The following is a 57,671-nucleotide window of genomic DNA, read 5'->3' on the forward strand; positions in this document are numbered from 1 at the left end:
CACCCACCCCCATAAAAACCACCCACCAACGCGGGGTGGAGCAGCCCGGTAGCTCGTCAGGCTCATAACCTGAAGGTCGTAGGTTCAAATCCTACCCCCGCATCCATACCCACAAAATCAGAAATAAGTTGATACGGAACCATCGGCATACTGCTTGTCAATAGCAGAGCTATATTGTGGGGAGGCGTGTCTGCAGAGCTCTACAAATGGGCTCATGAATGGTTTGGGTGGATTGTTCGGGCAATTTTCTGCCCAGCAAGCGCTCTCAATGCCTGACCCGGGAGTGTTGGCCAGGAAGGTGATATCCCAGATTACGTTTGGATTTGGGTTCCAGGTTACCCTATTGGCAGCAGTGGCGCTTGTCATCATGCGCATATAAGGGCCATTCAACGCCATTTGAGAGAAGTGTAAGCTTTTCTGAGGTAGGCTGTCGGATAAGACTATCATCAAGAATAATGGTTTTGAAATGGTTCGGGCGTATAAAGCTTCTCGGGAGGAGCTGAACAGAGCGCTGGGACACTGTCCTTTTATCAAGAACGAATTGCAGCAGTTTTGCCATGTTCTTCAAATAGGTGGACGTCAATATGGTGAGCTTTGCTGACTAGCGGTCCTTTTTGCCATGATGGGGCCAGAGACGAAGAGATAGTGCCGGCCTCATTCAAGCTTAAGATACTGTGCATCGATCTGCGTAGGTCTGGAACTAAAATAGTTAATGCCTGGCAGCTTGTTCCTGTCATCAAGGAACTGAATGAAATGGGATTTCAGGATTAGGCCGCAGACCGAAACAGTGGGGTTTTCTTGTGATCCATGGCCTATCTCCTTTTGGAAAACCATGAACAGTGTCAGCCGTTCCAACTAGATTGAACCGTGTCGTGTATGAAATCTTCCCTTAGGGAAGATGCTGTTCGGTTATTCTTTTCACCATCATTCCTGGAAAATGCTTTTCCTGTCAGGGATCGGATTGGAACCCTAAGGCGTATTTTTCTTTTGCCTTGAAGGCTCCGTTGGAAACAGGGATATCGCCATAGATTGCGCTTCGGTGCCAGCCAATGTCATGGCTGTGTAGCCGAAAAACTGTGTCTTTTTCATGTCCAGTCTTTTGTAACTTTCGGCCAGTGGGCTGATTGGTTGCCCAAATCAGAGTTGCCTAGGGAGATACTCTCTCCGTGTTCTTTCTGAATATGGAGGAACGGTATGAAAGGGGGGCACCGGCTTCCGTCGCAAGGATGCCCTCGCCGTAGTGGGTTGTCACTGTTCTTCATTCTTTCAGACGTGTCAAGAGAATTTCTCTCAAGTGTCTGATTCTTAATTTAGTCTTCTGCTTAAGTCAAAATATAAAATTTTATGTTAACATAAAACAATGATAGCATGAGGATGTGCCTGATATTTCAGGAACATTAAAGAAGGATTTCAGAGTATGCGTCGTTCTATTTTTGCGATAACAGCATGTGCCGTTTTTGCGTTTTCGACACAGAGTAGTTATGCAGGATTCTTGAGTGATATCGAAAATGCAGGGACTGCATCCAACGGTGCCGCCATTGGAGGAGTTGCCGGGGGAAAGAAAGGTGCCTTGATTGGTGCCGGTGCTGGCCTAGCCTTTCAGACGTTGCATGCTCAAGCCAAGGGAAATAATGAGCAGCAGAAGGCTGTGGAAAATGGTTTGAACGCTGAAATTGCCACGACCAAGAAAAAGTTGCGTATCGCTCAGGCGAATGTGCAGAAAGCCCAGAAGGCTTATGATGAAGCAGTCGCCAAGAAAAATGGTCTTGAAGGCGATGCTGCGAAAGCCCAGGATCAGGTTATTGCTCGTAAAAATGCTGTTTTGGAAAATGAGAAGCAGCGTGTAGCGGAATATAAGGCAATGTCTAACAAACTGCAGCAGACCAAGAGCGATGCGCTTGCAAAGTCTAATGCTCAGAATAATGGCGATTAATATTTGAAATTATATATCTTGAATGGAGCATATATTTATATGCTCCATTTCTTGATAGAACGCCTAGTATATTATTTTTACTAGGCGTTTTTCTGTATGAAAGGGGGTATGTTATGATTGTTAAGGTCTCAAAGAGACGCTCATTGTATGTGTCTCTCTCAACAGCATCTCTTATGCTGTTTTTGGCTGGTTGTTCAGCAGCAGATTGTGACCCGAATAAACAGGATGAAATGTTTACCCAGATGGCTTGTTCGTTTGGGGGAGGCTACCAGAAAAGAACAAAGGCTTTGACAAATGAGCGTAGCGTGCAGGAACAGGCTGTTCAGATACAAGATGCTCATCTAATGTCCATCAATCAGCAGATTGCCGTATTACGTCAGGAAATGGCGCAGCTACAACAGAAGATTGCTAAGGAAAAAGCGCAGCGTGATGATCTTCTTAGACAGGAAGTTTCCCTGCAGCAGCAGTATGATCAGGCAAAAGCTGATGGCGATTCCGATAAAATGAAAGAGTTGATCGAAAAAATCAGGAATGTGTCTCAGATAAAGAGTCATTTCGATTATAGCATTAAAATAGATAATGCAGCATATGCTTCTAAAGTTGACGAACTCAACAAAAAATCTGCTGAAACTCATTCACTTTAAAACATTTTAAATTATTTTTTCTAGTCTTATGGAAGCACAGGGATATGAAGTATCCCTGTGCTTTTTCCTTATCTGTTATAATAATGCATATGAGCCGCCTGTTCTATTTTTGCAATAATATCCCGCTCAGCCTCGAGGGATTTACCGGAGGATATGTCTTTTGTATTTTGTATGGCTATGTCTAGCCAGTCGAGGCGCCTGGAAAGGGGAAGGTCTTTATAATTATTTTTGAGATTGTTTACTATGATGGTCTTGGCATCCTCCAGACGGGTATCCCTTTGGCTATTACGGGATACTGTTTTTAACAGGCCGAGGTAAGCGTTCACTGTATCATCAAGCGAAACCTGTTCTGTCGAGATGGAGGTTTTATAGATGCTCAGATTGGGGTTACGGGCATTGTCAGGATCATTGACGAAAGCCGTATAATTGACAATGTCAATCCTGTTCGAGGCGATCTGCTTGCTTAGTGTCAACAGAGTAGTCAGGTTGGCGACAGCGCTATCTAGGTCAGCTTGATTACGTTCTGCATTGGCCTGATTTTGTGCCTCCCGTGCAGCCTCCATCGCCTGGTTCAATTGGGTAAGACGGGCTTGTAGCTCAGCTTTGTTCTGGTCACTTTGGCCCAGGGCAGACTGAAGGTTTTTGAGAGCATCGTTTTCGTTGGCATGCTCTTCTTTGACCTTGCTGGTATCAGCGTTGGCAGCATCATTGACCAGCGCAGCGAACCCTTTTTGTGCTTTCAAAGCTTCCTGTAGGCTATTCATTGTCATAGCACCGATGACAACACGGAACCCGACCTCAGGAGCACGCTTTGCGTCTCCATTGTCGTCATAAGGGGCAAATTCCGCACGATAAGCGCTGGAAATGTCTCTGGCGGAATTCAGGACACTGCCTCCGAAAACTTGCGTCCCGCCTGTAAGGCCCTGGTTCCAGTAATGCAGGTAAGCCCTCATCTGGTAGGGTGTAAGAACCATCTCACTGACATTGCCGACTATATCGTACAGGGAGAGGGGATTGGCTATATTGAGTGATCCAATCGGTTTGGGGATGACGCCATGATCGGTAGAAATCCCCTGACTGCTGCCAACAATGCAATCATCAATCTGATTCTGGCAATCGCTGCCCGGTTGTGGCCAAGGGGCAGGTTGTGTGTTCAGGGAACTGTTCTTGATCCCTCCACTAGCGGCAAAAACCCATTCAGCATCAGTTGGCAGGCGAATAAAGCCGGGCTTGTCTCCTCGCTTCGGCAGACGGTCAGGAGCATTCTTCATGAGCCAGCTCGTCCATTTCTCTGCAAACTGCTGTGCTTCCAGGAAGGAGATATTACTGGCAGGAAAATTCCTGCGCTGAGGGGGAGGAGCCCCCTGACCTTCCATGACAAGTTTATATTGCGCCGCCGTTACCTCATATTTTCCGATATAGTAGACAGGATGCTGATTTTTATCAGTAAAGGGAGCGGCAAGATTGGCTTCATGTATGAAAAGGTTATAGCCATTGCTATGGGAGGCCTGAGTACTTTTCAAATCCATGGCCTGGCCAATTGTGATCCGCCGGTTTGCCATGAAAGCGGCATCTCCTGTGCTGGCTGACGTAGGTTGTACTTCAACACGGCGAAAAACCATGCCCCCTCCGCAGGGCATGGGAAGAACCAGTTCCTCGGCATCGGAATCTGGTGAAGGCTTGGGGTCATAGATGGCTTTGTTCCAGTTGACCTGTGCTGGAGTGGAGGTTGTGCACTGTGCCCGTGCTGTGTGGCTGGAGAGATATGTACAGAGCAGGGCTGACAAGACAAAGACGGGCGCTGATGGGCGAAGTTGAGCCATGATGCGCAGGGATGGTTTCCGTAATGCTAAAAATTCTGTTGCTGTAGCGAAATGTAAATAAGACATTGGTGGTCCTTTGCTTATAAAGGCATGTCAATCATGATGACAGGCTGTCAGGAGTTGCATATGCCTTGCCATGGTGAAACCCGGTGCAGGGAGCGTGTTGTTGCCCAGGCCATGATGGTCGATCCTGGGATAATATAAGCAACTAGCTGCAAGGCAAAGGCGATTGTAATATTTATGGAGGATGCTGACGTTTCGTCTTGTAGAAACGTGTTGTGAAGTATGCGATTCATGGGCCAGCTTAATCCCCAGGCTATGCAAAAGGCGAGGCAGGTTCCTCCAGTGGCCAGGAGAATGGTCTGCACGACAGGGATGATACGAGCGTTATTCAGTCCAAGAAATGTCAGGCTTGCGAGATGGAATTTCTTTCGTTCAGTTTCCGCTGCGATGGCCGTACCCAAAGTAACGGCAAAGCCTATGGCCCCGATATAAGCCATGAGATGAAAAAGATGTGTTGTTTGCTGATTGATATTAAGAATGGTTTTAACACGGGGAAGCTCGCTGGTTATGCTTAACCCCTGATGTGTCAGATCTCTGTCCAATGTGATGACGTCAGATAGTGAACGCGCATAAAGTCTGAAGCCGGGCCATGTTGCCTTTGGTGTACGTGCTTTCAGGAAATCAGCTGCTTTTTGTTCGCCCAGGGTCAAGGCTTCCTGCCAGGAGGAGAGGTTGGTGTTCTCGCGCCATTCTTCGGCGGCTTGCGCTACAGGAAGTGACACGAATAGCTGGAAGCGGGATGTAACGGTCTCGTCTGCGATAGCAGCAACGTTTAATTGTATGCGAGCCATTTTTGCAGCGCCTGCGGCATGTCGGTCAATGAGCATGACGAAGGTGTCCCCGGGTTGAAGGTGCATGTGTTCTGCCAGATGGGCGGACATGACAACCGGGATATCTGGAGATGAAATCTGCGCATGTAATTTTGCCAGGCGCATTTCAATTCTCTTTCCCAGAAGAGGATCTCCGGGAGAGGATGGAAGGAGTTCGGCGTCTGTTCCCTCGAATACTGACGTTGTGTTGGTTGCCTGTAACCGTACGCTTGCGGCGAGTGTGCGTGTTTTGGGAAGGAGAAAGGTCACTCTCTTGTCGGTTCTCAAGGCCTCCAGTTGTTGTTCGGAGTAAGGATAATTTCGGGCGCTTGAAATTTCCAATGCCGAGGGGTCGTGCAGTAGAGTCTGTTGCATATGATCAACGAGACCTGCCTTCAATCCTGCAAGGAGCAACATGGGCAGCAGAGTACTGGCAAGACCACTTACAATACACAGGGCAAGTATTTTATTGGAAAAAAGGTCCCGCCAGGCTAGATGACAGGCAAGAAGAAGGTGACGAAAGTGCGTGTGACCCCGGGACGGCATGAGCGTTTCCTTTAGAGAAAGTTATATATGAAAATTGTTAATTGTGGATGATAGTTTTATTCCCTTTCATCTGAGCCTGAACCAGTGAAAATTCGGCCTTCTGTAGGGCGTCTATGTCATGACTTACTACAATGACGCCGGCGTTTTGTGTTTCTGCATAATTGCGTAGTAAATCCAGGACGATCGCAGCCTGGGAAGGGTGAAGGGGAGCTGTTGGTTCATCAGCCAGAAGGATAGGGGGTGTGTGAATTAAGGCTCGTGCTATGGCAACACGCTGCCTTTGACCGACAGATAATTGAGAGGGCAGTTTTTCAAGGCAGGATATGATCCCGAGCCGCTCGGCAAGCATGTCGATGTGCCCAGCACCCTGCCCGGAGGGGGGAGTTTCCAGCACATTCAAAGCGAGGGCAATATTTTCGCGCGCTGTCAGGAACGGCAGAAGGCCGCCGGTTTGCGGAATGAAACCGACGTGCTCGGCCCGTAATGTAGTGAATAGCCGTTCACGTTTGCGGTTTGTGGTGTGTGACCCGGGTGAAAGATAAGGGGCGAGCTGCCTCTCGAGCAAAGAGAGGCAACGAACTTTTGTTGGAAGAAGGGCGAGCGAAAGTAGACCAAGCAGTGTACTTTTCCCGCATCCTGATGGTCCGATAACCCCGAGGCATGTTCTCTTGTGCAGTGTCAATGAGGGGATCTCGAGCGTAAAATCCCCCCCCGGTGCCTGCCAGGTCAAGGATTCGGCGTGGAGAAGGGGGGGATCGGCAGGACAGCTTTCACTCTGAACCATGGTTGGGGCCGTGTTCAAGGCAAGTCATCCAACCCTACGGAATAAACTTTTTCATCCTCATCATTGCCCCCGTTGATGGAATGCCAGCCGTCCGTATCACTTTCATAAAGCTTGTAGCGTTCAATAAGCGCACGCAGGTCGCTGAGTATGGCGTCCTGTTCCCCGGCGCTCAGGCTATTCCAGCGCTCCTGGGTGAGTTGGGCAATCCGAGACCGATAGGGAAGGCCATTCAGATATTCCGGCAGCAGGCTGCCCAGTGTTCCATGGGCGGCATCGCCATCATGTGAGAGGGCATCCGGATTACGGGCCGAGGCTGCGAAGGCAAATTGCAGCCGCTGGAAAAATTGCTCGGGAGCCAGCTGGCTTTGTTCACCCTGGTCCAGAATGGTTTCAAGCGAAGAGGCGAGATTGTTCATTTCATTTCGCTTCATCAACAAATTGACGCGCAAGGCAGTTTTATTGCTGACAGGATCGGTGCTTGCAACATAGCCTTCGATCATGGGCGGAAGGCTGGCATTGTCACGTTGGCCTATGTAGCGCAGACGCATGGCCTGCTCTACAATGGCCATGCGGTCATTGGAGGGGCCCTCAGGTGTCGTTTGGCTGCCATGTTGACCGGAAATGTGACTTGCCTGGGTCAGAATCGCCTGTGTCAGTTGTCGGACAACGAGGTTGAAATCATTCGTCAGATTATCGGATGTACCATTACCGACGGGATAATAGAGACTGGACGTATTCGGGAATGCCGAGAGAGTTCGGTATTGCGCTTCTGCCCGGTCAGTATCGTTGAACTTTTTCCCGGCGGGTGTGTGAAGATGGATCACGAAGAGGGCAATATCGTGTTTTTCGGCCAAACGGTTGAGGTCGGTGATGCCAAGGTGGGTTGAACTTAGAGGGTTGTGTTCATCGCGGGCACCGGCATCGGTTACCAGAATGATATAGCGGCCTTGCATGGAGGACCAGTCAATATCCGTTATGGCAGTTTTCAGGCCAGCGATGGGGTCTTCGTCGAAGCCGAAGGAGGAGACATGTGCTTCGTTGACGGAAGCGATCTGACTGGTGATGGCATCGCTCGATTGGGTGAAATCGGGAGTTGCAAAAATTTTTGAGGCATATTCAAGTCTGGGATCATCCTTTCTGGACTGATCCCTGAAGCCTACAAGCCCGAAACGGAAATTGTGTCCCAGGGGAGCGTTGTTGATCTGTGAGACAATGTCATTGATGGCATTGCGAGTTTGCTCGATGTAAGGCTGCATGCTCTGTGTCGTATCAATGACAAAGACCAGACCTGCGCGGAATGGGGGTGCTGCGTCGCTTTTCTGTTCGTGGGGGGGAGGCAAGGTGGCCCCGGCGCCGTGCATCAGCATGGCACCGGTATAATCGGGCTCGCTATTATGTGCGTCCAGGATGGGCAGCAGATAAAAATGTTTTTTCTGATCAATCCAGGCATCAGGTTCCAGTGCGGCAGCCTGGCTGTTGGGAGGCTGGTGATCTCCGGCGCTGAGGATGGCCCGGGCATCGGCGGCAGGGTCATTCCCATTCAGCAGATTCTCTTCGGCCTGCCGGGTGCTCATGAAGATGGCGCGCGATCGACCTGCCAGCGGAGCAAACTGGGCATTCAGGCGATGATTCCAGCTGAGTGTCTGGGATGCCTTGATCCAGCCATTGGGATGATCTTTCGTACTGCCAATCTGAAGTTTGTCATTCGCCCTGGCAAAGACGTAATAGGCCAGAAATCCTGGAGAAGGGGTGCCCTGTTCGGTGTGTTCATCTGGCGTGATGATGGCCCCAGGCTGTGTAAGTATTTGCTGATAAAGAGTGCCCCCTGCCCTTTGCAGCAAAGGAGCGGCAAAGCCGTGCTGCCCGGTGAGGGCGATTATTCCGCACAGGGTGGACCCCATCAGTCTTGTGATGATCCTGGCTTTTTGGGAAGAAAAGGAGAACAGCGTGCTGGCAGAAAGAAATGTTGGGGTCATCGTGCGTATTCCTGAAGGGTGAAAGCGGCCTCCTGGTCGCCATTTTCGGCTTTCTTGCGAAGGGCTGCGAGCAGGCTGTCCCGTTCACTGCGAACGTCCTGATTTCCTGCGAGAAGGGCCTCGCGGTAGTAGCGTGCTGCCTCCCGGGGATTGGGTTGAGGAATGGGGCCGTCGGTACGGAACCTGGCAGGATCATACAGCTCTCCCATTCTCTGGAGGGAGACCGGGTCATGTTTGGTTGCTGCATACCCAAGCAGCCGCAGTCCTGCGTCACCCTGGCCTGCACGGATACGTCGCCACCCCTCCTGACCAATGGCAGCCGGGGTGACCAGCTGCTTGACGGCATCTGCCGGACTCATGTTTTGGTAAGCAGGCGTTGCGAGAAAAGATGGTTTGTGAAACCAGAACCATCCTCCTGCCGTGGCAAGACAGAGTGCGATCACTGCCCCCCCTGCCGGGATGAGCAGTCCCTTCTTCCTGGAGGAGGAAGGCGTTTTATCCATCGCTTGCGTTGTCTCGGGTGCATCCTCCGGCTTTTTGTCTTCAGGCGTCCCGTTGGCAGGATGCTGGGTGGCCGTTGCATCAGGTGGTGGAAAAGGCACGGCTTCGGGGGGGGCGGCAGGAGGCGGAGAGAAGGCTGCCTGTTGTTGGGATTGCTCTTCTTCTGTCTCCGATGCCATTTGCAGGATTTGTGAAGCCGTCTGGGGCTGTCTGTTCGCAGGGAAGCCAACCCAGTCGATTTCTGCTTCTGTTATGCCGAGCGCTGGAATACTGACAGCGGAAGCGGCCAGCGGGTCAATGCAGGCTTCGGCCTGCTTGCGCGGAAGAAGGGCAATGACCATATGCCCGTCATGCGAGATTATTGCGCAATCTGGCAGGAATGTGTCGTCAACCTGCACAGTGACGTTCTGTTGCGTTGAGACGTCACCCGATGCAATGACCAGGCCAAGAGTCATCTCTGCTTGTAATGGAATGGCTTTGTCGGCAAGGGTAATCTGATTCATCTGTTTATGTCTTTCCCGTTATCATGTGCATTGTCGAGCCTGCTCAGTGTCTCCAGGTACTGGCCCAGCTTGGCATTCTCCTCCACGTCATACTGCGGACCGGCTTCCCGGAAACGGGCCTTCAATGCGGTGACCCAGTCCAGGAGGAAAAGTACGCCGCTATTGCCTATGTTCGGAAGATCTGGATAGAGCTTCCCGGCTGGATCTTCGGGAAGAAGGAAGATTGGCATACCCGTTTTTTCACAAACCGGCCGGTTTGCTGGGGCGTCCTTTCTGTCAACGGGGGGATATCCGAGCCATGTCACAAAATTGCTGATGGTCTCGGCCGTAAGGATTCCAGGTTTTTCGCCATTCTGGACAAGCTTGCTGACATTTTTACATGTGTTGCGCAAAATGTTGGCAATGTCTCCAGCCAGATTGTTCGTTTCAGCCAACTTGAAAAGTTGTGCCAGGAAAGGCGAGAAGGCATCGTTGTTGACATGAAGCCAGTTTCGTTCCCTTTCGGTACTCATGTTGTCAGAAGAGAATTTTTCCCGGCAATGGTCTTCCCAATATTCTAGGATATGTGCGGCGAAACGGTCAAAATCATCTTCCTCTGGTGCAGCGTCAGCGGACACGTTTTTCTCGGCTGGAGAGGGTGAGAGGAGACTTTCAAGTAACTGAATTTCCTGGTGAGTGGTCTGCGGTTTGGTTTTGTTGAAGGCAATCCATTCCCGAGTAACAAGCTCTGCACTAAGGGAGAGTTGCTGGAGCAGTACGCCAAACCGTCCTTTCTGGGCGAGAGGGAGGCAGGGTGCCCTGATGAAATTATCCACGGAGCGCTCTGCTTCGGCGTGAACGGCTTCCTGCGAATTGTCAAAGTAGAATTTCTTCCCTGTCTCCTGCAGGTTCTGGAGTATCCTGCGCAGCTTCAGATACAGCTTGCTGGTCTTGATATCTTTTTCTGCGAGAGGAAGGAGACGCTCGGCAAGATAGCTGACACCGCCATCATTGGGCTTGAGTACGGCATCGAAGGCTTTGTCATGGTTCCTGATGTAGGTTCTGACTTTTGCTGAACTGTCGTACCCTGTTTTGAGGCTTGGCAGCCGGCTCTTGAAGCTAGGGAGCATGGTAGTTTCATTTTTCTGGGCATCGCGATCGTAGATCGTATCCCCATAGGTGGGGGAGCGCAGCCATTGGATGTTATTGAATATTGGCTGGGCGGGTTCCCACGCATTAAGCCAGGGAGAGTTTTTGAAATAATTGATGATAGAAGCATCGAGCCGCGTGTCCCAGCGTTCAACTCCATCATCTGGCCGTCCTGGCGTGGAGGCTAATGCCGTGTCGAATTTGGTCAGGATGATAAATAAGGAGTTATCCTGGGTGCTGCGCTCTTCTGGCGTAGCGCCAATGGTCGTGTTGACCCAACCATCAATCATCGCCGGCAGGCTAACGACCTCCTGGTTACTGTCGCCAATACATAACAGGACAGATGTCAGGTCATTGTTGCTCTTATAGAGGTGGAACAGATAGTCGACCTTCCCGCGGAGAAAAAGCTCGGGGATGTTCGTGGCCTTGCTGAGTGATGGATATTCCCCGCGGGATCGCGCTCCGGGGAAGTCAAGTAAATCGATCCGCTTTTTCTGGAACTCCCACCGTGCTGCCTTCAAGGGGAGAATAAGCTCTGAGATGAGGGCCGCTGCAACGTCACGCCCCATTCCAACCAGTTTTCCACTGGGGGATTTCAGGGCGGTATTCATGCTGGCTCCCGGACCCCACAGGGTTTCAACATTCAGTATGCTGCCATTATTGGGGGCGTTCAGGGCATCGGGATTACAAAAAGCCAGTTCATCCCTGTCGAGACTGAAGCGGGCTTTGAGCAGTTTGTGCGCATAATCGGTGAAAGGCGAGCTCGGACCACCCCATAATGGAGAAAGAGCTTTTATGGCTGTATCGAGATCAAATGAAGATATGTTCTCTGCGAGAAAAGCCCAATATTCATTATCAGTCCCGTCTGATGAAAATGGCGTATAGCTTTTTTCAGAGAGGAACGAGCTGTTAAAATAATCCTGCAATGCTTCAACATCATTTTTCGTAAAAAATGGTTCCTGCTGCGGATCGTTTTTTTCACGTGGGATGATGTTTTTTATGGTTTCAAGTATGTCAGTGGTTTTAACAGCATCTTCGGTAAGCTTGAAGTCCCTGAAATAGGTATTCCCTAAAATACAGACCACATCTCTTGCCGAGAGCAGTTTGACGCAAATCGGTGTGTCCGCACCCACGTTTGTGGGGAGTGAGGGAGGGGTTACGGTAAAGCGGGAGACAAGACCGGAGGATTCCTTACCGCCTGGCGGGTTGATTTCCCTCAGAAAGTCCAGCTGGTGGTCAGTTGAAAAGTCGATGATGAGGGGGCCGGTCTCGGGAGAGGTCAGGGCGCCGGTCAGGAAGGATTTTCCCGCCTGGGAGGCTCCATAAACGGCAATTGTCTGGGGTGCATCAGCGGTGTGATCGATTGCCTGCGCAGCACGCAGGCAAGCACGCACCTCTCTCCCTTCCCTTGCATGAGGCTTGTTGTGCTCCATCCAGGCAGAAAGGGTTTCTGCAGTGGTGGCAAGTGCTGAAGATACGCGCTTCAGGGCGTCGGGAGATATGGCATCCATGGCGTAGACTTTCTTGGGGCGGTGAAGGAGGCTGGGAGATAGGGCGGATCAGACTGTTGATTGGTCTTGGATGGTTGTCAGGTGTATGGCGCCGGTGTCACGCCAGTGTCCCTGGGGGGTGAGGGTTGTCTGTAGTGTTGCGCTGATGAAGTCTCTGGCTGGCACTTTTATGGGAGGGCCATCATGAGTGATGGGTTGGCCTTCAATTTCCGTGATGACCAGATTTTCACAGAGCTCTTTCCGTTCAGCTTCGCTGGTGGAGGGGGTTCTGGTGCGGGAGAGCGTAAGGGACAGGGGGCTGTTAAGGTCAATGCGCCGCTGCTGAAGGAAATCCCGTCCTGCGGATGTCAGGGCAAGATTGTAGAATGGACTGCTGGGAAAGTCCTTGTTGGGGAGCTGTTTTGTCCCGAGTATCATGCTGCCTTCGAATGTATCGATCTTTATTTCCAGCTTGTCTTCCGCTGTGACATTCGAGAGGTCGTAAGCGATAGGGGATCCGTTTTCCTCTTGAGGGTTGAAGAGACGGATGATTGTTCCTTCGTTGATTTTCATGTTGCCAATGAAATGCGCCGTTGATTTTTCATATCTGGTTTTGGAGGCCAATTTGAAATTGCCAATCTCCGCACGGCAAGCCTTCTTCCAGATGACGGCTCCCATCACGACAGTACTTTTGGGATCTCCAATCCGGTTGCTGCTGTCAGAGAAAGGATAGTCACCAGTAATCACATAGTTATGCATGGGAATGACACGCTGCGGAGCCACGGGCAGAGCGCTCAGGATCAGGCTGCAGACATGTGGCAGTTTGGAAGGTCTGCCGGAAAGCAGGAGGGCATCGCAGCCATAGGCCTGAACAATACTGCACAGTATCTGCAGGGGTTGGCCCAGCCTTCTGGTAATAATACCTTCCATGTCATCGGTTGTTACATGTATGTTGGCATCCAGAGGGTCGAAAATATCTTCGTTGGCAGCTTGCGTGTCATCGTTCTGGTCAAGAAATCTGGTCAGAGCGGAAGAGGAAGGCGTGCCGTGAATGGAAAGGTGTTTTTTGAGGGCTGCCCTGAAATAATCACGTGTGCGTTCGGCGGCTTTCGGAGAAATCTGGTGAAGCTCGTGCAAGCGGCCTGTTATCAGCTCTCCCGAGAAGAATGTTTCCACATTTTCGTAGGCATTAATGATGCTCAGTGCGACAGGTTCAAGAATTGTGGAAATGAAAAGCTGTCGCTGCGTTGCCTCCTGAATGGTTGAGTCTGCGGCACCCAGTTTGAACAGGGTATTAAAAAAAGCTCGTGGCTCAGGAATATGATATGTTCTGAAATGATTCATGAAGGCCGTGATAATTGGCCCTGAAATTATGTCTTCAAGCAGGTCATCACCCGCAATGCGCAGACTCTCGCGGAAGAGCTGATGCGGGTGGAGCATTTCTTCATGTTTGTTGCGCCGATAATCGCACACCATGAGGTCTGTTGTCCCTCCGCCGATATCAAGGCTGGCGATGCGGAGGCGTTCTTTGCCATCGGAGGAGGCAGCATGGCCATAGAGATGGAAAAATTCGTCAACACTGCCGCCCATCTTGTTGTTTATTTCATTCTCCAACCAGACAAGCTGAGTGGCTGTTGCCTCATCTATGCTGCATTCAAGCTCAGGTGGCTGTGTGTAGGCGTCCCCAAATTGTTTCCATGTTTCCTGCTGCCTGGTGCTCTCCCAGGCCATGGTGAGGGCCGTCCGAGCACGTTTGGTAAGGATGCGGCGCTCAGCCAGAGGCATGCCGGGCGGGAAAGCCAGTACAAGGGAACGCAGCCGGCGTGGTGTCCGGCTTTGCTCGCGACTTTCGCGTTCCTGCGGGGAGTTCATGAAGGCTATGGCCTGCAGGATGAGCTCATTGAGCATGAGGATGGAAATCTCGCTTTTGGATAGCTGACAGACTTTCACCTTTCTGGCGGCTGTTATGTCCGGTCCCGCATTGGCACCATCGTATAGCTCTTCCTTCAAATCAGTGCTGAATGTTGTGATGCCCCGTTCGTTCTGCCGCATCAGGATTTCATGAAGTTTGCTTCGGAATGAGCCTGATACCCGGGGGTTTTGGGCGGGATGGGGGGGAATGGCTTCCGCGCTGGTGAGAGCATCATTGAAATACCATCCCTGAGATGTAGGAGTGCGATCCCAAAGGTAGCGTTTGGGGGAAGCGAGGCCGGAAAAGCCTTCGGTTCCTTCCCGAGCGGCCATCATTTCTTCGGCCTCTCCGCCTACCCGGACAGGAGAGGGCCAGAGGAATGCATCATCGCGCCCAGATTCCCGGGAAAGCCGGACATCTCCGAATGTTATGTTGCTGAATTCGATCCGGCTTGAGAAAAGCCCGGAATGGATGGTCTGTGGAGCACGCAAATCCCGGAGGCCAAGCACACGGCAGTTGCCGAACCGGCCATTTTTGGAGAGTGCCTGATCGGCGTTCTGCTCGATAAGGATACCGCTGCTTCTGGAGTTCCCCAGGTCCAGGACGAGATCGACATCGATTGGTTTTGTTGCATTGTCAACAAACTTGATGACAGGCAGGTCTTTATCGGCGGTAAGCCCCTGCAGCAAGGCCAGATAGGCAGCAAGAGCTGTAAGGCGGTGATCCAGATCTCCAGGCCGTGGAGGCGGCGGTGTATCATCATCAAAGGAAGGCAGATACGCTTTCACGCTCTCAGCCTGGGCGGTAAAGATGATATTCTGGACCCAGTGATTGACACTCAGCCAATCTTTGATCCTGGTGAGGGGGGGCAGTGCGTAGGTTGCTGCTCCGTTGTCATCCGGCTTGGGGCCGTTGTAGATGGGATTGCCTTCTGGGTCCTTGGAGGGGGTACGCTCCATCGTGGTATCGATGACAATTTCCATGAAGAATTGTTTTGTTGTCGAATCTTTTTTGAGACGACCACGAATCCAGTTGGAAGGGCCGCCCTGGAGGTCAACTATGTCTGTTGGATCTTCTGTGCTGGAAGGTCTCTTCTGGGAGTCACTGTCGCTGAACGTGTTCAGCCAGGGCAGTGGAATCCAGCGCCCCTCAAAGAGTTTTGCAACGGTTCCTTCGAGGTTCAGGAAAATTTCTTCGCCTTCAACCCGTTTTCCTGCCGAGTTGCGAGTGATGACCAGAGTTTCCTGCTCTTTTGAGGCAGGGTTGGAGACAAGACTGAAGATATAGTCCTGTTCTACCCGCTCACGGAATGAAGCCAGGTCGAAATGAAGGGTAGTAAACTGCAACAGGCTGTCAGGAACGAGAAGAAGTTCTGTCATGATAAAAACCCAAAATCGGATAAGGAATGGACGGGTTTGGAAGGGAGTGCCTTTTACAACGAGGTAGCAGGAGGAGGAGAGCTGCCGCCATCAGGCAAAGACTGCGTTCCTGGGTGGGGTGCATGATCCCCGTCGATTGGTGCCTGCGGGGCCTGATCGGGGGCAGGGGAAGGAGCCTGACCAGCACCCTGGTCCTGCGTACCGGCCGGGGGTTCGGGCAGGGTGAAATTGAAGCTCTGCCGGTCGTTATCGGTGCGGGCTTCTGCGTTGTATTCCTGGACGGGCTGCCCGTCTTCATAGACGGTCACATGGTATGGGACAGGCTCGCCATTGGAGCGCATGTGATAAGGGATGACCCTGATGCTGTACGTACCGGGCTGTGGACGGACCGGCCAGGTGATATGCTCGATGGGATGCTGTACAATGGGAGAGGTCGGCGTTCCCACGTTGGCGTCCACGTCCAGCACGCCTCCCTGTGATGCACGCTTGGAGAAGCTGATTTCCTGACCGGCAGGAGGTTGGACATGCAGGTCCAGGTCACTGGGGTCGTTCCAGGCCAGAGAGATTTCCAGAGCTCCCTTGTTGCCTCCCCGGCTGCGTGCTGTTTGAAGGTCATTCATGGCAGTCTGTCTGTGTGGTGCGTCAAGGGGCACTGCTGTGTGAACAGGGGCGGCAGGGGGTGCCAAAGGAGTGTGGACAGGGAGCTGACCGTTACTGCAAGCACCTCCGATGGAGGAGGATACTCCATTAATGCTGCCAAGGCCGGGAGGGGCAGACAGGTGCCGTGCAGAAAAGAGCCCCATGAGCAAGGTGCCCAGAAGCCATAAGAGCAGGAGGAGGCCCAGCAGAACGAACCCCCACCGCCAGAAACGTCGCATCCAGAGCCCCAGGCCGATAAGAAGTGACGCAAGAAGCGCCCAGCCCAGCCCGACTCCCCACAAGGCAGGCCCCAGAGATGTGCTCAGGGCAAGGAGGAGGAGGAGAAAAAGGGGAAGACCGAATGTCAGGGCGGGGAACCAGTGCCAGGCCGGAAAGAGGGCCAGCCATCGTGTGTACCACACGCGGTACCATGGAAGGATGACAAGTCTTTCTTGCGTAAAAGTGTGGCTGCTGGTGAACCTCTGGGAGGTTCTTTGCTGACTGGTGGTCTGGTCATTGGATGCTGATGCATGGGGGGAAGAGGGCTGGGATGCCGGCTCTTCGGAAGTGGTTTTTTCTTCTGGTTCAGGGCGGGGCTCGGGGTCGGGCGCTGCTGGGGGAACGTCGGGAAGGGTTTTACCCTGCAGGTTGCCTTTGGCCAGCATGCCGGAAATTGCACGATGCCCCCAAGCCGTAAGAATGAGCCCATGGGGGTTATAATACAGGTTGTCGATGTTGGGGATTGTTAGGGCTGTTGGAAGTAGGGATACGATATCCGGGTCGATGTTGCGGCCACTATTCTGTTTCGCCCATTGGATGATGTAGTCGCGGGTCTGTGTATAAATCTGGTTGATCTGGCTCTGTTTTTCCGGGGGGATGGGAGAGCATGCAGGGCCATACCAATCTATGGTGCCATCGGCAGGGTTGCCAAAAGGTTGTGCCAGGGAAAGATGCTGGGCTTTGGGAAACTGTTGAGCATATGCCTGCAGAACATCCTGGATATCTTCCCAGAGCTCCGTGACGGGCTGGCCTTGCACCCGCAAGGTTTCAAATTGGCCATTTCGTGTAGTTTTAATGCGTGAAAAAGGCATATGGAGGGGCTTCTCGGTGTAGGGACGTTGATAATCTTCCAAGACAGATCATGTCATAATATTGTTGTGTTGTTAACCTTGCAATGGATGGCATGAGTTTCCCCTGTGGAGAAAGTGGTCATGACGAGATTGACATGTTCTGTTTTTTTACAAAAAAAGTGAAGTTATTTTATATTTTCTTTATGAGACCTTCTATGCTCTTGGAGCTGTCAAGTCCTTAGAGAGGAAGAGACGTACCTGTCTGGCACTGCATTTTTGACATGTCCTGATGAAACTACCATTTGTGCCCATCACAAGGCAGCTGGAGCTGTCAGGAGGGGGGGCTGCAGGATATGTCAGAGGGGGAAGCAAGGTCACGGAACGCCTTGTATTCATGCGTCTTCCCAGTCAGTTTCAGCCCAACATGATCAAGACAGCCCGGAATAATGCTGGTGTTTGTCTGGCGACCCAAAAGTTCATTTGAACTTTTCCAATCGCCTGTTACGCTCGACATGGTCGATAGTTGTATGTTCAGGGGAGAGAAATCAGATGAAAGAATGGCTTGATTGGCCCGCCAAGAGTGCTCATCCTCCTGAAAATATCGAACATCCGGCAATTTATCATATGCTCGATGTAGCGGCTGTCGCTGAGCAGCTGCTTGCGGAATCGCCTTGGCCATCTGCATTGAAACAGGCTTTTATTGCACTGGCAGGCCTGCATGATTTAGGAAAATTCAGTGAAACATTTCGAGGAATGTTACGTGAGGGGGCATATCAACCATTCACGCACTGGGAACTGACTGAAATTCTTCTGCTGACTGAAGATGACTGGTTGGCGGAGTGGCTGGGCGGTACCGAAGACGTTCGGGAAGTTTTATATGCGGCTGTGGCCGGGCATCATGGCCGCCCTCCTCAGACAAACTTGCAGAGACGGGAGCTGAGGAAGTGCCTGCGGGCTGTCGGAGATGGCCATGAAGCAGCACGACGTTTGTTGGAGATTTTCAGGCAGCTCTGGCCGGAGGCTTCTCTTGATTCCCTGGATGAAGAAGCGGCGACAAGTTTTTCCTGGTGGTTGCCTGGGTTCTGTACGGCAGCCGATTGGATAGGGTCCAATACGACATGGTTCTCTCCAAAGGAATTGGAGCTGGAACCGGAGGCGTACCTGAAAGAGGCACGTGCAATTGCCCAAAAAGCCGTGAAAGAAGCTGGCTTGAGTGGAACAACAGCCCGTGAAGGGGAGTTGTTTGATTTTGCACTGAGGCCACTGCAAGAGGCATGCGTTTCTCTGACCTTGCCAGAAGGCCCCGCACTGGTTGTGCTGGAAGCCGAAACCGGGGTTGGTAAAACGGAAGCCGCTCTTATTCTGGTGCAGCGTATGATACTGGCAGGGAAGGGGCGGGGATTGTTTTTTGCTCTGCCTACTATGGCCACAGCTGATGCCATGTTTGGGCGGGCCAGGCGGGTCATGGAGACGATGTTTACAAACCCGTCCTTGACCCTCGCTCACGGTCGGGCCGGTCTGTCCGTGCCGTTTCGTGACCTTGTCAATGAAGGAAGCAGGACGGGTAAATCTGATGATCAGTCCGGCGTGACAAGTGCTGAGTGGCTGGCTTCAGATAATAGACGGGCCCTGTTGGCTGATGTTGGGATCGGCACGATTGATCAGGCTTTGCTGTCCGTTCTGCCGGTACGGTTTCAGACATTGCGGCATTATGGCCTTGCTTCCAAGATACTGGTGGTTGATGAGGTTCATGAAATGGGTGAGCCCTATATTGCGGAAGAGTTGGTGGCTCTGTTGCAGATGCACAGGGCCATGGGGGGCTCAGCTATATTGCTGACAGCGACTCTGCCACTCAAATTACGGGCCCGCCTTCTGGAGACGTACGGCGGCATTTCTGAATCTCACGCCTATCCGGCCATAACTGTCGCCGGAGGTGAGACCGTAACACAGTTTGATGATGATGCCCGGCCCCAGAAAGGGCCTGTCATGGTGGAGCGGCTTTCCACGATGGATGAGGCGGTGCGATATATTGCCCAATCTGCAGCAGGTGGAGCTGCCTGTGTATGGGTTCGCAACGCCGTGGATGATGCCATTGCTGCGGTTGATGCGTTGCGGGCTGAGGGGGTGCAGGCCCATCTGCTACATGCCCGTTTTGCCTTGTGTGATCGCAAAAAGCTGGAACAGGAAGTGCTGGATCGTGTGGGGCGGAATGGGACTGGCCGCAAGGGATTTGTTCTGGTTGCGACACAAATTGTTGAAGCCTCGCTGGATTTGGACTTTGATGTCATGGTGTCCGATCTGGCCCCGATTGGCTCCCTGATACAGCGTGTTGGCCGTCTATGGCGGCATATGGATGTGCGTCCTGCCACACAGCGTCCCGTCCCGGCACCTGTTTTGAAGGTCCTGTCACCAGACCCTGCCGAAGTGCAGGATGACCGCTGGTTGCAGAAAGTTTTGGAGAGAGGGGCTTGGGTTTACTCATTGCCGGATATGTGGCGGACGGCTTCGGTTCTGTTCAAGGCTGGCCAGATCAGGACCCCAGATGGTTTGCGCTCCCTGATAGAAGCTGTACATGGCGATGAGGTGGAAAACCTGCCCTCCGTACTGGATGGGGCGGAGGCAGAAGGGTGCGGAAAGGCCATGGCTGCGCGGCATCGTGCTCTTCAGAATCTTGCCACTATTGAAGATGGCTACCGGAAGGGCGGCTGCGGTGCGGATGATACGACCTATCCTACCCGGCTTGGGGATGAAACCCGGATTCTTGCTTTGGCCCGCCAGACGGACCATGGCCTTGTCCCATGGGCACAGGCCGAAGGAGTTCCTTCGGATGAGTTGGGCAGGAGTGAGCTGGCAGCTCTATGGGCATTGTCGGAAGTTTCTGTGAGGAGCAAGCGGCTTGTGGGGCTGGACCTTCCAGATCAGGACAGGGCCGATATTCAGGAAGCTCAAAGATACTGGCCACAATGGAAGAAGAAAGCCGTCACGATCTGCCCGGTTCATGAAATAGATGGAGCTATCTGTCAGGGTGTTTGTTATAGGAGTGATATAGGACTGCTTATATACTATTCTTCCTGATCTGGTAATTTCATTGATTTTTCCATCCCATTATTCCTCATCTGTTTTGATTTGTGACTTGTTAATGGGCTGGAAATGATACAGAGTGATATCGGAGTGCTGTATTCTTTTGCTGGTGCATGGAGACGCAGCAGATGGTTGATCTTGTAACCCCTAGAGGTTTCTGGTGTCTCTAAATCTGATAACAGACCCGTGGATTCCTGTACGATGCGACGATGGTAGCAGGCGGATTATTGCACCATGGCAGATGGCAGAAGAGGGTATGCTCTTCCCGGACTGGGTCCGTCCTGACCTGAATGTTGCCTGTCTGGAGCTGCTGGTTGGGCTTGTCTATCTGGCAGATCCACCAGCGAACAAGAAGGATTGGCGGGCCCGCAGGCGGGCTGATCCAGAGCGTTTGAAAACGAAATTGGCTGCTTATGAGCCGGCCTTTCATCTTCTGGGTGATGGTCCCCGCTTTCTTCAGGACATGGAGAAGCTTTCAGGCTCCCCTAATCCGGTTGACATGCTGTTCATCGATAGTGCGGGTGGGCAGACCATGCGCAATAACATTGACGTCATGGTGCATCGCAGCCGTTATTCATGTCTTTCTCTGCCGGAAGCGGCGATGGCGCTTTACACATTGCAGGACTTCGCTCCATCTGGTGGAGCTGGAAACCGCACCTCCATGCGTGGTGGTGGGCCACTCGTGACACTTCTCGATCCCGGCGAAGAATTATGGGACCTCGTCTGGCTCAATGTTCCGTTCGGTCAGCCATCCGACATGAAAGACCTGCCGTGGATGAGGCCGACACGGACATCGGAGCCTGGGCGGGCATCCGTCTATCCGTCTGATGAAAAAAGACACTTTGACGTGGAAGCGTTTTTTGGCATGCCCCGCCGTCTGCGCCTTGTAGGGGATGACGAGGGTATAACAGGTGTCATACAGAGGCCCTATGGCACGAACTATGCCGGGTGGCGGCATCCTTTAAGCCCTTATTACCGGCTCAAGGTCACAGAGGACTGGCTTCCACGCCATCCACGGGCTGGGCGGTTTGGCTATCGTAACTGGCTGGGTATCATTGCTGAAGGTGAGCCCAAGAAAGCGCATGAAGAGCGTTTGGCCAGTTTGGCACTGATCGTGAGAGAGTGGTGTGGACGAGAGAGAGGGGATGAGGCGTCCGTAATTGTAGCGGGCTGGGCCATGAACAACATGAGTCCGAGAGATTTTGTCTATTCCCGCCAGCCGCTTTCTCGCCTGTCCGAGGATGCTGAAGAGGTTTTGCGAGGTTTTATTGAAGCTGCCGAGATGGTGGCGGCAATGTTGAACTGGGCATTGTCATCCGTTCTGGATACTGGTGAAGCACGGGAAGCGCAACGTGAAGAGTTTTACCTGAAAACTGAACCCGCTTTTTATCATTGCTTCCATCAGATAGCCGCCGGCGAGAGACCCTCTGAAGAGTGGCTGAATGCGTTGCGAAAGCAGGCTCTGGGTCAGTTTGAAGCTGTTGCTCTGCCGGGGCTTTCCGAGCGTGACATGCAGAGCATGAAGAAAATTGCCGAAGCCCGGAAGCTTCTGAACATAGAGTTGTGGGGATACGGCAAGAAGGCAGGTCCGGCCCTGTTTACAGCATTGGGTCTCTCCGTCCCGCAGAAGAAGAGGAAGGCCGCATGAGTGAAAAAACAGACATTGGCGTGAAGGTATTTGAGTGGTGGCAGAAAAATCTTGCTCCACGCACGCAGTCTGCGTCGAGGGATGCAGAAGAAAGCGGGAAGAGCGAAACGGAAAAGATGCCGGGCCAAACAGCGGCACGCACGCTCAGTGCGAAGTTGCGTCGTGGGGGTTTCCCTGATCTTCTGTTTGAACCGGAAGTGCATCATCTGGTGCGTACGCTGAATGTGCGGGAGCATGAGCTGAAACGTTTTTGTCGGCTGGTTGAGATACTGGGCAGTGTGCGGACCAATAGCCACAGCACATTGGCAGAGCGGTTGAGAGGGGCAGATAAGGAGCCATTATTGTCTCCTCTAAGGTTCAAGCAGTTAATGACAGCGGAAGATGAAGAGCTGGCTGCGTTATTGCGGCGTGCTGTGCAGATGGCAGAGTATCGCTGCAACGTTGCAGCCCTCGCACGGGATGTCATGTTCTGGAATGATCGGACCAAGACCCGCTGGTGTCTCGATTATTTTGGTGCTGCGAATTCGGGAGACAAGACAGAATAGCACATGTGTTGCTGGTCTCGTTTTTATCCATTTATCAAGTAGGTTTTTGTGTCATGACAAATTTTGTCCAGTTCCATGTTCTGACAACTTATGGTCTCTCCAATCCCAATCGTGACGATATGGGCCGCCCCAAACAGGCCGTGATTGGTGGGGAGGTGCGTATGCGCCATTCCTCACAGTCGGTCAAACGGGCCTTGCGGGAAAGCACGTTCTTCAGCAACGACCTTGCAGACCATATGGGGACAAGAACTAAACGCCTGCATGGTGGGCTGGTGCAGCATCTTTTGAGTAAAGGCGTTGCCGAGAAAAAGGCTCAGGAGAGTGCAAGTACTGTTGCTGGCATTTTCGGCAAACTGGAAGCGGCTGACAAGGAAACGGGCGAACAGATCGCCACGACACTCGCTTTTATTTCACCAGATGAATGGAAACTGGCAAAAGAGCTGGCCGAAAATGTCGCTGCCGGGGAGAAACTGCCCAAAGACAAAGACCTGAAGAAAGGGGTCCTGCGTCGGGCTGATGGGGCGGTGGATATTGCCATGTTCGGGCGTATGCTGGCCTCCGATGCCGACTTCAACCGGGATGCCGCCGTGCAGGTGGCTCATGCGTTCACGACCCATCGTTCAGTAGCGCAGGAAGACTGGTTCTCCGCTGTGGATGATCTGAACAAGGATGATGAGCGTGGTGCTGGCCATATCGGTGAAAGCGCCTTCGGTACGGGGGTGTTCTACCAGTATGTCTGCGTCAATCTGGACCTGCTGGTTGAGAATCTGGCCGGTGACAGGGAACTTGCAGCCAAGGCCATGGAAGCATTGGCTCGGGCGCTGTCTCAGGCCACGCCTCGTGGCAAGCAGAACAGCTATGCCCATCGGCCACGTGCACATTACATGCTGGCAGAACAGGGTGAGCAGGCACCCCGTGATCTCTCAGGTGCGTTCTTCCATGCTGTAAAAGGTGAGAATCTGCTGGAAAGCTCCATTAAAAAGCTGGAAGAGACCCGGAAGGCCATTGATGATGCCTACGGGCCGTGCTGGGCTGCCGAAGCTAAATTGTGTGTGGGCAAAACCGGAACACTGGATGAACTGGTCGCCTTTGCAGGTAAAGCCGTGCGGGGTGAGTGATGGCTTCCCCTTATCTGGTGTTTTCGCTCTCGGCCTCCCTGGGGTCGATGGGCGAGCTGGCCGGGCATGAGCGGCGGGGGTCGCTGCTCTGGCCGGGCCATTCCGCACTGATCGGATTGATGGGAGCTGCGTTAGGCATACGGCGTGATGGCGATTTCTCTGGGCTGGACAGTCTGAAGATTGACGTGGCGGTGTTTGACAGCGGCACGGCTCTGCGTGACTTCCATACCATTCAGTCCGTCCCTGCGGCGGCGGTGAAGAAGCCAAATTCCCGCCCGGAGGCAATCCGGAAAGCGGGAGAACGGCTGACAACCAGCATCACTCTGCGCGATTATCGGGCGGGAGTGTTCTATGGCGTGGCCGTGCAGGGTGAAGGGCTGGAGGAGATAGCGGCAGCGTTACGCAAACCGCATTTTACGCTCTATCTTGGCCGTAAATCCTGCCCGCTTTCATCCCCTCTGAATCCTCAGGTCGTACAGGCCGATACGGTCGAGGAGGCCTTGGGGCAGGTGAAAGTGCCTTTCTGGCTTTCCAGACATGTTGATCTTTCTGAAAAGGTCATGGTTGTCGGCGAGCAGGGCAGCCAGCGGGATTACGTGCATGATGTCCCACTGGACCGGCAACGCTGGCACTTTGCTGCACGGGATGTCGGAATACGGCATGTTGAACTGCTAGGGAAGACGATGAAATGAGCTGGTATCTAAGTAGAATCCGCCTTTCCCGCAGCCCTGCCGTCCGTGTTCTGGAAGCCGCCCTGAGAGAGCCGGATACGGGGCTGAGGCGGTCATCGCAGCATCATATGCTCTGGTCTGCCTTTGCGACTGATCCCAACCAGAAGCGGGATTTTCTCTGGCGTGCAGAAAGTGACGGGAGCTTTCTTACCCTCTCTCCACGCCTTCCACGGGATGATAACGAGCTGCTCGAGCCTCCTCAGTGCAAGCTTTTTGCCCCTGAACTGAAGACAGGGGACAGGCTCGAGTTTCAGCTTCAGGTCAATGCGACACGGATGAAGCGTGATACGGGCAAGCGTGTGGATGTCGTTCTGGATGCGATTCACGCTATTCCGAAGGAGGAGCGGGCAGAGAAACGCATGGACCTTGCCCAAGAAGCAGGTCGTGCCTGGCTGACACGACAGGGTGAGAAAGCGGGTTTTGTGCCGCATCATGTATCTGCCGATGATTATCATACCGAGACGCTTCCACGTTTTGGAAACGAACGGAAGAGGAGCAACCGGCCTGATTTCGGTATTCTGGACCTCTCAGGCCAGCTGGAGGTGACAGACCCGGAAGCGTTTCTGGCCCAGCTGGTCCGGGGCTTTGGCCGGGCCAAGGCCTTTGGTTGCGGCCTCATGCTGATCCGGCGGGCTTCATGAGCGGGGCGGGGAAAGGCGGGTTACCCGGTCTGGCCCCGCCAAAACCCATCCCTCTGAAAGATCGGGCTTCCCTGATTTTTGTCGAACGGGCGCAGCTGGATGTGCTGGATGGTGCCTTTGTAGCGGTGAATGCTGATGGTACGAGAACCCAGATTCCCGTTGGCGGTCTGGCGGGCATCATGCTGGAGCCGGGTGCCCGTATCTCTCATGCAGCCGTGTCGCTGGCCGCCCGTGTAGGCACGTTGGTCACATGGGTAGGGGAAGCTGGCGTGCGGTTATATTCTTCCGGCCAGCCTGGTGGAGCACGGGCGGACCGCCTGTTATGGCAGGCCAGTCTGGCTTTGAATGATGAGGCCCGGTTGCGTGTCGTGCGAGAGATGTACAAGCGGCGTTTCAAGGAGGAGCCACCTGCCCGGCGGTCGGTGGATCAGCTGCGTGGTATTGAGGGAGCCCGTGTAAGGGAAAGCTACGCCCTGCTGGCTGCTCAATATGGTGTCAGCTGGAAACGCCGCTCTTACGACCGGAAGGACTGGGACGGCTCGGACATTCCCAACCGTTGCCTCTCAGCGGCCACGGCCTGCCTGCATGGTTTGTCCGAGGCTGCTGTGCTGGCAGCAGGTTATGCCCCGGCAGTGGGGTTCTTGCATAGCGGGAAGCCTCTTTCTTTCGTGTATGATGTGGCAGACATCTTCAAGATGGAAACCGTTGTGCCAGAAGCTTTCCGTATTGCAGGCAAGGCGGAAAAGGGGCGGCTGGATATGTCCCCAGACCGGGCCGTGCGTCTGGCCTGCCGGGACAGGTTCCGCAAGGAAAAGCTGTTGGAGAGAATCATTCCGACCATTGAGCAGGTTCTTTCGGCTGGCGGTCTGCCTCGCCCCGAGCCCCCACCGGAGGCCGTGCCCGTCGCTTTTGAAGATGAAACCTTTGGCGATCCGGGGCACCGTTGATGCTGGTTGTGGTGGTCACCAATGCGCCACCCCGCCTGCGTGGCCGTCTGGCAGCATGGCTGGTGGAAATACGGGCTGGGGTCTATGTGGGCAGCTACTCCAGACGGACAAGGGAGATGATCTGGGAGCAGGTACTGCTTGGCCTTGGGCCTGAGGGTGATGCTGTCATGGTTTGGCATGTTCCCAACGATCAGGGATATGAGTTCCGTACGGCTGGTCACAATCGCCGGATGCCGGTTGATTTCGATGGATTGAAACTGGTTGCTTTTCGACCGGAATAAAGCGAAGGAGTGAGGTATTAAATTCTGGTTTAAGTTGGTACGGTCTTTGACAATAAAAAAAGTCATGTCTTACAGTACGTTGCAGGAAGTCTGTCTGTTCCCCGCCCATGCGGGGATGAACCGTGGTGAAACAGGCGGCAGTCACAGCCCTACGGCTGTTCCTCGCCCATGCGGAGATAAACTGCTCTCAAACAGGGCACCCCCACGGCGGCCAGACTGCTCTCCGCCCGTGCGGGGAGGGCATGTCTTCATCTCCATATTTTCTGTCAATATAAGCAATCAAAATGCAAAGTCTTAATGTTTAGGAACCGGAAAAGAAAAAGCCCGCCATGAGAAGTGGGCCTTTCTTCAGATGAACTGATATTTGCTCTTTCCTTTTTTGATGGCTTCATCGGCCTCCTTCTTGATCTTGTCTCTCATGGTCATGAGAAAAACGTCATATTTGGATTCACGCTTTTCCATCTCCTCAACCGTCAGTTCTCCACTGGCAATCTTCTTGTTGATGTCCTGAATCTCATCCTGCCATCTGCCGACATATTTGATTCCCATTACTTCGCCTTCAACTCTGGCCCGGTCAAGATCAGCCGCATCCTCGAACGTCTGATCAAAGGCGGCTCTCTGGATACTGCCGACTGTCACCATAGCATCAAGGGTCAGCTTGTCGTCTTCCTCTTCTGCCCGTTTCCAGATGACTTCAGCACGTTCGATAAAGCCACGGAGATACTGTTCCTCATAGATGGACAGGACACATTTTTCTTCCGGGACTTCCACATTCCACGCTTCCGTATGGGAAACGTCATTGATGGCTTCAAACTGGTCCCTGCGAACCCTTGTCAGTGCCAGAGATTCATAGATGGGGATACTGGTCCCGTCAGCCTTGTTGGTGAACGCTGTAGAAACGTAAATATCCCGCCAGTCTTTTTCTATACGACTATTCGCAATAATGCCCTTGAGCAGACCGATGGCCCGGACATAGCCGAAACGCTGGCAGTCTGCGATGACATTCTTGCGCCTCTCCCTGAGAAGTTCATCTTCCCTGTCTGCAATGGTCAGAGTCCTTGCGGTGAGAAGCTCGTTGATATCATCGTTTGTCCTGTCGAGTGCATCATATCTGGCACTGAGCCTGTCATATTCATTTGCCCACGCCTTGCTTGCTTCATTGACGCCCTCACGAGTAGGCAATGTTTGTCTCATTCATCTGCCGTCTTTTGCGGCTGCTCATCAACACATCAATGGCAGCACCCGCAATGGAATAAGCCAGTCCAACAGTGGCTTCACCCAGATCAGCCGCTACATACTCGATAGCCATTTTCTTTTCCTTTTCCTTTTCCGTCCAAAGTTGATATTCTGATGCGATAATATTTTTTCTTATTCTGTCAAGAAACAATCCATGTCATCTGCAAGACACGATAAATATTCATATGAATGATTGACTGTGGAAAAAAGGCTGGAACTCTGGATATTCGGTCCAGTCATGCAGATTGTCATGTGTGATTAAAAATAATTAACATAGACTTTTTCTCTGGTGCGCCACCCCCTTCCATTACCTGAGCTGCGGTTTGCTCCCTGTCCTTTCATCTGGTGGGCAGCGGCACTGTTTGAAGCACCATCAGCCAGATTGGTTTCCGTGAAGGTTCTGGCGCAGTTTGTCATGTTGGCGATTGCAAGGCCCATGAATTCCCGCATACCCTCGCTTTCACCACGGTTCTGTGTGTTGGTCCCAAACCACCCGGTAACAGTATCCGGCAGAGCAGAAATCAGTGAGAACCAGATAGGCAAAGAACCCGACCGCACCATTGGAGGCAATCCGGGAAAAATGCTGTTGACCCAGATGATTGTCTAGAACATGGCAACGGCAAGACAGATTTCCTGTAGTTTTTCTATTTTGTTTCACCATCGATATGAGAGATCACCAAACAGGGCACGGCCAGGAGCGTAGGAGCAGTTGGTCGTGCTGGTACATACGGAAACATATTTCGAGTTGGCAATGTTTGTGCCATTCAGCTGGAGGTGCCATCTCCGGTAATCAAGATGGGCCTCAATATCGCCAACCAGCTGGGAGGGTACGATGATGGTGGCTGGCAGGGCACCGGCCGTTGTGCCCGTATAGCGGACGCCCCCACCAATTCCGGCACTGAAGGTGCGTGTGATGATGAAGTTGCGCCGCATGAAGAAGGAAGCCATGCGGGAGGGGACCGTCACGGGGCGTTGGCCCACCTGGTTTTGTGTGGCGGCACTGCCTTTGGTGATGCGTGGGTCCTGCACCGTGAAGGAGGCGAGGAGGTCGATCCTGTAGGGGAGACGCCCGACAAATTCCGCTTCAAAACCACGGGTCCGCTGGGCACCGAGCTGTATCTTGTCGCTGGAATGGAGAGGGTCCTGCACCAGGTCATTCCGTTCTTTCAGGGTGAAGACATCCAGTGTGAGCAGGAAACGGTCGCCAAAGATGGAGTCTTTGCGGGGCCTGTATTTTATTCCGGCCTCCAGCAGCCGTCCCCGTGTCGGGGAGAAGGCGGTGCCATCATAGGTCGTGCCAAGCTGCGGACTGAAGGACGTGGCGTAGGAGACATAGGGAGCCACACCCCAGACCGATTGATAGAGCAGGGCCGCCCGGCCGGTGAAGGCGTTGTCCTTCTGGGGTGTGCGCTTGCCCGTATTGTTGTTGACCTGCACGCTCTGGGTGAAGTCGCCACGACCGGAGAGGGTGAGGAAAAAGCGGTGCCAGTCAGCCTGCTCCTGCCCGTAAAGGCCCGTCTGTGTCCCAGTCGTGTTGTAATTTCGTTTGGACGCATAGGCGGGCATGGCGATGGCCCGATAGACTGGCTGATAGAGGGACAGGTTGGGCGCTTTCCTTTCGCCACGCCGTTCCGCCATGAAGTCGCTGCGGAAATCGACACCGGTAAGCAGAATGCTGTGGAGGGAACCGAAATGGTCTTTCCATTCCGATCGTGTATCAAGCGTTGTGGTGTTGTAATTGCCGGACTGCAAAAGGGCCGTGCGGGATATCGTGTCCGTGTTGACCAGCTTTGGCTGGGCAACCGTGCGGTACAGTACGTCCATGTGGGCAAAACGCATGTTCTGCGAGAGCGTCCAGCCCGGCAGCAGTTCCTGTCTCAGCGCATAGCCGACTGAAAGCTGACGTTTGGAATAGACATCGAAATTCCGGTCGCCGGACAGGAAGTTGCGGGGCAGATAGCCATGCCGGGTGGGCACGACCGTGCCGACATAGGGCAGGAACTGCGAGCTGGACCCCGCATCCAGCTGCTCATAGCTGCTCAGGAAGGTGAAGTCCGTACGGGAGGAAGGCTGCCAGCGCAGGGAGGGAGCCACATAGATTTCATTGTTCTTGATGTGGTGGGCAAAGGTGCCCGATTTGCGGATCAGCCCGTTGAACCGCCACAGCCAGTGGCCCTGCCTGTCAAGGCTGCCTCCAATGTCCACGGCTCCCTGCCGCCGGGCATAGCTGCCTCCCTGTACGGAGATGATGTTGGTCTGGTGCTGTGTGGGACGCTTGCTGACGGCATTGATGATGCCGCCAAGCTGGCCGGACCCGTACAGTGCGGAGCTGCTGCCACGGATGATGTCCATCTCCTCCAGCCCCCAGGGTTCTATGGAGAAGGATTGCGACGTGGCGGCGTTGGGCGTGCGTGTGCCATCCAGATAGATGTCGGGTGTGAAGCCACGGATGGTGCCAAAATAGCCCCGTGGGTCATCTTTCCCGCCATAGTCGGAGACACCCGCACTGTAGCGGATGGCCTCCGTCAGGGTGCGGCTGTTGAGCATGTCCATTCTGGCCCGGGAAATGACCGTCAGGTTCTGGGGTGTGGTTTCCAGCGGCGTGGCCGTTTTCAGGGCCGCCTGTCCCGTACCGGCAAGGAGGGCACGGGCCCTGCCACGGACAAGGATTGATTCGACAGGTGGTTTGGGGGGCGTGGACACTTTGTGTGTCGTGTTTTTCCGTGTTTCTGGCGGGGGCGGTGCCTCGGCTGCCATGACGCATGATGGAAGGATGAAACCTCCCAGAATGAGAAGCCCCCGGAATGATCTGGATGAAACGGGACGGAGCAAAATGGCCTCTTTAACATGAGAATGATTATCATCATCAAATATAAAAAGTAGTTTAATTTCGCAAGCGCTTTCACATTCCTGTGATGAGATGATAGGGCTGTAAGATAAAGCGGGACAGGCAGCCATCCATTATGGGCAGAATGGCGGTTTTTCCCCCTGTGAGCTTGGGAATTTATTAAAACTAAAAAACATAGTGATTTACAAAAACAACAAAATAAAAAGTTGATTTTTATCCCAGATTTGACATGCTCCCCGCATGACGACGAAGCCCTTTTTCTATCTGCCCATCGTTCTGCGGACGGACCAGCGTGACGCCCTCCTTGTGGGGGGCGGGCAGGTGGCCGTGCAGAAGATGCGTCTGCTGAAGGGGCGATGCCGGATGATCCACATCTGGGCAGAAACACTGCATCCCGAGCTGGCAGCTCTGGTGGAGCAGGGGCAGGCCGTGTTCCGTCAGGGCAGGGTGGCAGAAGACGCCCTTCAGGCCGTTCTGCCAGACATGGCACTGGTCTTTGCCGCCACGGATGATGAGGCCGTCAATGAGATGGTGGCCCGTCAGGCCCATGCGCTGCGGGTACCCGTCTGTGTGGTGGATGCCCCGGCTCTTTCAAGCTTCATAACTCCGGCTCTGGTAGACCGGTCCCCCGTGCAGGTGGCCATCACGACTGGCGGGGCCTCTCCGGTTCTGGCCCGTCGTGTCCGGCAGATGGTCGAGGCCATGCTCCCGGCCAGAATGGGTGAGGCCGCCCGTTTCATGCAGAAGCAGCGGGGCTGGCTGAAGGACCGCCTGCCGGGGATGAAGCAGCGGCAGCGTGTCTGGGAATCTTTCGTGGATGGTCCGGCCTATGAGGCTGCCCTGGCCGGGGAGGAAGACCGGGCACGGGAGCAGCTGGAGCAGCTCGTGGCGGAGGCCGAAGGCGAGGCGGACCGCCCGCAGGGTGAGGTCTGGCTCGTGGGGGCTGGACCGGGAAACCCGGACTGGCTTACCCTTGCGGCCCTGCGCCTGATGCAGAATGCGGACAGTGTCCTGTACGACAATCTCGTGGCGCCGGACGTGCTGGACCGTGTGCGGCGTGATGCCGAGCGTGTCTATGTCGGCAAGAAGCGGAGCCATCACACCCTGCCGCAGAGCGACATAGAGGCCGAGATGCTGCGCCGGGCCAGGCGGGGTGAGCGGGTCCTGCGGCTGAAGGGGGGTGACCCTTTCGTGTTCGGCCGTGGGGGGGAAGAGATGGAAACCCTGCTGGCTGCCAATGTGCCGGTACGGGTCGTGCCCGGTATCACGGCGGCCAATGGCTGTGCCGCCGCCGCCGGGATTCCGTTGACCCATCGGGACTGCGCCCAGAGCTGCGTGGTGGTGACAGGCCATGCCCGGGCTGATGGAACGCTGAACCTGCACTGGCCCAGCCTTGCCCGCAGAGGGCAGACGGTCGTCATCTACATGGGACTGAGCTCGATGGCGGAGCTGTGCTGGAAGATGCAGGATCATGGCCTGCCGGAAAGCTGGCCGGTGGCGGTCGTCCATCGGGGGTCCTGTGCAGACCAGCGTTGCGTGACGGGCACGCTGGGCACGATTGCTGAAGATGTCCGTCGTCAGGGGCTTCAGAGTCCCGTACTGATCATTGTGGGAGAAGTGGTGCATCACCGTGGCGCGGTGGTGCAGGCTGTGCCCGGTTACAGCACATCGAAGGAGAGTGCCTGATGAAACGTCTTTCCCGCCCGGGAGAAGGGGAAATCCTGCTGCTGACGGCCAGCCGTCTGCTGGATGGCCGTATTGTCTGGCTTGGCGAGGGGGATCACTGGCATGAATCCATCGCCGAGGCTGTCCGCTTCACCTATGAGGAGGCCGGTCCGGCTCTGGAGCGTGCCCTGGCCGAGGCGGAACAGAAAGAGGTCGTGGCCGTATATGAGGTCGTGGCCAGGGATACCCGGCCTCCCGAGCCTGTCACGACACGGGAAGCCATCCGGGCCCACGGGCCGAGCGTTCACCCGGATTTTTCTTACGATCATGCCCCGGTGCGGGAAAAGGAGAAGGTAGGATGACACAGCCTGCGTCACGGTCTGTCGGGCATTACCAGTATGAGGAGCGGGACCGGACCTTCCTTCAGGAGCGCATCAACGAGTTCGAAGGGCAGGTCCGCCGTCGTCTCTCCGGCGAGTTGAGCGAGGAAGAGTTCAAGCCCCTGCGGTTGATGAACGGGGTTTATCTCCAGCTTCATGCCTACATGCTGCGGGTGGCCATTCCCTATGGCGTGCTGGACAGCCGCCAGCTGCACAGGTTGGCCGACATTGCGGCCAGATATGACCGGAATTATGGCCATTTCACCACCCGGCAGAACATCCAGTTCAACTGGATTGCGCTGAAGGACGTCCCGACCATCCTGCGGGAGCTGGCCGAGGTGGACATGCACGCCATCCAGACCAGCGGCAACTGCATCCGTAATGTCACGTCGGACGAGTTTGCCGGGGCCGCGAAGGATGAACTGATGGATCCCCGCATCCATGCCGAGATCGTGCGGCAGTGGTCCACCCTGCATCCCGAATTCACCTTTCTGCCCCGCAAGTTCAAGATCGCCATTTCCGGCAGCCCGGAAGACCGGGTGGCGGCCCGCTTCCATGACATCGGTCTGCTGGCCCGTCCTGGTGAGAATGGTCCGCTGTTCCGTCTTTTCGTGGGCGGTGGGCTGGGGCGGACGCCGGTCGTCGGGCAGGAACTTTTCGATTCCGTGAAGGAAGAAGACCTGATTGCCACGCTGGAGGCCGTTCTGCGTGTCTATAATGCGTTCGGACGGCGGGACAATCTCTACAAGGCCCGTATCAAGATTCTGGTGCAGACCATCGGTCTGGAGGCGTTCCGCAAGGCCGTGGAGGAAGAGCTGGCCCGCATGGACCGTGCCGCCTACCGGTTGACATCGGAGCATGTGGCGCAGATACGTGCCCGTTTCGCCCTGCCGGACCTCAAGGCCCCGGCAGATGCGGCCGACGTGCTGGAGCAGCACAAGAAGGCTGATCCCGTCTTTGCCCGCTGGGTGGCCAGCAATACCCATCCTCATCAGGATGAGGGACATATCTGTGCCGTCATCTCCCTGAAGACACCGGGGGCCATTCCCGGTGATGTGACGGCCGAGCAGATGCACGGTCTGGCTGATCTGTCCGAGCGTCATTCATTTGGTGAGGTGCGGGTCACGCATCTTCAGAATCTGGTGTTCGGGCATGTCCGCAAGGACCAGCTGCATGAACTGTGGCAGGGCCTGAAGGCACTGGGCCTTGCCGCACCGAATGTCGGTCTCATCAGCGACATCGTGAGCTGCCCGGGGCTGGATTACTGCAATCTGGCCAATGCCCGCTCCCTGCCACTGGCGCAGAAGCTGGGGGCCCGTTTCGGCGATGCCGACCTGCAGGCCGAGATCGGGGCCTTGAGCATCCACATGTCGGGCTGCATCAATGCCTGCGGGCATCATCACGTGGGCAATATCGGTCTTCTGGGGGTCGACAAGCGGGGGGCCGAGACCTACCAGATTCTTCTCGGCGGGGATGCCGGGGAGAATGCGGCCATTGGCGGGATTCTGGGCCCGTCCTTTGCAGAGGATGAAGCCGTGGATGCCGTGGCCCGCATTGTGGAGTTCTATCTCGGGCAGCGTCAGAAGGGGGAGACCTTCGCTGCGATGCTCAAGCGGTGTGGCCTGAAGGCTTTCAAGGAGGTGGCTTATGAAACTGTTTGATCTCAGCGGGCGTAAACCGCTGGAGGCGGCCTCTCCCGTTCCTTTTGCGGAGTGGAAGGAAACCCGGCAGGGCACGGCCATCTCTCTGGCACCGGATGTCGAGGTGGAGGAGCTGCGCTCCCATCTTGGCAGCCTGACACTGATCGTGCTGGAGTTCCCCGTCTTCCGGGACGGGCGGGCATTCACGCAGGCCCGGTCCCTGCGGGAATATGAGGGGTATGAAGGGGAAATCCGGGCGTCCGGCCATCTTCTGCCGGATCAGGCCATTCATTTCAGACGTTGCGGGTTTGACAGCGTGGTTCTGCCGGATGGGGCCAACGTGAAGGACTGGGAAGACCAGCTGGGACGCTATCAGTTCTACTATCAGAATACCGCCGTCAGCCCCGTCTGAGGGGGCGGCTTCTGGGAGAGCCTACAGAAACGGGCCGGAAGGGACTGTCCTTTCCGGCCCGTTCTTGCAGGTGGGGTGTCTCAGAACTCCGCCTTGACGGAGCCGAAGAACTGGCGGGGTGCGCCAAGAAGGATGGACTGGTTGTTGTAGGCTGCTCCGCCCTGGTTATCCATCGTGAAGCCGTTCTGGCCCACGGTGGAGGCGTATCTGGTGTTGGCCAGATTGTAGATGTTGAAGGCGAAGACCAGATTCCTCACGGCCGTAGGGTTGCGCATTCCGAGACGGGTCATGTCCAGCGTGTAGATCAGGCCGAAATTGGCCAGCCAGTAGGTTGGCAGCTTGTAGTCGCCCACATAGTCATAGCTGCGCTTCCCATAATACTGGGTATCGACATAGGCCTGCAGATGCCGCCACTCATAGGAGAGGCGGGCCTTGTACATGAAGCGGGGATACGCCACCACCTGCCGACCTTTCGTGGCATAGAGCGTTCCGCCGCTGCGTATGTTCTGGTCGTACGTTGCCTTGTCGTAGCTGATGCTGTTGAGCAGGGCGAGGCCGGGCAGCGGCGTGATGGTGATGGCCCCATCCACGCCATTCATGGTCACGCCCCCCACATTCTGCACGGTGGAGGTGTTGTTGGTGAGGATGGACCCGGCACCCGCGCTGCCCAGAATTTGCTGGAGGCGGTTATGGAAGTTGGTGCGGTACAGGTACAGGCTGCTCTGGATGAGATGGTTGGTGTAGCGGTAGCCTCCGGCGAAGGTCCAGGCCGTTTCCGGCTTCAGGCTGTTCTTCGTGGCGTTGTAGGCCAGCTGGGACACCGCAAAAGGTGAGTTGCTGGAGTTGTAGCCGGACTGGCTGTAGGCATGGGCATTCTCGGAAATGTCGAAGAAGAGCTCATGATGGTGGAGGAAGTGCCAGTCCCCGCTGATATGGGGCAGGAAGGCCTTGGCGGTCGTCAGGCTTTCTCCGCTGGCCAGAGCCGGGAAGCGGGGTTCCCAGTTGGTGGCATGGCCCACACGGGTCGTATTGAGAATGGACTTGAAGCCAAAATGCAGCGCAACGGACCTGATGGGGTGATAGGTGTCCTGCACGTAGGCCGTGAAGCTGTTGGTGTTGTAACGCTGCCCCCAGAGGGTCCGGCCGGGAACGTTCCTGAAGCTTTTGAATGGATTCAGGGGTGTGCCGTTGGGGCTGTCGGGCTGCTGGTAGGCATAGGCGTAGGAATCATACCGGTTGTTCTCGTACCAGAACCCCACGGAGAGATCATGCCGCTTCAGGCGGTAATCGAAGGAAGTCAGCCCGCCGAACCGTTCGATGGAAGGATGGCGGACCTGCTCGAAAATGGGGCCACCATTGAGTTGAACGGTATCGATACCGTTCTGGTACGCATAGGGGCTGGCATAGGTGCCGTGGCCGGTCTCGCTGTGGCCATAGAGGCTGCTTTTCCATGTCAGGCGGTCGGTCAGGGCAAGGTCAGCCTTGATGCCTCCGAACAGGTCGGACGAGCTGGCCGTACTGTCGTAGTAGGAAACATCCTTGGGGTCTGACAGCCGGTCATAGGCGGCAGGGTACTGCCCCCGTGCGGCCCGGTAGGCTCTGGCCCATGCGCCGGGCCGCCCGTAGAAATTGTCCAGCCGGGACCCAGCCTGGTCCAGCCAGCTGGGAGCGTAATCCTGATAGTTCACCATCTGGAGGGCATCCCAGTTGAAGAAGGCGGAAACCTGGCTCCGTTCCCCGATGGGCTGGACCAGCTTGGCATTGACCTGCTGCATGAACTGGTCTCCGCCGCCCTTCCATTTGTCGCCCTGATTGCGCATGTAGGAGACGTAGAACTTCGTGCCGCTCTCATTCAGCCTGCCGGAGTCGAACCGGAAGAAGGAATGGAACAGCGCATTGCTGCCGAAGGTTTGGGCAACCAGCCCTCCCGTTCTGTTCTTGGGGTTGCTGGAGACGTAATTGATGCTGCCCCCCAGATTGTTGGTGCTGGCCGTGCTTTCCGCCCCGGCACTCTGGGTGACCTCCAGCCGTTCCACATTCTCCGAGGAAATGGCCTGTAGCGGGTTCAGCCCGTTATAGTTGCGGAAGGTCGGCTCCCCGAGGGGCAGGCCATCCAGCGTCATGCCGATCTCGTTCTGGATGAAGCCATGCATGTAAATCTGGGTCGAGTAGGTGTCCACACCCTGCGGGTCGTCGGACTGGAACTGCACGCCCGGCATCTGGGCCAGCGTGCGGAGGGGGTTGGTGCCGGGTACCTGCTGTTCCAGCTGCTTGTGCCCCAGCACGAGCTGCGTGCCCTGCATGATGTGACGGGTGCGGACGGACAGGGTCTCATACCCGCCATGAACGGCCTTGCGGGCATGGCGTTTCGTGCTGGCCCCAGCTGTGGCAGCGCCCCCCGGATGAGGGGCTGATGATCGGAGACGACCCGTCTTGCCGTCTGCATGGCGAGACGTGAGATGCTGGGTGTGACGGTCAGTTTCCGGGCTGTTATGGAGACCGGCGGCCTGGAGTGAAGCAGGCACGACAAAGGGTGCGGACAGGCCGGTGAGGCCCATCCAGAACAGATGGCGATATGATGGCATGACGGATCCGTTGAGACGGTGAAAGGGCAGGTGCCGGAGTCGTGCCCCATCTTTGGGGCACCCCGGTTTTATGAGAGAGGTATCAGGCCCTGTTCAGACATCGCCGGATGATGAAAGTCAGGCTGGTCAGCGTCAGAAGCAGAATGACGGCGAGTGACAGCAGGGCATCCCCGCGTGCGGAGGGCAGAATGAGCAGGATGGCTCCAAGAACTGGGATGAGCACGGCCAGTCCCTTGGCCAGCGGCAGGGCCGTGGCTGTCTGTGACTGCCGGGCCCAGAGCCAGTAGGCGATGGCGATCATGAAATAGATGAACAGGATCAGCCCGCCTGATGAGCCGAGAAGAACGGGATAGAGTGTTTCCGGCGAGCCGATGGCAGCAGCGATGACAGCCAGCTCCAGCAGGGTGGTCAGGCGCAGGGACCAGATGGGGACCTGCCGGTCTGTTTCTTCTGTCAGTTTCTGCGGGGCGAGGCGCAGATCGGCCAGTTCCCGCAAGGTGCGGGACACGACATAGACAGCTGAATTGAGGCAGGAGAGGACAGCGACCAGTGTTACGGCAATGGCGGCGTAGCGGGCCAGCGGAACACGGAGATATTCCAGCACGCTCAGGAAGGGGGACTGCCCTACATGCACACCATTCCACGGCAACAGGGAGATGATGACCAGTACCGACCCGGCATAGAAGAACAGGACCTGCAAAGGGAGGCGCCGCATGGTATGGGCGATGGCCCGCAGGGGGCGGTCACTGTCCGTGGCGGCGATGATGGCAATCTCGCAGCCGGTGAAGGTCTGCACGATCATGGGGACAGCCCCGATGACAGCCCAGCTTCCTTTGGGGAAGATGCCTCCATGTGCGGTGATGTTGTCGAGCGCTATGGCGAAGGGATGACCGGAGAGAGCCAGCCAGCCCAGGCCGAGGGCGATGAAACCGCCCAGAAAGAGCAGTTTGAAAATGGAGAGACCTGTTTCCGCCTGCCCGTAATGGCGCAGGGAGAGACGGTTTATCGTCCAGGCAATGGCAACAAGGACAAGCGCTCCCCAGAGGGGGGCAACGCCTGCCAGCCGTCCGATGATCATGCCACCGGCAACGGCCTGTGCTCCGGCCGTCACGGCCCAGAGGAAGGCATAGCTCCAGCCTGTAATGAAGGCTGCCCTGGGGCCATTATGGGTGGCGATGTGGGTGATGAAGGACCCCTGCCCCCGTGCGTTGATGGCCAGCCCTCCCAGCAGACGCATCACCAGCCAGACGACGATTCCCGCTGCCAGATAGGACAGCAGGACAGCAGGACCGGCTGCGGCGATGGTGGCGGACGTTCCGACGAACAGCCCCGCCCCGATGATGCCGCCAATGGAGATCATGGCGACATGCAGCCCTTTGAAACGGCTTGCGGCAGGGGCACCGGACGAGGATGACGGTGACGCAGGAGGCTGGCTCATCGGGTACGTTATCCTTTCTGACCGGGGCCATAGGGGCGGTCCCCGATGATGGTGATGCGGTTCATGATCCGCCGGGCGGGGAGATAGTCATTCACGGCATAATGCTGCGTGATGCGGTTGTCCCAGAAGGCAACGTCACCCTCTTCCCACCGCCAGCGGACGGAGAATTCAGGTTTTGTGGCATGACGGGTCAGATAAGCCAACAGGGCAGCGCTTTCTTCGGGGTCCACATCGTTGATTTCGGTCGTGAAGCCTTCACTGACAAACAGCCCCTTTGCTCCCGTTTCCGGGTGGATGCGGACGACAGGATGGGTCACGGGTGGGAAATTGTTGCGTGTTTCAGCCCACTTTTTCCGCTCTTCATCCGTGCGGCCATAACGGGAGACAGGAAAGGAGCGGAGAAAGTCATGCTGGGCTGTCAGCGTGTCGATGCGCTGTTTTATGCCGTCGGAAAGGGCATCATAGGCAGCGGTACCACTGGCCCAGAGCGTATCTCCCCCGCCTGTTTCCGGGAGGAGGCGGCTGGTCAGCACGGCAGCTTTTGGCGGTTCCTGCTGGAAGGTGACATCCGTATGCCACAGGGCATTGTCCCGCAGGTCGTTCTTGGCGGTATCCAGCACGATGGCTTCCGGCACGTCGGGGACGGTCGGGAATATGGGGTGGAGATGCAGCTTGCCAAAGTTGCGGGCAAAGTCCCGCTGCTGTTTGGGTGTGATGGTCTGTTTACGGAAGAAGAGGACCTGATGGCGCAGAAGCAGCTCGTGGATGTCGTTCTTCTGCGACGGAGACAGGGGTTGTGAAATATCCACACCTTCTACGATGGCGCCGATGGCCGGGCTGAGGGGGATGGCCTTCAGGGTGACCGGGGCATGGTGTAGCGGAGCGAAAGCAGCAGCGGTGGAAGCCATGGTAGGAACTCCATAAAACTAATTATGATAGTCATTTTATAAAACAACATATCCGAATGTCATAATGTGGTATTTCATCTTATTTGAAAGTGAAAAATGTCATTTTGAGTAAATTTTTTCATAACACACTGTTTTATATATATTTTTGTGAAGTGATCCTGCTGGGTGAAAGGCCTGGTAGCGTGCTTTTCCCAGCTCTCTATAAACAACTATATTATTTCGTATTAATTGATGACCCGGTTATTGTGGCATGCGATGGGGGACCGGCTCCCCATCGGGCCATGTGGGAGTGCTGTAAGGGCATGGATGATATGCATTAATGGATGCTGAATGAAAAAGCGCTGAAGACTGCGGAGCATGATGGAGTCGATGACGGGAAACAGTAATGGAGTGGCAGAGGGCAGTAGTTAATTTGATATAAATCAAAGACCTTTCATGCAAAGAGAGTAGCGTGACAACAGACACCTTTATCTGAGGAGATGACAGATGGGACGGATTGCTGGAAAGATTGCACTCGTGACAGGCGCCGGCAGCGGCATTGGCAAGGGGATTGCCAAGGTTCTGGCCAAGGAAGGTGCCAAGGTCATCGTGGCTGACCTCAACCCGAAGGGTGGTGAAGAGGTTGTGGAAGAAATCCGCAAGGCTGGCGGCAAGGCCTGCTTCCTGCCCCTGAACGTGGCCAAGGAAGACGAGTGGAAGAAGACGATGGCTGCCATCAAGGAACATGATGGCCGTCTGGACATTGTCGTCAACAACGCTGGCATCGCCTATGACGGGACCATCGAGAGCACGTCTCTGGAGGATTGGCGCCGTGTGCAGTCCATCAATCTGGATGGTGTGTTCCTCGGCACCAAATATGCCGTCGAGATCATGCGGGAGCTGAATGGCGGTGAGGGCGGTTCCATCGTCAACATGTGTTCCAGCTCTGCACTGGTTGGTATTCCGAATCTGGCTGCCTATGGGTCCTCCAAGGGCGGCGTGAAGATGCTCACCAAGTCTGCTGCCCTGCATTGTGCCCGCAGCGGGTACAAGATCCGCATCAACAGCGTCTGCCCGGGTTACATCCAGACACCGCTGGTTGATGAGCTGACCCGTACCGACAAGGCCGCCTATCAGCATCTGGTGGACATCCATCCAGTCGGTCATCTGGGCACGCCGGAAGACGTGGCCTACGGTGTTCTGTACCTGGCCTCTGACGAATCCAAGTTCGTCACGGCAACCGAGCTGGTGATCGACGGTGGTTATACCGCCGAGTAAGGCGCAGGGCCGAAGCAGGCCCGCGAGTCTTTAAAAAAGCCTCCGTTCCCATGCCGGGAACGGAGGCTTTTTTCATCGCTGCATGTCTGCCAGCCGGAGAGTAGCCTACGGTCTGGCAGGCGGGATCAGGTCTCTCAAAGGCCGGAGAACAGAGCCGTTGAAAGGTAACGCTCGGCAAAGTCAGGCACGATGGCTACGATGGTCTTGCCAGCCCATTCGTCTTTTTTGGCGAGCTCCATGGCGGCAAACAGGGCTGCCCCAGCGGAAATGCCAATGGGCAGACCTTCCGTGCGGGCGCAGAGGCGGGCTGTCGTCAGGGCATCATGCTCGGTGACGGGGATGACCTTGTCCAGCGCACGGATGTCCAGCGTATCGGGCTTGAAGCCCGGGCCAAGCCCCTGGATGCCATGCGGGCCAGGATCGTCACCATTGAGGACGGCACTTTCGGAGGGCTCAAGACCAAACACTTTCAGCCCTTCCTTGCGTGGCTTGAGAGCATGGGCAATGCCGGACGCCGTTCCCCCAGTACCCAGACCTGCCACGACGGCATCTACGGCACCGGCCGTGTCTGTCCAGATTTCCTCAGCAGTTGTCTCGGCATGAACCTTCGGATTGGCTGGATTCGTGAACTGGCTGGGCATCCAGGCATTTTCGGTTTTTTCAAGGATCTCCTGTGCTTTGCTGATGGCCCCTTTCATGCCCTGTGGGGCGGGGGTCAGCTCCAGGGTCACTCCCATCAGGGCCAGCATTTTACGCCGCTCCATCGAGGCGCTTTCCGGCATGGTGACAATCATCCGGTAGCCCATGGAGGCTGCCGCAAAAGCGAGGCCGATGCCGGTATTGCCGGATGTCGGCTCCACGAGAACGGACTTGCCCGGTGTGATCAGTCCCTTTTCCTGTGCTTCCCGCAGCATGGCCACGCCGATCCTGTCCTTGACGGAGGCCAGAGGGTTGAAGAACTCCAGCTTGAGCAGCAGGTTGGCTTTCAACCCTTCCTTTTCTGTCAGCCGGGGAACGGCCACCAGCGGAGTGCCGCCCACGACTTCCATGAAAGAAGGATAGACATGCCCACGGGGGGCTGCGAACGGGGTCGTGGAAAGAGGGAAAGGAAAATCTGATGAGCGAGGTTCTGTCATCGTTGGTACTCCCTGCCATGATGAATGTAAGAACAAGACTAGCAGGTCTGCCCGGTATTCGTCATGTCGCTTTGGAAAGACTGGAGAAGAAACGGTAAAGGATCGCGAAACATTCGCATAATTTTCTTTCTTATAACGCGAGATGGGCTAAAAGGAGGCTGACGCTTTGATGGCTGAAGAGTGAATGATGTATCTGAAAAACGATCGTATCCTGACGGCCCTGTCCATCATGCTTGATGTGGCCTTTTATGCCGGACGGTCCGGGGTCGTGAGTGGCGCGGACATAGCCAGGCGCAGCGGTCTGTTGAGGCGTGGAATCGAGCCGGTGCTCCAGGCTCTTTCACGGGCGGAGCTTCTGGACAGTGTTCGTGGGCCAAAAGGGGGATACCGGCTGGGACGGTCCCCACGGGTGGTCAGCCTGCACGAGATTGTCTGTGCTGTTGGTGTGCGGGACCAGGTGGCTGCCTTGCAGGAGCGGGATGGCAGTCCCCTCCAGTCTTTGGTGATTGCACCATTGTGGGCTGATCTGAATGAAGGAATCAAGGATCGGCTTTCAGCGATCACCTTGGCTGATCTTCTCCAGAAGGCCGAGCGTGAAGGGCTGGAGCGGCCCAGACAGGCGCCCATTTCCTTCACCATATAAGATCCCTCTCTTTTTTGATGAGACTGCTTCTCCATGTCCGGACAGCATTTCTGCTGATTCCGGAGGGGGTCTGTCATGTCGGCATCACGAGCTCGCTCGGTCATAATAGAGTGAAAATATGGTTTCATTATGGTTATCGTTAACTTAACAAACAACTTGTATTAATTTTAATTTTATATTACTTTTCGATGAACATAGTCGCTCTTCTCATTGGACTGTGCCCTCCGGGGGCAGTCTGTTTTTTGGCATTGTTGGGAGGAGAGGACTGCAATGGAGTACGGGTGCGGGGAAAGTCATGCGGAATAAACTTTTCTTTACAGCGGCTTTGTTCTGTGTGGAGGTAACGCCTTTCGGGCCTGTCCTTACGCCTGCCCAGGCTGCGGACGCGGTCTCGGCGGCCACGCCGGTATCGATCAATGGTCAGGAGCCGTCCGTCAAGGAAGTGACGAACCTGTCCGATCAGGGGAGCGTCATCAATACGGGCAGCGATATCTATCGTGTCAAAGGAGATGGAACGGATCAGACCTTCTCGGGTTCCATCCGTGGGAGTGCTGATCAGACAGCCGCCATCGACCAGGCCGGTGGTGTTGATGTCAATACGGGCGAGTCTGTCAATCAGACGCAGCAGACCCAGCCCAACAACGTGACGTTCACGGGGCAGAATGTCTATAATGGGCGTACGTTTGTCCGTGGTAATGGATCTTTGACCCTGACAGGCAGTGATGGCAAGGTTGGTGGCATCACTTCCGGGGGGGCAACGATAGTTGGTCTGGCCGCCAACGATTCTGGTACGCTGACAGTGGACAAGGATGGCATCCTGCTGCTGCGTGGCCAGACAGACAGTGATGGCAAGGTCATGCAGCCTTATGGTCAGCTGATTGTTGGCAATGGCGATCAGAGCTACGGTGCCAGCGATACGAGGCAGGAAAACCGTCTGATTGTCCAGAATGGTGGCCAGGTGGGTGCCATGACTGTCGCTATCGGCAACCAGGCCTCCGGCAAGGGTGATGTGTCTGTTACCGGGGCAGGCAGCGGTCTGACCGTTGGTGCTGGTGGCATGTTTGTTGGGGCTGATGGCGAGGGCAACCTGTCTGTCACGCAGGGCGGCAAGGCCGTTGTGGGTGGCGATGTGGTTGTCGGTGGCAGTGCTGGCTCCCAGGGTAGCGTGACGGTTGATGGCTCCGGTTCGTCCTTGACAGCCAAGAAGGATGGGGACCAGGCCGTACAGATGGTTGTCGGTGACCAGGGCCAGGGGGCGCTGAATGTCCGGAATGGCGGTACGGTCACCACGGATGGCAATGTCACCCTCGGGAATCAGGCTGGGTCCGTTGGGTATGTGACGGTCGGTGACGGGCAGAATGCCAGTGGCAATGTCCAGTCCAGAATGGATCTGACGGGTAGCGGCGACACGGGGAACCTCGTTGTTGGCCAGCAGGGGACCGGTCATCTGAGCATCCAGAAGGGTGGTGAGGTGACAGCCTATGGCGTGGCCGTTAGTGGCGAGGACACGGACGGGCACCTGGCCTCTAACAGCTCTCTGACTGTTGGTTCTGCCGAAGGTGGTGTGACCCAGCCCGGTGGTCAGCTGAATGTTGGTCAGGGTGGCATGGTCATTGGTGAGGGCAATGGTACAGCACCCCGCTATTATGCCGGTGTGACTGCTGGTGGTACCATCAACAATGCTGGCAATGTTCATATCATGAGCGATGGTCAGCTGCGGGTTGGTGGTGAGGATCAGTCCAATGCCGGGGCAGCAACCGGTACTCTGGTTGCTGGCGACACGAACGGCAGCAGTGGTATCAGCAGTGATGCCACCCAGACGAATGGGACGTCTGCCAAGGAGAATGGTGGCGTGGTCCTGTACGGTAACGGCGTCATCCAGAACCGTCAGGGCAGCGACCTGCATGTGGATTCCAATGTCTATCTGTCCGATGGGACTCCCTCCGGGGAGGCTGTCTGGCATGGGACATTCGATACAAACCAGCAGAGCACCTATCTGACAGGCAAGTTGACGGGGACTGGCGGTCTGACGGCAACAGGCGGCGGTACGCTGTATGTGGCCAATCATGACAACAGCTACCAGGGTGAGACGGTCGTGTCGGGCAAGGACACGACGCTGGCCGTTGCTTCCGGGTATGGTCAGGCGTCTGACAGCAACAATTCTTCTTCTTCCGGGATCACGGTTGAGGATGGTGCCCGTCTGACAGGTAACACAACAGATAATGGGGCTGCTGCCGTCACGACAGTTGCGGCAGGTGGTACCGTTGAGGCTAACTGGAACCAGAGCAGCGGAACCCTGAATATCGGTGCTGCCGGGCATCAGGGGACGGCTCTGGCAATGAATGGCACTGCGGGTCACCAGTCTGTGTTGTCCGTGGGCGCAGGCTCCACACCGGTTTCGTCCAACTCCTACATCACGCTGAACAACGTTCAGGGGTATAGCCGCCAGAATGGTACGATCGATACGACCGGCCGTTCGCTGACAGGCTCCTACCGTCAGCTCAATAGTGGCCTGATCCATGTGAATGGTGATGCCCAGCTGAACAGTGCGACCCTCAATGTTGTGAAGAACGACAATGGCCGTATCTATGCAGGGGATGGTTATCGTATCCTCACAGCAACAGGGACGGTCAGTGCCGATCGTGACAACGCCCTGACAGGCAATCTGCCAGATGGCCTGTTCGTGTCGCCTTATCTGGCGTTCGAGAATCAGGCCGTGGACGTGGTCTATGCCCGTAATAATGTCTCCTTTAGCAGCGTGGCGGGGAACCAGAACGAGCGTGAAGTTGGCCATGCACTTGATGGCATGGCCAGTGGCAGTAGCGTGGTGCAGGCCATGACAGGCGTCAGTTCCGCTGGTGAGGCCCGTCGTGCACTGGGTAATCTCTCTGGTGACATCCACGCATCTGCCCGGACTGCCCTGATCCAGGACAGCTATCTGCTGGAACAGGCCGTGCTGGACCGTCTGGTTGAGGCAGGGTGTGATGGTGATGGAAAAATGTCCGCCCAGGGGCATTACAATTTCTACACACGGCGCAAGGAATCCCAGTGCCACAGCGACCACACCATCATGTGGGGTCAAGCTTATGGCAGCCTGGGGCATAATGGTGGCGGCGGGAACGCAAGCCTGCTGCACCATCAGACAGCCGGATTCGTCATGGGTGTGGATACACCAGTTGATGACCGGTGGCGTGTGGGTGGCATGATTGCCTACGGGCATTCCATGTTCAATGCCAATGGGACGAGCAACTCGTCTGGTAACAGCAACAACATCAGCCTGGGCAGTTATGCCGGGTCTCATTGGGGACGCTTCAATCTGCGTCTGGGGGCCTTCTACACCTGGAACCTGATGAACATGCGTCGGCATGTGCAGGTGGCTGATTTTGGTGGCCGGCAGACCAGCAATTACCGTAACGGGACGGCCCGTGCCTTTACGGAGCTGAGCTACAAGTTTGACTTTGACAAGTTCCAGTTTGAACCTTTCTTCGAGGGGTCCTACGTCAACCAGTACGCAGGCCGTTTCCAGGAGCATGGCGTGGCTGCCCTGTATGGTCAGTCCAAGGATCGTAGCGTGGGCTTCACCAGCTTTGGTTTCCGTGTGGCACGCAGCTTCCAGATTGGAGAGATGTGGCTGCGGGCCCATGCCATGGGGGCTTACCGCCGTGCCTATGGCAGCCTCGGCTCCAGCAGGACGGAACGTTTCATGGGTGATGGCAGTGGCATGAATGTCAATGGCGTGCTGCTGTCCCGTGATGCTGCTGTGATCAAGGCGGGTGTAGCGGCCCGGGTCACGGATTCTGTGGATCTCGACCTGTCCTACACGGGGCAGTATGGCGAGCATGCCATGGACAGTGGTGCTACAGGGTCCGTCAAAGTGCAGTTCTGACAGGCGTCAGGAATGGATCAGGAAAAAGGCCGTCCATCATGGGCGGCCTTTTTTGTGTCTGCCGTGTCAGGGGGGCGCAGGCTCACCCTGCCAGGCCAGCGTGATAGAGCAGGGTTCCTGCCAGGGTGAGCATGATGGCGGCAGTTACCCCATCCAGAATTCGCCATGAGAGTGGATTGCTGAAAAAGGGACGCAGCACTCTGGCTCCGTAACCCAACAGGGGGAACCAGACAAAACTGGCCAGTACGGCACCAAGCCCGAACCATGAGCGGCTGCCTTCAGGCTGGGTGAGGCTGACAGACCCCATGAGGAGCACCGTATCCAGATACAGATGAGGATTCAGCAGTGTGAAGCCGCAGGTCATGGCAATGACTTTGCGCAGGCTCTGCGGAGGCTGGTCTTCCAGTGTGACAGAGCTGCTGGTTGTCATGTGGCGTAAGGCAGAGAGGCCCTGCCAGATGAGGAAAGCAGCGCCAGCATAGGTCAGGATGTCCGTAAAGAACGGCATGGCGGCGACAATTTTTCCAACGCCGTGGACGGAGGCTGTGATGAAGACCGCATCCACACTGGCGCAGAGCAGGATGATGGGCAGGACATGCTCCCGCTTCAGGCCCTGTCGCAGAATGAAAAGATTCTGGGCTCCAACAGCGATGATGGCAGAGGCGCCAAGGCAGAAACCGGTCATGATGGGGGTGATGATCGTGTGCATGGCCCGTCTATGACAGGCAGGGTATATACAGAACAGCTGATTTTATTTCATTGAATGAAGGAAAACTTCATCATGTTCGATTACGCTGCCCTGACAGCTGTTAGTGCTGTCGTGCGGGAAGGTAGTTTCGAGAGGGCAGCCGCTGTACTCGGGCTGACACCGTCTGCCGTTTCACAGCGTGTCCGCGGGTTTGAGGAACGTCTGGGGGGTGTTCTGGTCATTCGTGGGCAGCCATGTCGGCTGACAGAACTCGGGACAATGCTCTGCCGTCATTTCGACTGTGTCAGGGTGCTGGAGAGTGATCTGGCCGCCCGGCTGGCCTGGCAGGACAGAGGGGCCACACTTCCGGCTACGGTGAAACTTGCCGTCAACGCAGACAGCATCACGACGTGGTTTTCTCATGCCATGATGGCCTTTGCCCGGCAGGACCCTGCCATAACACTGGATATTTCCATTGATGATGAGAGCTGTACGGCGGAGCGTCTGCGGTCCGGGGATGTCATGGCTGCTGTGACGGCATTGTCCGATCCGCTCCCGTGGTGCAGAACGGTCTCGCTGGGGCGTATGGTTTATGTGGCCTGCGCCAGCCCGTCCTTCATGGGGGTGCATTTTTCTCAGGGTGTGACGGCCGAAACCGTGCAGAAGGCTCCCTATCTGCGGTTCGATCGGCGGGATATGTTTCAGGCCCGGTGGGCAGAGGCAGTGTATGGCGTCACGCTGGGTGCCCCCGCCTGCTGGATACGTTCTTCCACAGCGTTTCTGGACCTCTGCCTTCATGGTCTTGGTTGGGCCATGCATCCTCTGCCGCTTGTGGAACATCATCTGCGAAGCGGTGCCCTGGTGGAACTGCCCCCAGCGCACCGGCCTTCCATGCCGCTTTTCTGGTCAGTCCCCCGCCTTTATGGTTCGGCATTGAACCGGCTGAGCCAGAATGTGCAGCGTGTGGCGGCAGAGTGGTTGACTGATTGATCCGGTCTGATCAGGCGTTTTTCCCCTGCTGGCGGCCGAAGCGCTTGGCAAAAGCGAAAATGGCCGTGAAGGCCCGGAAGGGGAGCATGATCCGCCATGAGGGCGAGAAGTTGCCTGCAAGAAGCGAGATGATGGCATCCCGCATCCGGAGCGGACTGTTCTTTGGCCGCATGAAGAAGTAGCGCAGCAGCGGGTCGTTGATGCGATAGACGAGCCAGCCGATCAGCCGCATTTCCTGTCTTGTTTTACGTTCAGCCTTGCGGGCCGCCCTGCGCCCCCGGGCTGGATCAAGCAGCCAGGTGCTGGCAACATCGGCGCCGCGGAGTGCTCCCTGCATGGCCAGCATGATTCCTGATGAGAAAACGGGGTCCAGAAAGCCGAAAGCATCACCGATGATGAAATAGCGCTCTCCCCAGGCCTTGTTCCCCTTGTAAGAGTAGTTGCCGGTCGTGGTGAGTGGTGCCAGTGCTTCCGCCTGGCTCATGCGCTCCCGTACGCTGGGGCTGGACTGTACGGTCTTCCAGAAGAGAGTATCCAGCGAGCCACCGTGATTTTTAAAGCTGTCATGGTCCCCCACGAAGCCGACACTCATGATGTCATCCGGCAGGGGAATCATCCAGAACCACCCACCCTTGACGAGATGGACGGAAATATAGCCCTCCATTCCTTCGCCTTCTGCCCGGGGGACATTGCGGAAGTGGCTGAAAATGGCGGCCTTGTTGTTGCGGAGGTCGCTGTATTTCTTTCCATGCTGGCGGAGCATGAGCGTATCCCGGCCGGACGCATCCAGAATGAATCGTGGGGTGAAGAAACGGGGATTTTCTCCATCCGTTTTTGCTTCCACGAGGGGAGCATCCGGTGTCGGGAAGGTGACCTTCGTGACACGGGTTTTTTCAAAGGTCTTTGCGCCTGCTTTGGCGGCATTGCGGAAGAGCAGCTCATCAAATTCTGACCGGCGAACCTGATAGGCATGATCTGCCTGCGGGTCGATGGCGTAACGGAAGGGGAATGAAAGCCGTCCTTCCCCGGTATCTGTCACGAATTCGGCTCCGGGTTTGTAGACCCCCATGGCTGCGACATCGTCCAGCACACCAAGCGTCTCCAGTATGGGCAGGTTGCAGGCCAGCAGGGATTCACCGATGTGGAAGCGGGGATGCTGGTCTTTTTCCAGCATGATGACATCCAGCCCGCGTCGGGCCAGAACGGTGGCAGCCGTGCTGCCAGCGGGGCCACCGCCGATGATCAGGACATCACAGGGGAGAGGGGACTGGGTCATGGTGGTTTATTCCGTTGGGAGCATGACGGTACCCGTTCCGGCCATCAGCAGTCTGGCAGAGGGGGTCCGCAGGGTGAAATCGTAGATCATGCCGCCATGGGCCTGGTGCTTCTGGATGACGGTGATGATGAGGTGCGGCCAGTCGGGATTGTCCAGCCGGTCACAGTGGATCTGGACATCCCGGATACTGGTCAGCCACCCCTGCCGTGCCTCATGGGCTGTCAGCGCGCCATGCAGGGCAGCCGCCTGCATGGCCATTTCCACGCCGGTGACGGGGGGCAGCTGGCCCGCCACCCGGTAGGGGTTGGCCGGGTCGTTATGGAGGTGGGTCGTGGCCTCAAGCTGTGTTTCATCCCAATGGTTCGCAGCATGCAGCAGGCAGCTGGCTCCCTGGTGGGGGATATGGCGGAGGATGGCATCACGGTTGAGCATGGGTCAGCGCAATTGTCATATGGTTGGCCCCGTAGGGCAGGGAAATGGACTGATCCTGCCCGCAGGCAATGGCCTGCAGCAGGGGCAGTATCTGGCCCGCAGGATTGTGGCGGGCCATGTCTGCCAGGCTTTCAGGCAGGGAGGAAAAAGGGTCACGCACATCCCTGCCATTTTTCAGGGACAGTGCAAGCTGGAGTGACGTGTCCCGGCCTGGTGTCAGGATGAGAGCACAGCCAAAGGAGCCCCTGGTCCGCCTGACCGTGCCGAGTGACCCGGGAATGGGTGCATCATACAGGCAGAAGAGAACGGGCTTTTCCTCTGCATGGGCCTCGGCAGCCGCTTTCAGCAGGGCGGCGGGCAGGGTTTCGTCATGCAGCCCCAGTGAGACGGCAGGCTGGTGGCTCTTGTGGCTTATCATCCAGTATCCGGCAGGCGCATTATGGACGGAGTTGTGAAAAAGAGAGGGTGAGACAGCTCCTGCCGGGCTGGCGAGAGACTCCAGAATACGGTTGATGATGAAACCATCGCCGTTGGAGCTGGCAAAGATGGCAGGCAGGTCCCCGGCATGGCACCCAGCCTGCTGGCAGGCTTCCTCGGCACAGAGCATGGCCAGCCGGATGACCTGGCTGGCTCTCCGGCGCTCATTGGCGGGCAGACTGGCGGGTGGGGGCAGTGTCAGGCTGGTTCCGTCATGGGGGGTGTCCCCTCGCAGGACAGGTTTCGCTTCCGCCCAACCATGCAGGCCGTCCCCCCAGCATCCGATACCTGCGATGGAAATGATCATGTCAGTGGTCCGAAGATGAGACTGCTGTTCGTGCCACCAAAACCAAAAGAATTGTTCATGACGAAGTTCAGCTTGCCGTGGCGGGGTGCAAGGAGAATATCACTCTGGAAGAGAGGATCAACCGTCTGACTGTTCATGCAATGTGGTAGATACTGGTCCTGTATGGCTATGGCACAGATCATGCTCTCCAGAATTCCGGAAGCTCCCAATGTGTGCCCGGACCAGCCTTTGGTGGAAGAACAGGGAACGGCCCGGCCGAAGATGGAAGCCATGGCCCTGTCTTCCATCTGGTCATTGGCCGGTGTCCCCGTGCCATGCATGTTGATGTACCCTATGGCCTCTGGTGGCAGGCTGGCCCGGGCCAGGGCTTTCTGTATGGCGAGAGCGGCGCCGCTGCCTGTCGGGTCGGGTGAGGACATGTGGTGGCCATCACTGCTGGCTCCATATCCCAGAAGGCGGAGACGGTAACCGGCTGGCCGGGCAGGGCGTGGCCGACCATCGGCCTGTTCCAGCAGGGCAAAGCCTGCGGCTTCGCCGATGGAAATACCGCTGCGCCCGATATCGCAGGGGCGGGTGGGATGGGCCGAGACCAGTCCGAGAGAGGCAAAGCCCTGGAGTGTCATGCGGCAGAGGCTGTCCGCCCCGCCGACAATGGCCGCATCGCAGAGACCGGTAGCCAGAAGGTGGGCGGCATCAATGAAAGCACGGGTAGAGGAGGCGCAGGCGTTGGAGACTGTCAGCATCGGCCCGGTGACATCCAGCCGGGCTGCCACATAGCGTGGCAGGGAGGAGAGGTCCTGCGTGCCGTCATAGGGGAAATCCGGCGGCAGGGCTTCATCCCGGTCTTTGCGGGCAGCATAGGCTTTTTCCGTTGTCAGGATGCCGGATGTGCTGGTGCCCATGACAACGGCAAGGCGATGGCGACCATAATGGGCCCGGGCATCGGCGACAGCCTCCATGAAATCATCGGTCATCAGGGCCATGTCGGCCAGCCTGTTGTTGCGGCAGTCAAACCGGTGCAGGGCTCCTGGCAGCTGATGGTCTTCCACACCGGCAACGCGCCCGATATAGCCATGCCCCGGAGACTGGAACGTGTCAGGCTGGAGGGTCTGGCGCTGTTCCAGCAGACAGGTCCGGGTGGCTTCCATGCCCCGCCCCATGGCGCTGATGGCTGTTCCGGCCGTGATGATCAATGCGGTCATGCGTGGTTTCCCTGCTGGGAGGAGGTTGGGATGGTGCCCATCAGCAGGAAGCTGAAGATCATGGCGAACAAGGCTCCAGAAGAAATGGTGAGACCCAGCTCCCGCAGGAGAGGGGTTTGACAGCTTGCCAGAATGGCAAAGGAGAGAACGGTCATCATGTTGCAGGTCAGCAGGGTGCGGAGTGTCCGGGTCCGCTCAGCGGCATCAAGCTGGGGGCGGCCGAAAAAGAGGGCGTAATCTATGCCAACACCCAGCACGAAGGCCAGTGCCACGATATGGATGATGGAAAAGACAGGGCCGTGAAGGCGCAGCAGGGCCAGCACGCTCAGGCCTGTCAGGCCAAGGGTGAGGGCAAGACGCCCCGTGCAGGCCGGGCTGCGTTGGCAGACGAGCAGCGTAAGCAGGGCAACGGCAATCCCTGTGGCCAGCCAGAAAGCCGCTTTTCGGACATAGGGGCGCAGCAGGTCTCCCACGGCTGTTTTCATGTTGACGAGCAGCAGGTCAGGCTTTTGCTGGTGAAGCCGCTCGAGAGAGGCAGATGCCGCAGGTGAGCGGGGCAGGATGAGGCCATACCACAGACCATGCCGGGCCATGAGCAGCAGATCGATGCGGTGGCCCACGGCTGTATGGGCGATGTCGTCCAGCCCGAGAGGTGGTAGATGGCGGGCCTGTTCCACATCCTCTGGCAGGTTGGCAAAAGCCTCGGGCTGGAAGGGGGAGGCCTGAAGGGCTGTCTGGAGGTTGGCCCGGATGCTGTCCGCTGCGGGCAGGGTGGCCAGCCGCTGCTGCTGGCGGGCTCTGCTGGGCAGCAGGCGGGCCGCATCGTCCATGTCCTGGCTGGCGGGCAGGTGGCCGAGCAGCTCTTCCTCCTGTTGCAGGATGTGTTCACTGTCCGGGGCGTGGACAACGGCAATCAGACCAGGTTGGGGGGAGCCGAGCTGCTCGTGCAGCTGATGGTCCACTTCCAGCAGGGCTGGTGGGATGGGGTTGAGGATTTCCCCCTGTCTTTCGATCCTGAAGGGATGGAGCAGAAGCACGGCCATGGCGGGAGGTGCTACCATAAGGCAGAGCACACGGTAACGGCGGAGTGCCTCCCAGCGCAGCAGCGAGGGGGATATACCCTGATGATGGGCGGCCAGGTCAGCCTGTGTGACCAGATGGGGCAGAATCCAGATGGTGATGCAGGCGGCGGTCAGAATCCCGGTGGCGGAGAAAAGGCCAAGTTCCATGAGGCCGGGCAGACCACAGAAGATCATGCTCAGCAGCCCGACAATGGCCGTGAGGGTGGCCAGTTTCAGGCTGGTGCCAATGCGGCCCAGAACGACAGGAATGGCTTCCCCCCTGTCCCGGTGCCCCAGCAGAAGGACAGGGTAGTCCAGCGACACACCCAGCATGGTCATGCCGAAGCCGACTGCAATGCCATGAACCCAGCCGAAACAGAGCTGGACTACCAGCATGGAGAGGGACAGTGAGAGCAGGAAAGGTACGCCAAGTGTGGCCAGCACCCAGAGAGAGCGGAAGCGCCAGTAAAGGATGCCGACCACAACGAGAAGGGAGAGAAGGGCGAGGCGGTCCATGTCCTGGCGGAGGGACTGGGCGGCGATGAAGGAGAAAGCCGGGGAGCCTGTCAGAAGCAGCTGGCAGTCCCCGCCATGGGGTGGCCTGCTGTTCTCGAAAGCCTGCCGGATGGCCTGGTGCAGGTGTTTCAGCTGTGCGGGGTCGAGTGTCGGCTGGCGAAGCTGGAGCAGCATGAGCGTGGCATGGTGGTCTGCTGTCAGCCAGAGGCCATCCAGGCTGGCGGGGGGTGTGCTGCTTTCCAGACTGGCCAGATAGTCGGCATAGGCGCCGGTAGGGTCTTTCAGTCCGATATCCTCCACCAGCGGAGCCGCCATGGACTGGAGGAGGTCATAAAGCTGGGCAGTATCGGCTTTCAGGGCGTCCGGGGAGAAAAGGCGTGTCCGGTCATGAGGGGCCAGTCCATAACGGTGGGCGAAAAAAAGCGGCTGGTCCTTCTGCCATGAGAGGGAGGCCGGGCCATCCAGAATGAGGCTGAACTGCCCCGTTGCGGCCAGAGCCTCATGGAATCTGTGCCCGGTCTGGAGCAGGCTGGCCGTATCGTTGCCCCTGATGGAGGCGATCATGATGGACTGGGTAGGCCCGTGGTTCAGCTCATCCAGCAGGAACTGGGACGCTGCGTCATGGGGGCGGGGCAGGAAGGCCTGCATCCCCATGCGGAGGGGGATGGCAGAGAATGTTGCCGCCGCCACCATGATGGCACCGAGCAGGGCCAGCAGAAGGGGGAGACGGCGTTTCATGGTGAGGTGATGGCTGTATCGGTCACATCGCCATTGGCCAGGACAAGATGAAGGCTGTCCAGCGAGTTGTTGCGGCCCTGTAGCTGGACGAGCCGGACGATCTGGGCGGTGTCGTGTGTGCGGGGTGTCATTGTCAGGGTCCAGCGTCCCATGTCACCCGTGGCGGAGAGCGTGTAATACTGCTGGAGCAGTGCGACATCTCCCTGCAACGGCCCCCGGATTGTGGCGGCCATGACCTGCAGCGCCGGGCTCATGTGTAGTGGTACGGCCCGCGCGGGGGTCTGGCCATGGCGGAGCCATGCCGTGTCCCCCTGCATGATGAAACTGTCCTGCACAGGGGTGAGGGTGAGTTTTTCCACCCGATCGGGGGGAATGAAACGGAGTGTTCCCTCGCTGTGAAGTGGCACTTTGAGAGCGTGCAGCTGGCGTGTCTCCGTGAAGTGGTTTTCCCTCTGCGAGACCAGACCAATGTGGTGCAGGATGTTGACAGCCAGAGCCTTCTCCTCTGCGGTGGGCGAGGTGATGGCACTGGCGGCAGGAGGCGACATGGCCGCAGTGTCTGCCTGTGCCTCCCGCCAGAAGAGGGGCAGCACAAGGAGGAAGAGGGGCAGGCATTTCATGATGTCAGAGGCCTTTTTCCCAGAAATCAAAGAAATTGAACCATGCGTAGGGATGGCGCTGGCACAGCTCTTCCATCCAGCGGACATAAGCCTGCATGGGGGAGAGCAGCGCCTCCCGTGCGGGGGCTGGCTCTGTTTCCGGGAGAAGAGTATCAGCCAGACCTGTGCAGGCAATATGGTAGGTGCCATTTTTTTGCCTTATGGCGGAGACGAGCACAACCGGTGCGCCGGTCAGTCTGGCCAGATGGAATGGACCTGCGGGAATGGGAGCTTCCTCGCCCAGAAAGCGGATGGGTATGGAGCGGCCACCATCATGGGCCCTGTCTGCCAGAATTCCGATGAATTCACCGTTCCGCAGGGCCTTGAGGGTTGCCAGCATGCTGTCTGGCTGCCCCAGCTCGATGATGTCGGCATTGAAGCCCGGTGCCAGGGCCTCAATGAAACGGGATGTGGCCCCGATGAAGCGGCGATACATCAGCATGCGGAACGGAACAGAGGCATTCAGGCCGCATTGGCGCAGGGCATCGAATGATCCGATATGCGCCCCCATGATGATGCATCCCCTGTTCTGGTGCAGGGCTTCATGGAGGATGTCCTGCCCGGTGATGTGGAGGTTTTCCCGTGGGAAGCGGCCACTGAGCAGGTATATGCGGTCCAGAGTATTGGTGCTGTAAGCGTGGATATGGCGCAGCACCATGCCCCAGTGAGGACGGCGCAGTGCGCCGGCACGGTGCAGGTGGGACAGGTACTGCCACGAGGCCCGGCGGACCGAGGAATAGACAGCTGCATAATAGAGTGTGGCTGGCCAGCGTAGCAGGGCGGTGACCCGGTATCCCAGATTCAGGGCAACCCATATCAGCAGCCGGATGGTCAGGCTGTTGCCTTTCTCCGGGCGGAGCCATGTGTTGCGCTGCATCAGGGCTGGCTCCCGGCCTGCCCCCGGAGAATGACGGTTCCTTTCAGGGGGCCGGAAAGGTGATGGAGGGTGAAGCGTATCTGTCCATTGCCCAGAGCGCTGGAAAGTAGCTGCATGGGGTCGCCCGGCCGGACGACGGAGAGAAACTTCACGGTGCTGATCGTACGGACGTCCAGCTCCAGCAGGGTGAATATCCGTTCCAGCAGGGTAATGCCCGGTACGGTGGGGTTACCGGGAAAATGGCCGGGCAGGGCCGGATGGCTGGCCGGGATGGAAAAAGGTGGATGGGCCCGTTTCTCCGCATGGTCCCGGATGAGACCTTCCAGTGCCTGCCGTGTCAGTTTGCCGACAGGGTTGCGGGGCAGGCGGGAGAGGCGGACAAGCCGTCGTGGCATGAAGACCGGGTCCACATGCTGGCGGAGGGCCCGCATGATGGCTGTGGTGGTCACCTCGGTTCCCGCAACGATGAAGGCCTGCAGGCGTGTCGGTTCGGGCTGGTCTTCCTTCAGGTCTTCCTCGCTGAACAGGGGAGCAAAGCAGCCGTCCAGGAGGCCATCCGTCTGGAGCAGGGCCTTGTTGAGTGCTCCGTAGGAGGTTCGTTTGCCAGCGATCTTGAGCAGGTCCCCCTTGCGGTCGACCAGATGGAAATGGCGGTCCCCCTGCATGGTGATGACATCATTCAGAGGATGTGGCGTGGCATGGGGAGCCATGCAGATATGGGTCTGGTCATCAGTCGGGTCGGCTGTCAGGGTCAGCCCGTCATAGAGCTGCCACGGATCGGGGCTGACAGTCCGGCGGCTGGCGATGGAACCAGTCTCGGTGGCACCATAAATTTCCATGACCGGCGCATGGAAGCGTTCTTCAGCCTCCAGAGCCAGTTCCCGGGGGAGTGGAGCAGATGCCGAGATGATGCGTTCCAGCCCAGGCAGTCTGGCTCTGGCCGTCGTGAGAGAGCGCAGATGGATGGGGGTGGTGATGAGCGTGTGGGGAGATGGCGTGCTGTCCAGCAGCTTTTCCACATCCCCGGGGAAGAAGCAGGGGCCGCTGGCTGTGGCGGTTGGTGTATGCAGGCTTTGCAGGATGAGTGTCTCAAAACCGTACATGTGGTAGGGGGGTACGGTACCCAGCAGGGTTGTCCCGTCTGGACGGGACGGTGCCAGAAGGGGCAGGGCAGCATGGCTGCGGGCAACCAGTTCTCCCCAGCGTTTTTTATGGACTTTGGCCTGCCCGGTACTGCCGGATGTAAAGACGTGCGCTGCCTCGTGCCCGGCAGGCAGCTGGATGTTGTCCTGACGGGATGATGTCAGTTCGGCAAGGGGGGGCAGGGTCAGGCTGGCCAGGGATTCAGGCAGGGACGGCCCCGTGCAGAGGGCTCCATGGGCCTGTTGCAGGGCCATGAGCTGGGAAACGGCATGATTGCTGGAGAGCAGGCAATACTGCCCCTTCATCATGGCGGCCAGAAAGACGAGCGTGAACTGGACCAGATTGGTGTGCAGGTTGATGATGGGGCGCTCTGGCAGCCGCTCGGCCAGTGCCCAGGCATGGGACAGAAGCTGCGTGCCGCACAGAGGCCCCGCAGCCGTATGGAAGACGGGGCGGCCCGGCGTCGTGATGAGGGACAGATCAGGCAGGGCAGGCATCAGCCCGGACGGTGTGTGCTGATATGGTGTGCAAGAGACCGGAGGGAGTGAAAGATCTTGCGGTTGTCATCATCATGTGATTCCAGCTTGATCCCGTATTGTGTGTTGACCATGAGGGCTATTTCCAGCACATCGATGGAATCCAGCCCCAGCCCTTCACCAAAGAGGGGCATTTCGGGATCAATGTCCAGGGGATCCATGTCCAGCTGGACGGCCTCTGTCAAATGGGCAGCCAATTCACGTTCCAGAGGCGTCTGATCGTGAGAAGCGGAAACTGTCGTCACTAAGAGGTTAATCCATTGATGATAGGGAAGGTCTATCACAGTTTAGCATCGGGTTTATCCTTCAGCAAGAGGTGGGCAACCCGGTCATGGCGGCTGGTCCTGCTGCTCGGGGGTGTTGGGCTGGTCAGTCTGGTGCCGGAAAGTGCTGGCTGGTCCGCAGGCTGTGTCTGTCTTGGCCTGATGATGCAGCTGGCCGCTCTGCTGTCCGGACGGCATCCGGGCTGGTTCGTGTTCGTACCTGTTGTAGGGGTACTGGGGTGGTATGCTCCGGCCCTGTCCAGAGTGTGTGACCAGCTGG

45 protein-coding genes and 1 tRNA gene (1 of these 46 running past the window's edge) are annotated in these 57,671 nt (G+C 56.5%); 20 read left to right on the top strand and 26 right to left on the bottom strand.

Annotated features, from left to right (window positions below; all coding sequences use genetic code 11):
- The first annotated feature begins 29 nt into the window (after positions 1–29).
- From J8Z04_RS03235 to J8Z04_RS03245, 3 genes are all read left to right on the top strand, one after another.
- A tRNA-Met gene (locus J8Z04_RS03235) sits at positions 30–106 on the top strand.
- 1,311 nt (positions 107–1,417) lie between these two features.
- On the top strand, positions 1,418–1,933 hold the full coding sequence (locus J8Z04_RS03240) for a hypothetical protein (protein WP_192848647.1): 516 nt from the start codon (positions 1,418–1,420) through the stop codon (positions 1,931–1,933).
- Positions 1,934–2,046: 113 nt separating this feature from the next.
- Positions 2,047–2,577, top strand: coding sequence for a kinetochore Spc7 family protein (locus J8Z04_RS03245; RefSeq protein ID WP_192848499.1), 531 nt, complete (start codon positions 2,047–2,049; stop codon positions 2,575–2,577).
- 68 nt (positions 2,578–2,645) lie between these two features.
- On the opposite strand, the gene J8Z04_RS03250 is transcribed toward J8Z04_RS03245, so the two are convergent.
- The 8 genes from J8Z04_RS03250 to J8Z04_RS03285 form a co-directional block, all read right to left on the bottom strand.
- Complete coding sequence (locus J8Z04_RS03250; RefSeq protein WP_192848500.1) at positions 2,646–4,466, bottom strand: SUMF1/EgtB/PvdO family nonheme iron enzyme; 1,821 nt, start codon at positions 4,464–4,466, stop codon at positions 2,646–2,648.
- A gap of 47 nt (positions 4,467–4,513) precedes the next feature.
- Complete coding sequence (locus J8Z04_RS03255) at positions 4,514–5,818, bottom strand: ABC transporter permease family protein (RefSeq protein ID WP_043561880.1); 1,305 nt, start codon at positions 5,816–5,818, stop codon at positions 4,514–4,516.
- Positions 5,819–5,855: 37 nt separating this feature from the next.
- Entirely contained in the window at positions 5,856–6,500 is a 645-nt protein-coding gene (locus J8Z04_RS03260) for an ABC transporter ATP-binding protein (RefSeq protein ID WP_192848501.1), read from the bottom strand.
- A gap of 116 nt (positions 6,501–6,616) precedes the next feature.
- On the bottom strand, positions 6,617–8,578 hold the full coding sequence (locus J8Z04_RS03265; protein ID WP_212125568.1) for a vWA domain-containing protein: 1,962 nt from the start codon (positions 8,576–8,578) through the stop codon (positions 6,617–6,619).
- The gene (locus J8Z04_RS03270; RefSeq protein WP_192848503.1) at positions 8,575–9,582 is read right to left on the bottom strand and encodes a hypothetical protein; all 1,008 of its coding nucleotides are present in this window, start codon (positions 9,580–9,582) and stop codon (positions 8,575–8,577) included. The genes J8Z04_RS03265 and J8Z04_RS03270 overlap by 4 nt, the downstream gene beginning before the upstream one ends.
- Entirely contained in the window at positions 9,579–12,221 is a 2,643-nt protein-coding gene (locus tag J8Z04_RS03275; RefSeq protein ID WP_192848504.1) for a virulence factor SrfC family protein, read from the bottom strand. Before J8Z04_RS03275 ends, J8Z04_RS03270 begins: the two co-directional genes overlap by 4 nt.
- A 48-nt stretch (positions 12,222–12,269) precedes the next feature.
- Positions 12,270–15,491, bottom strand: a complete 3,222-nt coding sequence (locus J8Z04_RS03280) for a virulence factor SrfB (RefSeq protein ID WP_192848505.1) — start codon at positions 15,489–15,491, stop codon at positions 12,270–12,272.
- 53 nt (positions 15,492–15,544) lie between these two features.
- A complete protein-coding gene (locus J8Z04_RS03285; RefSeq protein ID WP_143539963.1) occupies positions 15,545–16,111 on the bottom strand; it encodes a hypothetical protein in 567 nt (188 codons plus the stop codon).
- Between the two features lie 1,638 nt (positions 16,112–17,749).
- Between J8Z04_RS03285 and cas3 the strand changes: the two genes are divergently transcribed.
- From cas3 to cas2e, 8 genes are all read left to right on the top strand, one after another.
- Complete coding sequence (gene cas3, locus J8Z04_RS03290; protein WP_192848506.1) at positions 17,750–20,275, top strand: CRISPR-associated helicase Cas3'; 2,526 nt, start codon at positions 17,750–17,752, stop codon at positions 20,273–20,275.
- Between the two features lie 166 nt (positions 20,276–20,441).
- Positions 20,442–21,929 carry a type I-E CRISPR-associated protein Cse1/CasA gene (gene casA, locus J8Z04_RS03295; protein WP_192848507.1) on the top strand — a complete coding sequence of 496 codons (1,488 nt, stop codon included), beginning with the start codon at positions 20,442–20,444 and terminating at the stop codon, positions 21,927–21,929.
- Positions 21,926–22,474 (top strand): type I-E CRISPR-associated protein Cse2/CasB, encoded by a 549-nt coding sequence (gene casB / locus J8Z04_RS03300; protein ID WP_192848508.1) that lies wholly within the window; start codon positions 21,926–21,928, stop codon positions 22,472–22,474. The genes casA and casB overlap by 4 nt, the downstream gene beginning before the upstream one ends.
- A 53-nt stretch (positions 22,475–22,527) precedes the next feature.
- Positions 22,528–23,592 carry a type I-E CRISPR-associated protein Cas7/Cse4/CasC gene (cas7e, locus tag J8Z04_RS03305; RefSeq protein ID WP_192848509.1) on the top strand — a complete coding sequence of 355 codons (1,065 nt, stop codon included), beginning with the start codon at positions 22,528–22,530 and terminating at the stop codon, positions 23,590–23,592.
- Complete coding sequence (cas5e, locus tag J8Z04_RS03310; protein ID WP_192848510.1) at positions 23,592–24,284, top strand: type I-E CRISPR-associated protein Cas5/CasD; 693 nt, start codon at positions 23,592–23,594, stop codon at positions 24,282–24,284. Before cas7e ends, cas5e begins: the two co-directional genes overlap by 1 nt.
- A complete protein-coding gene (gene cas6e / locus J8Z04_RS03315; RefSeq protein WP_192848511.1) occupies positions 24,281–24,964 on the top strand; it encodes a type I-E CRISPR-associated protein Cas6/Cse3/CasE in 684 nt (227 codons plus the stop codon). Before cas5e ends, cas6e begins: the two co-directional genes overlap by 4 nt.
- Positions 24,961–25,911 carry a type I-E CRISPR-associated endonuclease Cas1e gene (gene cas1e, locus J8Z04_RS03320; RefSeq protein WP_086431675.1) on the top strand — a complete coding sequence of 317 codons (951 nt, stop codon included), beginning with the start codon at positions 24,961–24,963 and terminating at the stop codon, positions 25,909–25,911. The genes cas6e and cas1e overlap by 4 nt, the downstream gene beginning before the upstream one ends.
- Positions 25,911–26,192 carry a type I-E CRISPR-associated endoribonuclease Cas2e gene (gene cas2e, locus J8Z04_RS03325; protein WP_043561864.1) on the top strand — a complete coding sequence of 94 codons (282 nt, stop codon included), beginning with the start codon at positions 25,911–25,913 and terminating at the stop codon, positions 26,190–26,192. The genes cas1e and cas2e overlap by 1 nt, the downstream gene beginning before the upstream one ends.
- 348 nt (positions 26,193–26,540) lie before the next feature.
- Here cas2e and J8Z04_RS03330 read toward each other — a convergent pair whose 3' ends face one another.
- The 4 genes from J8Z04_RS03330 to J8Z04_RS03345 form a co-directional block, all read right to left on the bottom strand.
- Positions 26,541–27,386, bottom strand: coding sequence for a hypothetical protein (locus J8Z04_RS03330; protein ID WP_192848512.1), 846 nt, complete (start codon positions 27,384–27,386; stop codon positions 26,541–26,543).
- Complete coding sequence (locus J8Z04_RS03335; protein ID WP_192848513.1) at positions 27,361–27,501, bottom strand: hypothetical protein; 141 nt, start codon at positions 27,499–27,501, stop codon at positions 27,361–27,363. The genes J8Z04_RS03330 and J8Z04_RS03335 overlap by 26 nt, the downstream gene beginning before the upstream one ends.
- A 185-nt stretch (positions 27,502–27,686) precedes the next feature.
- Complete coding sequence (locus tag J8Z04_RS03340; RefSeq protein WP_192848514.1) at positions 27,687–27,989, bottom strand: hypothetical protein; 303 nt, start codon at positions 27,987–27,989, stop codon at positions 27,687–27,689.
- A gap of 93 nt (positions 27,990–28,082) precedes the next feature.
- The gene (locus J8Z04_RS03345) at positions 28,083–30,185 is read right to left on the bottom strand and encodes a TonB-dependent siderophore receptor (protein WP_192848515.1); all 2,103 of its coding nucleotides are present in this window, start codon (positions 30,183–30,185) and stop codon (positions 28,083–28,085) included.
- Positions 30,186–30,516: 331 nt separating this feature from the next.
- On the opposite strand from J8Z04_RS03345, the gene cysG reads away from it, so the two are divergent.
- From cysG to J8Z04_RS03365, 4 genes are read left to right on the top strand one after another with little or no spacing between them, the layout of a single operon-like run.
- A complete protein-coding gene (gene cysG, locus J8Z04_RS03350; protein ID WP_192848516.1) occupies positions 30,517–31,962 on the top strand; it encodes a siroheme synthase CysG in 1,446 nt (481 codons plus the stop codon).
- Positions 31,962–32,303, top strand: a complete 342-nt coding sequence (locus tag J8Z04_RS03355; protein WP_052349231.1) for a DUF2849 domain-containing protein — start codon at positions 31,962–31,964, stop codon at positions 32,301–32,303. The genes cysG and J8Z04_RS03355 overlap by 1 nt, the downstream gene beginning before the upstream one ends.
- On the top strand, positions 32,300–33,982 hold the full coding sequence (locus J8Z04_RS03360) for a nitrite/sulfite reductase (RefSeq protein WP_192848517.1): 1,683 nt from the start codon (positions 32,300–32,302) through the stop codon (positions 33,980–33,982). Before J8Z04_RS03355 ends, J8Z04_RS03360 begins: the two co-directional genes overlap by 4 nt.
- A complete protein-coding gene (locus J8Z04_RS03365) occupies positions 33,969–34,373 on the top strand; it encodes a DUF934 domain-containing protein (RefSeq protein WP_192848518.1) in 405 nt (134 codons plus the stop codon). Before J8Z04_RS03360 ends, J8Z04_RS03365 begins: the two co-directional genes overlap by 14 nt.
- Positions 34,374–34,453: 80 nt before the next feature.
- Here J8Z04_RS03365 and J8Z04_RS03370 read toward each other — a convergent pair whose 3' ends face one another.
- The 3 genes from J8Z04_RS03370 to tauD all read right to left on the bottom strand — a co-directional run bounded on the left by J8Z04_RS03370 (position 34,454) and on the right by tauD (position 39,304).
- Positions 34,454–36,958 carry a TonB-dependent receptor gene (locus J8Z04_RS03370; protein WP_232086383.1) on the bottom strand — a complete coding sequence of 835 codons (2,505 nt, stop codon included), beginning with the start codon at positions 36,956–36,958 and terminating at the stop codon, positions 34,454–34,456.
- A gap of 82 nt (positions 36,959–37,040) precedes the next feature.
- Complete coding sequence (locus J8Z04_RS03375; protein WP_192848519.1) at positions 37,041–38,396, bottom strand: amino acid permease; 1,356 nt, start codon at positions 38,394–38,396, stop codon at positions 37,041–37,043.
- 8 nt (positions 38,397–38,404) lie between these two features.
- Positions 38,405–39,304: a taurine dioxygenase gene (tauD, locus tag J8Z04_RS03380; protein WP_192848520.1), complete on the bottom strand. Its 900-nt coding sequence runs from the start codon at positions 39,302–39,304 to the stop codon at positions 38,405–38,407.
- A 486-nt stretch (positions 39,305–39,790) separates the two neighbouring features.
- Between tauD and J8Z04_RS03385 the strand changes: the two genes are divergently transcribed.
- The gene (locus J8Z04_RS03385; protein WP_043561847.1) at positions 39,791–40,561 is read left to right on the top strand and encodes an SDR family NAD(P)-dependent oxidoreductase; all 771 of its coding nucleotides are present in this window, start codon (positions 39,791–39,793) and stop codon (positions 40,559–40,561) included.
- Positions 40,562–40,695: 134 nt separating this feature from the next.
- Here the strand turns inward: J8Z04_RS03385 and cysK are convergent, their stop codons facing one another.
- Positions 40,696–41,697 carry a cysteine synthase A gene (gene cysK / locus J8Z04_RS03390; protein WP_043561845.1) on the bottom strand — a complete coding sequence of 334 codons (1,002 nt, stop codon included), beginning with the start codon at positions 41,695–41,697 and terminating at the stop codon, positions 40,696–40,698.
- A gap of 187 nt (positions 41,698–41,884) precedes the next feature.
- On the opposite strand from cysK, the gene J8Z04_RS03395 reads away from it, so the two are divergent.
- Together J8Z04_RS03395 and J8Z04_RS03400 are read left to right on the top strand one after the other, a co-directional pair.
- On the top strand, positions 41,885–42,340 hold the full coding sequence (locus tag J8Z04_RS03395) for an RrF2 family transcriptional regulator (protein ID WP_043561842.1): 456 nt from the start codon (positions 41,885–41,887) through the stop codon (positions 42,338–42,340).
- Between the two features lie 295 nt (positions 42,341–42,635).
- Positions 42,636–46,226: an autotransporter outer membrane beta-barrel domain-containing protein gene (locus J8Z04_RS03400; protein ID WP_192848521.1), complete on the top strand. Its 3,591-nt coding sequence runs from the start codon at positions 42,636–42,638 to the stop codon at positions 46,224–46,226.
- A gap of 82 nt (positions 46,227–46,308) precedes the next feature.
- Here J8Z04_RS03400 and J8Z04_RS03405 read toward each other — a convergent pair whose 3' ends face one another.
- Entirely contained in the window at positions 46,309–46,935 is a 627-nt protein-coding gene (locus J8Z04_RS03405) for a LysE/ArgO family amino acid transporter (protein WP_103765730.1), read from the bottom strand.
- Between the two features lie 72 nt (positions 46,936–47,007).
- On the opposite strand from J8Z04_RS03405, the gene J8Z04_RS03410 reads away from it, so the two are divergent.
- The gene (locus J8Z04_RS03410) at positions 47,008–47,904 is read left to right on the top strand and encodes a LysR family transcriptional regulator ArgP (RefSeq protein WP_192848522.1); all 897 of its coding nucleotides are present in this window, start codon (positions 47,008–47,010) and stop codon (positions 47,902–47,904) included.
- 10 nt (positions 47,905–47,914) lie between these two features.
- Here the strand turns inward: J8Z04_RS03410 and J8Z04_RS03415 are convergent, their stop codons facing one another.
- Genes J8Z04_RS03415 through J8Z04_RS03455 form a run of 9 tightly spaced genes read right to left on the bottom strand, consistent with a single transcriptional unit; the run spans position 47,915 to position 57,373 of the window.
- Complete coding sequence (locus tag J8Z04_RS03415; protein WP_081562531.1) at positions 47,915–49,180, bottom strand: NAD(P)/FAD-dependent oxidoreductase; 1,266 nt, start codon at positions 49,178–49,180, stop codon at positions 47,915–47,917.
- A gap of 6 nt (positions 49,181–49,186) precedes the next feature.
- Positions 49,187–49,612, bottom strand: coding sequence for a phosphotransferase (locus J8Z04_RS03420; RefSeq protein WP_192848523.1), 426 nt, complete (start codon positions 49,610–49,612; stop codon positions 49,187–49,189).
- The gene (locus J8Z04_RS03425) at positions 49,599–50,396 is read right to left on the bottom strand and encodes a beta-ketoacyl synthase chain length factor (RefSeq protein ID WP_043561829.1); all 798 of its coding nucleotides are present in this window, start codon (positions 50,394–50,396) and stop codon (positions 49,599–49,601) included. Before J8Z04_RS03425 ends, J8Z04_RS03420 begins: the two co-directional genes overlap by 14 nt.
- The gene (locus J8Z04_RS03430) at positions 50,393–51,598 is read right to left on the bottom strand and encodes a beta-ketoacyl-[acyl-carrier-protein] synthase family protein (protein WP_192848524.1); all 1,206 of its coding nucleotides are present in this window, start codon (positions 51,596–51,598) and stop codon (positions 50,393–50,395) included. Before J8Z04_RS03430 ends, J8Z04_RS03425 begins: the two co-directional genes overlap by 4 nt.
- Entirely contained in the window at positions 51,595–53,913 is a 2,319-nt protein-coding gene (locus J8Z04_RS03435) for an MMPL family transporter (RefSeq protein WP_192848525.1), read from the bottom strand. Before J8Z04_RS03435 ends, J8Z04_RS03430 begins: the two co-directional genes overlap by 4 nt.
- Positions 53,910–54,533: a LolA-related protein gene (locus J8Z04_RS03440; protein ID WP_192848526.1), complete on the bottom strand. Its 624-nt coding sequence runs from the start codon at positions 54,531–54,533 to the stop codon at positions 53,910–53,912. Before J8Z04_RS03440 ends, J8Z04_RS03435 begins: the two co-directional genes overlap by 4 nt.
- Positions 54,534–54,537: 4 nt before the next feature.
- Positions 54,538–55,449, bottom strand: coding sequence for an LpxL/LpxP family acyltransferase (locus J8Z04_RS03445; protein WP_192848527.1), 912 nt, complete (start codon positions 55,447–55,449; stop codon positions 54,538–54,540).
- Entirely contained in the window at positions 55,449–57,089 is a 1,641-nt protein-coding gene (locus J8Z04_RS03450) for an AMP-binding protein (RefSeq protein ID WP_052349227.1), read from the bottom strand. The genes J8Z04_RS03445 and J8Z04_RS03450 overlap by 1 nt, the downstream gene beginning before the upstream one ends.
- The gene (locus J8Z04_RS03455; RefSeq protein ID WP_043561817.1) at positions 57,089–57,373 is read right to left on the bottom strand and encodes a phosphopantetheine-binding protein; all 285 of its coding nucleotides are present in this window, start codon (positions 57,371–57,373) and stop codon (positions 57,089–57,091) included. Before J8Z04_RS03455 ends, J8Z04_RS03450 begins: the two co-directional genes overlap by 1 nt.
- A gap of 15 nt (positions 57,374–57,388) precedes the next feature.
- Between J8Z04_RS03455 and J8Z04_RS03460 the strand changes: the two genes are divergently transcribed.
- On the top strand, positions 57,389–57,671 hold the start of the coding sequence (locus J8Z04_RS03460) for a COG4648 family protein (protein WP_192848528.1). The gene runs 389 nt beyond the window's last position; 283 of the gene's 672 nt are visible here — the first part of the coding sequence; it begins with the start codon at positions 57,389–57,391; its stop codon lies off the right edge, out of view.

Origin of the sequence: Bombella apis (assembly GCF_018221685.1) — a bacterium.
Classification (GTDB): Bacteria; Pseudomonadota; Alphaproteobacteria; order Acetobacterales; family Acetobacteraceae; genus Bombella; species Bombella apis.

Bases quoted from the DNA above. Each gene is read 5' to 3' on its own strand.
- J8Z04_RS03240 (WP_192848647.1), top strand. From the start codon at position 1,418: ATGCGTCGTTCTATTTTTGCGATAACAGCATGTGCCGTTTTTGCGTTT.
- J8Z04_RS03245 (WP_192848499.1), top strand. From the start codon at position 2,047: ATGATTGTTAAGGTCTCAAAGAGACGCTCATTGTATGTGTCTCTCTCA.
- J8Z04_RS03250 (WP_192848500.1), bottom strand. From the start codon at position 4,466: ATGTCTTATTTACATTTCGCTACAGCAACAGAATTTTTAGCATTACGG.
- J8Z04_RS03255 (WP_043561880.1), bottom strand. From the start codon at position 5,818: ATGCCGTCCCGGGGTCACACGCACTTTCGTCACCTTCTTCTTGCCTGT.
- J8Z04_RS03265 (WP_212125568.1), bottom strand. From the start codon at position 8,578: ATGACCCCAACATTTCTTTCTGCCAGCACGCTGTTCTCCTTTTCTTCC.
- J8Z04_RS03270 (WP_192848503.1), bottom strand. From the start codon at position 9,582: ATGAATCAGATTACCCTTGCCGACAAAGCCATTCCATTACAAGCAGAG.
- J8Z04_RS03275 (WP_192848504.1), bottom strand. From the start codon at position 12,221: ATGGATGCCATATCTCCCGACGCCCTGAAGCGCGTATCTTCAGCACTT.
- J8Z04_RS03280 (WP_192848505.1), bottom strand. From the start codon at position 15,491: ATGACAGAACTTCTTCTCGTTCCTGACAGCCTGTTGCAGTTTACTACC.
- J8Z04_RS03285 (WP_143539963.1), bottom strand. From the start codon at position 16,111: ATGAATGACCTTCAAACAGCACGCAGCCGGGGAGGCAACAAGGGAGCT.
- cas3 (WP_192848506.1), top strand. From the start codon at position 17,750: ATGAAAGAATGGCTTGATTGGCCCGCCAAGAGTGCTCATCCTCCTGAA.
- casB (WP_192848508.1), top strand. From the start codon at position 21,926: ATGAGTGAAAAAACAGACATTGGCGTGAAGGTATTTGAGTGGTGGCAG.
- cas7e (WP_192848509.1), top strand. From the start codon at position 22,528: ATGACAAATTTTGTCCAGTTCCATGTTCTGACAACTTATGGTCTCTCC.
- cas5e (WP_192848510.1), top strand. From the start codon at position 23,592: ATGGCTTCCCCTTATCTGGTGTTTTCGCTCTCGGCCTCCCTGGGGTCG.
- cas6e (WP_192848511.1), top strand. From the start codon at position 24,281: ATGAGCTGGTATCTAAGTAGAATCCGCCTTTCCCGCAGCCCTGCCGTC.
- cas1e (WP_086431675.1), top strand. From the start codon at position 24,961: ATGAGCGGGGCGGGGAAAGGCGGGTTACCCGGTCTGGCCCCGCCAAAA.
- cas2e (WP_043561864.1), top strand. From the start codon at position 25,911: ATGCTGGTTGTGGTGGTCACCAATGCGCCACCCCGCCTGCGTGGCCGT.
- J8Z04_RS03330 (WP_192848512.1), bottom strand. From the start codon at position 27,386: ATGAGACAAACATTGCCTACTCGTGAGGGCGTCAATGAAGCAAGCAAG.
- J8Z04_RS03335 (WP_192848513.1), bottom strand. From the start codon at position 27,501: ATGGCTATCGAGTATGTAGCGGCTGATCTGGGTGAAGCCACTGTTGGA.
- J8Z04_RS03340 (WP_192848514.1), bottom strand. From the start codon at position 27,989: ATGGTGCGGTCGGGTTCTTTGCCTATCTGGTTCTCACTGATTTCTGCT.
- J8Z04_RS03345 (WP_192848515.1), bottom strand. From the start codon at position 30,185: ATGGCAGCCGAGGCACCGCCCCCGCCAGAAACACGGAAAAACACGACA.
- cysG (WP_192848516.1), top strand. From the start codon at position 30,517: ATGACGACGAAGCCCTTTTTCTATCTGCCCATCGTTCTGCGGACGGAC.
- J8Z04_RS03355 (WP_052349231.1), top strand. From the start codon at position 31,962: ATGAAACGTCTTTCCCGCCCGGGAGAAGGGGAAATCCTGCTGCTGACG.
- J8Z04_RS03360 (WP_192848517.1), top strand. From the start codon at position 32,300: ATGACACAGCCTGCGTCACGGTCTGTCGGGCATTACCAGTATGAGGAG.
- J8Z04_RS03365 (WP_192848518.1), top strand. From the start codon at position 33,969: ATGAAACTGTTTGATCTCAGCGGGCGTAAACCGCTGGAGGCGGCCTCT.
- J8Z04_RS03370 (WP_232086383.1), bottom strand. From the start codon at position 36,958: ATGCCATCATATCGCCATCTGTTCTGGATGGGCCTCACCGGCCTGTCC.
- J8Z04_RS03375 (WP_192848519.1), bottom strand. From the start codon at position 38,396: ATGAGCCAGCCTCCTGCGTCACCGTCATCCTCGTCCGGTGCCCCTGCC.
- tauD (WP_192848520.1), bottom strand. From the start codon at position 39,304: ATGGCTTCCACCGCTGCTGCTTTCGCTCCGCTACACCATGCCCCGGTC.
- J8Z04_RS03385 (WP_043561847.1), top strand. From the start codon at position 39,791: ATGGGACGGATTGCTGGAAAGATTGCACTCGTGACAGGCGCCGGCAGC.
- cysK (WP_043561845.1), bottom strand. From the start codon at position 41,697: ATGACAGAACCTCGCTCATCAGATTTTCCTTTCCCTCTTTCCACGACC.
- J8Z04_RS03395 (WP_043561842.1), top strand. From the start codon at position 41,885: ATGTATCTGAAAAACGATCGTATCCTGACGGCCCTGTCCATCATGCTT.
- J8Z04_RS03400 (WP_192848521.1), top strand. From the start codon at position 42,636: ATGCGGAATAAACTTTTCTTTACAGCGGCTTTGTTCTGTGTGGAGGTA.
- J8Z04_RS03405 (WP_103765730.1), bottom strand. From the start codon at position 46,935: ATGCACACGATCATCACCCCCATCATGACCGGTTTCTGCCTTGGCGCC.
- J8Z04_RS03410 (WP_192848522.1), top strand. From the start codon at position 47,008: ATGTTCGATTACGCTGCCCTGACAGCTGTTAGTGCTGTCGTGCGGGAA.
- J8Z04_RS03415 (WP_081562531.1), bottom strand. From the start codon at position 49,180: ATGACCCAGTCCCCTCTCCCCTGTGATGTCCTGATCATCGGCGGTGGC.
- J8Z04_RS03420 (WP_192848523.1), bottom strand. From the start codon at position 49,612: ATGCTCAACCGTGATGCCATCCTCCGCCATATCCCCCACCAGGGAGCC.
- J8Z04_RS03425 (WP_043561829.1), bottom strand. From the start codon at position 50,396: ATGATCATTTCCATCGCAGGTATCGGATGCTGGGGGGACGGCCTGCAT.
- J8Z04_RS03430 (WP_192848524.1), bottom strand. From the start codon at position 51,598: ATGACCGCATTGATCATCACGGCCGGAACAGCCATCAGCGCCATGGGG.
- J8Z04_RS03435 (WP_192848525.1), bottom strand. From the start codon at position 53,913: ATGAAACGCCGTCTCCCCCTTCTGCTGGCCCTGCTCGGTGCCATCATG.
- J8Z04_RS03440 (WP_192848526.1), bottom strand. From the start codon at position 54,533: ATGAAATGCCTGCCCCTCTTCCTCCTTGTGCTGCCCCTCTTCTGGCGG.
- J8Z04_RS03445 (WP_192848527.1), bottom strand. From the start codon at position 55,449: ATGCAGCGCAACACATGGCTCCGCCCGGAGAAAGGCAACAGCCTGACC.
- J8Z04_RS03450 (WP_052349227.1), bottom strand. From the start codon at position 57,089: ATGCCTGCCCTGCCTGATCTGTCCCTCATCACGACGCCGGGCCGCCCC.